The 54,407-nt window shown below is 70.1% G+C and carries 46 protein-coding genes and 7 pseudogenes; 21 read left to right on the top strand and 32 right to left on the bottom strand.

The features are described from left to right. From ACZ5GT_RS33905 to ACZ5GT_RS33840, 14 genes are all read right to left on the bottom strand, one after another. A partial coding sequence (locus tag ACZ5GT_RS33905) for a biotin carboxylase N-terminal domain-containing protein (RefSeq protein ID WP_146225392.1) occupies positions 1-128 on the bottom strand: 128 nt, incomplete at its 3' end. A gap of 1 nt (position 129) precedes the next feature. Next, positions 130-711 carry a flavin reductase family protein gene (locus ACZ5GT_RS33900; protein ID WP_469034060.1) on the bottom strand — a complete coding sequence of 194 codons (582 nt, stop codon included), beginning with the start codon at positions 709-711 and terminating at the stop codon, positions 130-132. A gap of 40 nt (positions 712-751) precedes the next feature. Further along, positions 752-2,464: an NAD(P)/FAD-dependent oxidoreductase gene (locus tag ACZ5GT_RS33895; RefSeq protein ID WP_398277878.1), complete on the bottom strand. Its 1,713-nt coding sequence runs from the start codon at positions 2,462-2,464 to the stop codon at positions 752-754. A gap of 194 nt (positions 2,465-2,658) precedes the next feature. After that, positions 2,659-3,579: a MarR family winged helix-turn-helix transcriptional regulator gene (locus tag ACZ5GT_RS33890; RefSeq protein WP_398277881.1), complete on the bottom strand. Its 921-nt coding sequence runs from the start codon at positions 3,577-3,579 to the stop codon at positions 2,659-2,661. Between the two features lie 1,138 nt (positions 3,580-4,717). Continuing rightward, positions 4,718-6,187, bottom strand: a complete 1,470-nt coding sequence (locus tag ACZ5GT_RS33885; protein ID WP_469034057.1) for an MFS transporter — start codon at positions 6,185-6,187, stop codon at positions 4,718-4,720. Between the two features lie 65 nt (positions 6,188-6,252). Further along, complete coding sequence (locus ACZ5GT_RS33880) at positions 6,253-6,912, bottom strand: hemerythrin domain-containing protein (protein ID WP_398277887.1); 660 nt, start codon at positions 6,910-6,912, stop codon at positions 6,253-6,255. Between the two features lie 164 nt (positions 6,913-7,076). Next, complete coding sequence (locus ACZ5GT_RS33875) at positions 7,077-8,381, bottom strand: cation:proton antiporter (protein ID WP_469034055.1); 1,305 nt, start codon at positions 8,379-8,381, stop codon at positions 7,077-7,079. A gap of 81 nt (positions 8,382-8,462) precedes the next feature. Further along, positions 8,463-9,053: an NADPH-dependent FMN reductase gene (locus tag ACZ5GT_RS33870; RefSeq protein ID WP_398277893.1), complete on the bottom strand. Its 591-nt coding sequence runs from the start codon at positions 9,051-9,053 to the stop codon at positions 8,463-8,465. After that, on the bottom strand, positions 9,050-9,454 hold the full coding sequence (locus tag ACZ5GT_RS33865) for a nitroreductase family deazaflavin-dependent oxidoreductase (protein WP_398277896.1): 405 nt from the start codon (positions 9,452-9,454) through the stop codon (positions 9,050-9,052). The genes ACZ5GT_RS33870 and ACZ5GT_RS33865 overlap by 4 nt, the downstream gene beginning before the upstream one ends. A 200-nt stretch (positions 9,455-9,654) precedes the next feature. Beyond that, positions 9,655-10,137: an ester cyclase gene (locus ACZ5GT_RS33860; protein WP_324788394.1), complete on the bottom strand. Its 483-nt coding sequence runs from the start codon at positions 10,135-10,137 to the stop codon at positions 9,655-9,657. Positions 10,138-10,164: 27 nt separating this feature from the next. Then, positions 10,165-10,707 (bottom strand): nuclear transport factor 2 family protein, encoded by a 543-nt coding sequence (locus tag ACZ5GT_RS33855; RefSeq protein ID WP_469034053.1) that lies wholly within the window; start codon positions 10,705-10,707, stop codon positions 10,165-10,167. Next, positions 10,704-11,012, bottom strand: coding sequence for a dehydrogenase (locus tag ACZ5GT_RS33850; protein WP_324788392.1), 309 nt, complete (start codon positions 11,010-11,012; stop codon positions 10,704-10,706). The genes ACZ5GT_RS33855 and ACZ5GT_RS33850 overlap by 4 nt, the downstream gene beginning before the upstream one ends. A 420-nt stretch (positions 11,013-11,432) precedes the next feature. Further along, positions 11,433-11,639: a transcriptional regulator gene (locus tag ACZ5GT_RS33845; protein ID WP_398277903.1), complete on the bottom strand. Its 207-nt coding sequence runs from the start codon at positions 11,637-11,639 to the stop codon at positions 11,433-11,435. A gap of 535 nt (positions 11,640-12,174) precedes the next feature. Continuing rightward, positions 12,175-12,753: a hypothetical protein gene (locus ACZ5GT_RS33840; protein ID WP_469034051.1), complete on the bottom strand. Its 579-nt coding sequence runs from the start codon at positions 12,751-12,753 to the stop codon at positions 12,175-12,177. Between the two features lie 846 nt (positions 12,754-13,599). Between ACZ5GT_RS33840 and ACZ5GT_RS33835 the strand changes: the two genes are divergently transcribed. After that, positions 13,600-14,193, top strand: coding sequence for a TetR family transcriptional regulator (locus ACZ5GT_RS33835; protein WP_398277906.1), 594 nt, complete (start codon positions 13,600-13,602; stop codon positions 14,191-14,193). A gap of 83 nt (positions 14,194-14,276) precedes the next feature. Here ACZ5GT_RS33835 and ACZ5GT_RS33830 read toward each other — a convergent pair whose 3' ends face one another. Then, a complete protein-coding gene (locus ACZ5GT_RS33830) occupies positions 14,277-14,885 on the bottom strand; it encodes a ScbR family autoregulator-binding transcription factor (protein ID WP_469034047.1) in 609 nt (202 codons plus the stop codon). Positions 14,886-15,032: 147 nt separating this feature from the next. Then, a complete protein-coding gene (locus ACZ5GT_RS33825; RefSeq protein WP_469034045.1) occupies positions 15,033-15,818 on the bottom strand; it encodes a response regulator transcription factor in 786 nt (261 codons plus the stop codon). A gap of 440 nt (positions 15,819-16,258) precedes the next feature. Between ACZ5GT_RS33825 and ACZ5GT_RS33820 the strand changes: the two genes are divergently transcribed. The 4 genes and pseudogenes from ACZ5GT_RS33820 (at position 16,259) to ACZ5GT_RS33805 (ending at position 20,244) form a co-directional block, all read left to right on the top strand. After that, complete coding sequence (locus ACZ5GT_RS33820; protein ID WP_469034042.1) at positions 16,259-17,212, top strand: ScbA/BarX family gamma-butyrolactone biosynthesis protein; 954 nt, start codon at positions 16,259-16,261, stop codon at positions 17,210-17,212. A 355-nt stretch (positions 17,213-17,567) separates the two neighbouring features. Then, a pseudogene (locus tag ACZ5GT_RS33815) lies at positions 17,568-18,376 on the top strand (ADP-ribosylglycohydrolase family protein); the annotation flags it as partial. A 54-nt stretch (positions 18,377-18,430) separates the two neighbouring features. Next, positions 18,431-18,910: pseudogene (locus ACZ5GT_RS33810) on the top strand (ArsR family transcriptional regulator); the annotation flags it as partial. Then, on the top strand, positions 18,907-20,244 hold the full coding sequence (locus ACZ5GT_RS33805; RefSeq protein ID WP_469034040.1) for an MFS transporter: 1,338 nt from the start codon (positions 18,907-18,909) through the stop codon (positions 20,242-20,244). The pseudogene ACZ5GT_RS33810 and the gene ACZ5GT_RS33805, both read left to right, overlap by 4 nt. Before the next feature lie 270 nt (positions 20,245-20,514). Here the strand turns inward: ACZ5GT_RS33805 and ACZ5GT_RS33800 are convergent. Then, positions 20,515-21,048: pseudogene (locus tag ACZ5GT_RS33800) on the bottom strand (AAA family ATPase). A 375-nt stretch (positions 21,049-21,423) separates the two neighbouring features. Continuing rightward, complete coding sequence (locus ACZ5GT_RS33795; protein ID WP_469034066.1) at positions 21,424-22,827, bottom strand: DHA2 family efflux MFS transporter permease subunit; 1,404 nt, start codon at positions 22,825-22,827, stop codon at positions 21,424-21,426. Between the two features lie 151 nt (positions 22,828-22,978). On the opposite strand from ACZ5GT_RS33795, the gene ACZ5GT_RS33790 reads away from it, so the two are divergent. From ACZ5GT_RS33790 to ACZ5GT_RS33775, 4 genes and pseudogenes are all read left to right on the top strand, one after another. Continuing rightward, entirely contained in the window at positions 22,979-23,419 is a 441-nt protein-coding gene (locus ACZ5GT_RS33790; protein WP_469034038.1) for a MarR family winged helix-turn-helix transcriptional regulator, read from the top strand. Between the two features lie 368 nt (positions 23,420-23,787). Beyond that, positions 23,788-25,281: a M20/M25/M40 family metallo-hydrolase gene (locus tag ACZ5GT_RS33785; protein ID WP_469034037.1), complete on the top strand. Its 1,494-nt coding sequence runs from the start codon at positions 23,788-23,790 to the stop codon at positions 25,279-25,281. Positions 25,282-25,324: 43 nt separating this feature from the next. Continuing rightward, entirely contained in the window at positions 25,325-27,514 is a 2,190-nt protein-coding gene (locus ACZ5GT_RS33780; RefSeq protein ID WP_469034034.1) for a pyridoxal phosphate-dependent decarboxylase family protein, read from the top strand. 318 nt (positions 27,515-27,832) lie between these two features. Continuing rightward, a pseudogene (locus tag ACZ5GT_RS33775) lies at positions 27,833-28,213 on the top strand (NAD-dependent DNA ligase LigA); the annotation flags it as partial. Between the two features lie 412 nt (positions 28,214-28,625). Here ACZ5GT_RS33775 and ACZ5GT_RS33770 read toward each other — a convergent pair. Both ACZ5GT_RS33770 and ACZ5GT_RS33765 read right to left on the bottom strand, forming a co-directional pair. After that, entirely contained in the window at positions 28,626-29,126 is a 501-nt protein-coding gene (locus ACZ5GT_RS33770; RefSeq protein WP_469034032.1) for a hypothetical protein, read from the bottom strand. A 164-nt stretch (positions 29,127-29,290) separates the two neighbouring features. Beyond that, positions 29,291-30,898, bottom strand: a complete 1,608-nt coding sequence (locus ACZ5GT_RS33765; RefSeq protein WP_469034030.1) for a hypothetical protein — start codon at positions 30,896-30,898, stop codon at positions 29,291-29,293. 1,259 nt (positions 30,899-32,157) lie between these two features. On the opposite strand from ACZ5GT_RS33765, the pseudogene ACZ5GT_RS33760 reads away from it, so the two are divergent. Continuing rightward, positions 32,158-32,628 (top strand): annotated as a pseudogene (locus ACZ5GT_RS33760) (sugar phosphate isomerase/epimerase family protein); the annotation flags it as partial. 317 nt (positions 32,629-32,945) lie between these two features. Here ACZ5GT_RS33760 and ACZ5GT_RS33755 read toward each other — a convergent pair. Together ACZ5GT_RS33755 and ACZ5GT_RS33750 are read right to left on the bottom strand one after the other, a co-directional pair. After that, complete coding sequence (locus tag ACZ5GT_RS33755) at positions 32,946-33,779, bottom strand: PIG-L family deacetylase (protein WP_469034064.1); 834 nt, start codon at positions 33,777-33,779, stop codon at positions 32,946-32,948. Positions 33,780-34,248: 469 nt separating this feature from the next. Further along, positions 34,249-35,238, bottom strand: coding sequence for a helix-turn-helix transcriptional regulator (locus tag ACZ5GT_RS33750; protein WP_469034027.1), 990 nt, complete (start codon positions 35,236-35,238; stop codon positions 34,249-34,251). Between the two features lie 93 nt (positions 35,239-35,331). On the opposite strand from ACZ5GT_RS33750, the gene ACZ5GT_RS33745 reads away from it, so the two are divergent. The 3 genes from ACZ5GT_RS33745 to ACZ5GT_RS33735 all read left to right on the top strand — a co-directional run bounded on the left by ACZ5GT_RS33745 (position 35,332) and on the right by ACZ5GT_RS33735 (position 36,602). Further along, positions 35,332-35,730 (top strand): VOC family protein, encoded by a 399-nt coding sequence (locus ACZ5GT_RS33745; protein ID WP_469034024.1) that lies wholly within the window; start codon positions 35,332-35,334, stop codon positions 35,728-35,730. A 240-nt stretch (positions 35,731-35,970) separates the two neighbouring features. Continuing rightward, on the top strand, positions 35,971-36,396 hold the full coding sequence (locus tag ACZ5GT_RS33740) for a serine hydrolase (protein WP_469034022.1): 426 nt from the start codon (positions 35,971-35,973) through the stop codon (positions 36,394-36,396). After that, a complete protein-coding gene (locus ACZ5GT_RS33735) occupies positions 36,393-36,602 on the top strand; it encodes a hypothetical protein (protein ID WP_469034021.1) in 210 nt (69 codons plus the stop codon). The genes ACZ5GT_RS33740 and ACZ5GT_RS33735 overlap by 4 nt, the downstream gene beginning before the upstream one ends. Before the next feature lie 138 nt (positions 36,603-36,740). Here the strand turns inward: ACZ5GT_RS33735 and ACZ5GT_RS33730 are convergent, their stop codons facing one another. Then, on the bottom strand, positions 36,741-37,544 hold the full coding sequence (locus ACZ5GT_RS33730) for an IclR family transcriptional regulator (RefSeq protein WP_469034019.1): 804 nt from the start codon (positions 37,542-37,544) through the stop codon (positions 36,741-36,743). Between the two features lie 69 nt (positions 37,545-37,613). On the opposite strand from ACZ5GT_RS33730, the gene ACZ5GT_RS33725 reads away from it, so the two are divergent. Genes ACZ5GT_RS33725 through dmpG form a run of 3 tightly spaced genes read left to right on the top strand, consistent with a single transcriptional unit; the run spans position 37,614 to position 40,411 of the window. Next, positions 37,614-38,417 carry a 2-keto-4-pentenoate hydratase gene (locus ACZ5GT_RS33725; RefSeq protein ID WP_469034016.1) on the top strand — a complete coding sequence of 268 codons (804 nt, stop codon included), beginning with the start codon at positions 37,614-37,616 and terminating at the stop codon, positions 38,415-38,417. 27 nt (positions 38,418-38,444) lie between these two features. Next, positions 38,445-39,407 carry an acetaldehyde dehydrogenase (acetylating) gene (locus ACZ5GT_RS33720; protein WP_469034014.1) on the top strand — a complete coding sequence of 321 codons (963 nt, stop codon included), beginning with the start codon at positions 38,445-38,447 and terminating at the stop codon, positions 39,405-39,407. Further along, on the top strand, positions 39,404-40,411 hold the full coding sequence (gene dmpG / locus ACZ5GT_RS33715; RefSeq protein ID WP_469034012.1) for a 4-hydroxy-2-oxovalerate aldolase: 1,008 nt from the start codon (positions 39,404-39,406) through the stop codon (positions 40,409-40,411). Before ACZ5GT_RS33720 ends, dmpG begins: the two co-directional genes overlap by 4 nt. Positions 40,412-40,503: 92 nt before the next feature. Here dmpG and ACZ5GT_RS33710 read toward each other — a convergent pair. Then, positions 40,504-41,209, bottom strand: a pseudogene (locus ACZ5GT_RS33710) (IS30 family transposase); the annotation flags it as partial. Next, positions 41,200-41,544: a hypothetical protein gene (locus ACZ5GT_RS33705; RefSeq protein WP_469034010.1), complete on the bottom strand. Its 345-nt coding sequence runs from the start codon at positions 41,542-41,544 to the stop codon at positions 41,200-41,202. The pseudogene ACZ5GT_RS33710 and the gene ACZ5GT_RS33705, both read right to left, overlap by 10 nt. A 231-nt stretch (positions 41,545-41,775) precedes the next feature. Here ACZ5GT_RS33705 and ACZ5GT_RS33700 point away from each other — a divergent pair, with 231 nt between their 5' ends. Beyond that, positions 41,776-41,961, top strand: a complete 186-nt coding sequence (locus tag ACZ5GT_RS33700; protein WP_469034009.1) for a hypothetical protein — start codon at positions 41,776-41,778, stop codon at positions 41,959-41,961. Here the strand turns inward: ACZ5GT_RS33700 and ACZ5GT_RS33695 are convergent. Continuing rightward, on the bottom strand, positions 41,958-44,273 hold the full coding sequence (locus ACZ5GT_RS33695; RefSeq protein WP_469034007.1) for a beta-L-arabinofuranosidase domain-containing protein: 2,316 nt from the start codon (positions 44,271-44,273) through the stop codon (positions 41,958-41,960). The two genes, ACZ5GT_RS33700 and ACZ5GT_RS33695, sit on opposite strands and share 4 nt — an antisense overlap. Before the next feature lie 68 nt (positions 44,274-44,341). Beyond that, a complete protein-coding gene (locus ACZ5GT_RS33690; RefSeq protein ID WP_469034005.1) occupies positions 44,342-44,587 on the bottom strand; it encodes an AbfB domain-containing protein in 246 nt (81 codons plus the stop codon). Between the two features lie 771 nt (positions 44,588-45,358). Here ACZ5GT_RS33690 and ACZ5GT_RS33685 point away from each other — a divergent pair. The 3 genes and pseudogenes from ACZ5GT_RS33685 to ACZ5GT_RS33675 all read left to right on the top strand — a co-directional run bounded on the left by ACZ5GT_RS33685 (position 45,359) and on the right by ACZ5GT_RS33675 (position 47,904). Further along, positions 45,359-47,086 (top strand): glycoside hydrolase family 43 protein, encoded by a 1,728-nt coding sequence (locus tag ACZ5GT_RS33685; protein WP_469034002.1) that lies wholly within the window; start codon positions 45,359-45,361, stop codon positions 47,084-47,086. A gap of 11 nt (positions 47,087-47,097) precedes the next feature. Continuing rightward, positions 47,098-47,242: pseudogene (locus tag ACZ5GT_RS33680) on the top strand (IS701 family transposase); the annotation flags it as partial. 41 nt (positions 47,243-47,283) lie between these two features. Further along, positions 47,284-47,904: a dihydrofolate reductase family protein gene (locus ACZ5GT_RS33675; RefSeq protein WP_469034000.1), complete on the top strand. Its 621-nt coding sequence runs from the start codon at positions 47,284-47,286 to the stop codon at positions 47,902-47,904. Between the two features lie 190 nt (positions 47,905-48,094). Here the strand turns inward: ACZ5GT_RS33675 and ACZ5GT_RS33670 are convergent, their stop codons facing one another. Further along, positions 48,095-49,111 carry a GlxA family transcriptional regulator gene (locus ACZ5GT_RS33670; protein ID WP_469033998.1) on the bottom strand — a complete coding sequence of 339 codons (1,017 nt, stop codon included), beginning with the start codon at positions 49,109-49,111 and terminating at the stop codon, positions 48,095-48,097. Between the two features lie 159 nt (positions 49,112-49,270). Between ACZ5GT_RS33670 and ACZ5GT_RS33665 the strand changes: the two genes are divergently transcribed. After that, positions 49,271-49,993, top strand: coding sequence for a DJ-1/PfpI family protein (locus tag ACZ5GT_RS33665; RefSeq protein WP_469033996.1), 723 nt, complete (start codon positions 49,271-49,273; stop codon positions 49,991-49,993). Between the two features lie 352 nt (positions 49,994-50,345). Here ACZ5GT_RS33665 and ACZ5GT_RS33660 read toward each other — a convergent pair whose 3' ends face one another. The 4 genes from ACZ5GT_RS33660 to ACZ5GT_RS33645 all read right to left on the bottom strand — a co-directional run bounded on the left by ACZ5GT_RS33660 (position 50,346) and on the right by ACZ5GT_RS33645 (position 54,274). Then, positions 50,346-50,879, bottom strand: coding sequence for an AAA family ATPase (locus ACZ5GT_RS33660; RefSeq protein WP_469034062.1), 534 nt, complete (start codon positions 50,877-50,879; stop codon positions 50,346-50,348). Between the two features lie 318 nt (positions 50,880-51,197). Then, a complete protein-coding gene (locus tag ACZ5GT_RS33655) occupies positions 51,198-52,553 on the bottom strand; it encodes an MATE family efflux transporter (RefSeq protein ID WP_469033994.1) in 1,356 nt (451 codons plus the stop codon). A 60-nt stretch (positions 52,554-52,613) separates the two neighbouring features. Continuing rightward, entirely contained in the window at positions 52,614-52,838 is a 225-nt protein-coding gene (locus tag ACZ5GT_RS33650; protein WP_469033992.1) for a hypothetical protein, read from the bottom strand. Positions 52,839-52,960: 122 nt separating this feature from the next. After that, a complete protein-coding gene (locus tag ACZ5GT_RS33645; protein ID WP_469033990.1) occupies positions 52,961-54,274 on the bottom strand; it encodes a hypothetical protein in 1,314 nt (437 codons plus the stop codon). Positions 54,275-54,407 lie beyond the last annotated feature (133 nt).

The following is a 54,407-nucleotide window of genomic DNA, read 5'->3' as shown; positions in this document are numbered from 1 at the left end:
GCGCGGACATGCAGAGCGTCCCGGTCCGGGTCGGCGTAGACGGCCACGCTCGCGATACCGGCATCCCGGCAGGCCCGGGCGACACGGACAGCGATCTCACCACGGTTGGCGATCAGCACCTTGCGCATGTCAGGACGCCTGTCGGTCCGGTCCCGGAGACTCCGGAACGATGTGGCTGAAGCGTCCGGCGTCCGTCTGCAGCGGCCCCAGCGATCCGTCGAAGAAGATCAACGGCTCCTGGCTGTGCTGGGGCAGGCTCAGATCGACCACCTCGCCGACGACGATGTCGTGGTCCCCGGCCGCGTGCATGTCGACCGTGGTGCAGGCGAGGTAGGCGAGCGCCTCGCTGAGGACGGGCAGTCCGTCGGCGGTGAAGTGGTGCGGGACGCCCTCGAAAGCGTCGGGCCGGCGCTCGGCGAAGGAGCGGGCCAGCGACTGCTGCCGCCCGGACAGGAAGTTCACGGTGAACCCGCCGCTCTCCTCCAGCGGGGCGTGCAGCCGTGACTTCCTGTGCAGGCAGAACAGCACGAGCGGGGGTTCCAGCGAGACGGACGTGAAGGAGTTGACGGTCGTGCCGTCCGCGTTCTCCTCCGGCCCGGTGGTGATGACCGTGACGCCGGTGGTGAACAGGCCGCACACGCGGCGCAGACTCAGTGGCTCGATGGGCTGGCGCTCATGGGCGCGGGTCAGCGACCGCGCTGCTGCGGACATGCGCATCCCTTCCATGGGTGTCGGAGTAATGCCGCGCGGATCAGAGGAGCTTGCGAACCTTGGACCCGGCCTTGAGGATCCCGAGGAGGAACTCACGGCCGACGCTGTTCATCTCCGGCGGAGCCTGGACCGACGCCCAGTACAGGAAGCGGGCCATCATCGCCGTCGAGGGGTAGATGAAGCGCTTCTGCTCGTCCTTCCAGCCGAACACCGGGTTGACGACGGGCGAGTCCTTCAGCAGCTTGAAGACGATGTCGGCGGCCTCGTCGCCGGTCAGCGCGCCGGCCTCGTACTTCTCGCAGGTCTCCCCCGTGGCCTCGAGCAGCTGCTTGAACGAGTCGCTCTGCGGCCACCACAGGCCCGGGTACGGGACCTGCTCCAGCTCGTCGAAGTGCTCCTCGCGGCCGTCACGGACGTGCTGGAGGCGGGCCCGGGTCAGCCGCATGGTGCCGGGGGTGATGAAGGAGCCCCAGACCCGGAACACGGCGTTCCACAGGCGGAAGTGCGAGAAGGAGATGAAGGAGCTGTTGACCAGTTCGTCGTTGTACTGCAGCAGCCCCTGCTCCAGGCGTTCGACGTACTCGAAACGCTTCGCGGAGAAGTCGCCGTCCTTGAGGGCGGCCACCAGGCGGGAGGTCAGCGCGTCGACGACCTCCATGGTGTTGGACAGGCCGCGGGAGAACAGCGGGTCGAGGAAGCCGGCCGCGTGCGACATGAGGCACCAGCGGTCGCCGATGGTCTGCTTCGAGGAGTACTGCAGCCGGTCGGTGGACACCCACTCGCGTACTCGGGTGGCGCCGTCGAACTGTCGCTTGACTGCCGGGTACTTGTCGAGGAAGAGCTGGAACTCCTGCTCGGGGGTGAGGTCCTTCGGCTTGGGGTAGGTGCGCTCGTCGATGGTGAGGCCCACGCTGCACAGCGGGTTGCGTGACTTCTTGTGGTTGTCGAAGGGGATGATCCAGAACCAGCCGCGCTCGATGAGGTGGTGCATGGTGCCGGTGTGCCAGTCGGCCGGCGGGCGCAGGCCGGCGGGGTGGCCGCTCACGTCGTCGAACCGCTTGACGCCGACATAGTGGGTGAACATCGACCGGGAGTGGTGCTTGAAGCGGGCCGGCTTCTCACGCAGGTCGAACTTGTCGGCGAGCGGCGAGCGGAAACCGGAGGCGTCCACCAGGTACTTCGCCCGGTACAGTTCGGGCTCGGCGCCGGGGGCGGCGCTCTTGCCGAGGACGGTCACACCGTCGTCGTCGAATTCGACCTCGGTGGCCCGCCAGTTCTGCCGGGGAGTACAGCCGTACTTGATCGCCACGTGGAACATGAAGGCGTCGCTGTCCTGGCGGAACATGTGGCTGTTCTGGTGGAAGATCTTCGGCAGGGCCAGCTGGGTGGCCTGGCGCGGGTCGGGCTCCTTGCCGACCTCGTGCTTCATGAAACCGAAATGCGCCTTGGTGCCGAAAGAGGGCGCGATGTCGCGGGTGGAGGCCTCGACGCTGGCCAGGCTCTTCAGTTCGGGAAGGTCGTGCCGCTCGGCGAGGATGTGGATCCACTCCACGAGCTGCGGGGTCATGGATTCACCGATGGCGAAGCGCGGATGGGCGGTGGCGTCGACCAGCAGGACCTTCGCGCCATGCCTGGCCAGGATCGCGCCGGTGACGGAACCGGCCATGCCCGAGCCCAGGATGATGACGTCGAAGGTCATCTCCTCGGGAATGCTCGCCGGTTCCGGCATGCCTTCGGTCAGCTTCGCGACCATGAGCTGTCTCCTTCGTCGGGGGGCGGTGCACAGCAAGAATTCCGAGTCGGCCACGGCGGGAGAACCGCATGAAAAAAGGCCCCTCATACACCTTCCGGAAAGGAGGTGACTACGATCCGGAAGGATGGAATGAAGAGCCTGAAAAGGGCGTGCGAGTGCCGCCGGAATTAGCGTGACAGGATTTTCGCGGAAGTTCAACCCCTGGCTGGGGCCGAGGGTTTGGAAAATTCGGAGAACGCGGTTCCAGAATGCGTCGAGGCCAGGAGTTTCAGCAGGAGAACGCGCAGTTCGTCCTCTCCTCCGGGGCCGAGCATGCCGGCCACGTCGGCCGCCAGTTCGGCGACGGCCCGCATGACGATGCCGAGTTTCTCCAGGCCGAGCCCGGTCACCTCCAGGGCGTACCGGCGCCGGTCACGCGGGTCGCGGCCGCGGCGCACCAAACCCTGCTTGACCAGCTCGTCCACCAGCTGGGAGACGGCAGGCCCGGTGATGGCGAGGAGCTCGGCGAGCTGCTGCTGGGAACAGGGCCCGTACGCCTGGAGAGCGGACAGCGGGCCGTAGTGGCGCACACGCAGCCCGGTACCGGCCAGCTTCTCGTCACCGTGCCGGCGCAGCCGGTGATGGGCTTGCGCCACCAGGTACTCAGTACCCTGCACCAGAGGCTGCGCGGACTCGGGCAGCAGCCTGGCCAGCAACTCGTCCAGCCGGGCCGTCTCCTCGGGAGTCAGCACGGCGGTCAGTCTCGCGTCCCGCTCGGCCACGGCGCGGCGCCGGTCCTCGGCGGCTCTGCGTCCCTTGTCGGTCAGGGAGAGCACGTACTGGCGCCGGTTTCCGGGATTGCGGGTGCGCTGCACCTCTCCGCAGGCCTCCAGCCGGTCGATGACCGACACCATGATGGTCCGGTTGATGCCCAGCCGCTCGGCCAGGTCGAGCTGGGACTCCCAGTCACGGCCGGTGAGCGCGTCGAGGACGAGGAAGTCCCGGGAGTCGCTGTCGCTGCCGTCCGCGGCCGCGGAGAACTGCGCGTACACCCGGCGCAGGAGGTAACCGATGAAGCCCGTGAGCGATTCCGGAAGGGCTCCGGGCACCTCCGCGAGCTCCTCGGTCCGGGACACGGTACCTCGACCCTCATCGCGTTCACGCCGCAAGACAGCACCTCCGAACCGAGTATACGAGGGGTGCACTCGCGCTCCGGGCGAGTGCACCGCCCCAGGAGAGCGGGGATCAGCGCACCCGGTCGGCAGTACCGGTTCGCTCACCGACCGCACTGCTGCCGCGTGGCCGCCTGCCTGGCAGACACCGGCCGCCGTCAGCCCGGCTGGCCGCGCCGGGTCGTCCATGGAACGTCGGGCGCCGGTGGAGCGGGCGGGAGTACCGGGGCCGCGGCGAGGTGGCCCCGGGCGTCGGCGCGGCGTCGCGAGGTCCGGGGCGCCTCCGGGACGGTGCGGTGTGCGGGCCGGAGGAGAGGACGCAGCCCCCGCCGACCGCGGGCAGCTCGCCGACGGTGCTCCCGGTGACGGCCCGGGCCCACCCGTCACGGCCGCTCGGAGGGGCTCCTGGCGGGCCGCCGAGCGTGCCGGGCGATGCGGGACGGTCCGCGGGCAGGACACCGTCGGCGAGGCCGTGGCGGTGACCGGGGGCGGAGCAGTTGCCGAGCGCTGCGATCAGCGGGACGCCGCGCGCCGGGTGGCCGGCCGGGACGGCGTCGCAGGACTCGGCCGGGACCCGGTCGGGCGGCGGGTCGTCCCTGTGGGCGGGGTGGGCCGCTTCACCGGTGCGCGGTGTGTGCGGCGGGTCCACCGGGGTGGGGTCGCCGTGCCCGGCCGGCCCGCCGGCGCCAATGGGACGGCGGGCTGCAGGGTGGTCGCAGCGCAGTTCCTCCCCCGGCTGTGTCGGGCCGTGGACCCGGCCGTCCGGTGTGAGCACGCCGGCCGGCCCGGCACCCGCTGGAGGGACTCGGGGTGCAGGCTCTCGGCCCGGGCCTCGACGGCGGTGGTCCGGGCGGCGGCCGGCTGCGTGGGTGGCCACCGCGCGCGGGGTCGCGAGGGTGACCGGGCGGACCTGCCCAGACAGGGCCAGGGAACGCTTGTGCGCCGCCCCGGACTCGGTCATCACGTCCTGGACGGGCTGTTCGTTGTGCAAGGACTCGGCGGGACCCGGCATGACTCGATGCGCCTTCGCACTGGCGGGGACGGGGGAGATGACACCGGCGGCCCCGCGCCGGGGGACGAATAGCGGGGCCGCCGGATCTGGTCACAGCGCGACGGGGTTGGGCTCTCCGTCGCGCTGCGAGTGCGGAGCCGTCGCGGGGACGGTCGCCAGCACTGCGAGCAGGGCCAGCAGGTACATGCCGCCGCCGAGCAGGAACCCGTAGGAGTACCCGGTGGTCAGCGCCTCGGGCAGGCTGCCCGGCAGGTGGTTCTCGGTGATGACCGTGGCAGCCGCGGCCAGCGTGCTCAGGCCGATGGCGCCGCCGATCTGCTGAGCGGTGTTGACCAGGCCGGAGGCGGCACCGGTGGCCTGCGGGTCGACACCGCGGACACTGATGATCGTGACGGCCACGAAGACCATCCCGAGTCCCAGGCCGACGACCAGCTGCGCGGGCAGCAGGACGGCCAGCGGGTTCTGGCCGGGTTCCACGAAGCTGAACCACACCATGCCCGCGATACCGATGATCAGGCCGAGGACGATCACGTTGCGGTCGGGCATCTTCGCGAGCAGCTGCGGGCCGAGGCCGCCGGCCGCGATGCCCATGCCGAGCGCGAACGGCAGGTAGGCCAGGCCCGTGACCATCGGCTCGTAGCCCTTGACCACCTGCATGTAGAGGGTGAGGAAGTAGAAGGTGGCGAGCATGCCGGCTCCGACCAGGAACATCACCAGGTTGGCGCCGACGCGGCTCTTGTCGGCCAGCACACCGCGGGGAATCATCGGCGCGCTGCTGGATCGCTGGATGGCGACGAAGGCGAGCAGCAGCACGAGCGCGGCGCCCAGGCCGATCAGCGTGGCGGCGTCGTCGAATCCCTTGTCACCGGCGCGGTTGATGCCGTAGACCAGCGCCCCGAATCCGAAGGTGGCGGTGAAGGCGCCCGGGACGTCGACCTTGCCGCGCTCGCGCTCGCCCTCGATCAGGACGCTGGTGCCGAACAGGACGGCGAGGGCGATCGGGATGTTCACGAACATCACCCAGCGCCAGCTCAGGTACTCGGTGAGCGCGCCGCCGAGCAGCAGGCCCACGACCGAGCCGAGGCCGCCCATCGCGCCGTACACGCCGAGGGCCTTGTTGCGTGCGGGGCCGGCCGGGAAGGTGGTGGCCAGCAGGGACAGGGCGGTGGGGGCGGCGATGGCGGCGCCGGCTCCCTGGATGACCCGGGCCGCGATCAGCAGCTCCCCGCTCTGGGCCAGGCCGCCGAGCAGCGAGGCGGCGGTGAAGAGGACCAGCCCGATGCGGAAGATCCGGCGGCGGCCGAAGAGGTCACCGGCACGCCCGCCGGCCAGCAGCAGACCGCCGAAGGCGAGTGCGTAGGCGGAGACGACCCAGCCGAGGCTGGATTCGGTCATGCCCAGTGCGCTCTGCATGCTCGGCAGGGCGACGGCGACGATGGTGTTGTCGAGGACGAGCATGAGCTGCGCTGCGGCGATGACCAGTAGCGCGAGGCCGAGTCTGCTGTCCTGTGGGGGCGCCGCGGCCTTGCGGCCGGCCTGGGTCGGGTCTTGCAGCGACATGAACTCTCTCCGGTTGTCTTTGTGTTGGGGGGATGTAAGGGCTGCCGTCGGGTGGCTCCCCGGGTTCAGCCGGCGGTGGAGCCGGCCTTGGTGCCCCAGATGTCCAGCGCCTCGTAGGCGGCACGCCATTCGGTCTCGTAGGCGGTGCGCAGCTGCTCGGGCAGCTTGCCGATGACGCGGGCGAGCTTGTCGGCGGGCAGGTCGTCCAGCAGCCAGGGCAGGTAGCGGCGGGAGTCGTCGCCGACGCGAGTGCGCTGCTCGGTGCTGAAGACCGCCCACTGTTCCTGGCTCATGGTGATGTCCATGAGCTTCAGGGCGTCCCGCTCCTCATGGTCGAGGTGGCCGCTGACCTGGGCGTGGAGGGTGTCGGTGAGACCACCCAGACGCTCCAGGCCGGAGTCCCGGTCGGCGAGGGCCGCGTCGATGTCCGCCAGCAGCGGGTCGATGACCGCGTGCTCGGCCTCCATCGCGTCCAGCAGGGCCAGCTCGTCGGGCTTGCCGGCCAGCGCCTGCTGCATCACGGGCCACACGGTGAGGTCCTCGGAGGTGTGATGGATCGTCAGGAACTTCTTGAACAGCTCCCATCCGACCGCGGTGCTCAGGACGTGACGGGGATCCTCGTCAACCCGGGCCGTGATCCGTGCGATCCGCTCCAGCTCGCGCCGGAGGGCGTCGTGGATCGCGAACATCATCGTCATGTCGAGGTTCTTGAACTCCTGGCTCATCTTTCTCTCCCTGGCTGCCTCACTGCTCCGTGTCGCACTCCGACACTATCGTCAATGCACTTATCTATCAAGCAGCCAATCAACAACATCCCAACCATCAGTAGGTGAAGTAATCCCGGGAGGGGCTGCTGCGGGACCGCCGCCCGCGCGGTCGGAGCGGCGGGTCAGCGGGGTCTCGCGGACTGCAGGGCGGGCTCGTCACGGCCGGCCGTGGGCGAGTCGTCCACTGCGAGGTCGTCGTCGGCCCCCCTGCGGAACCAGGTCAGGGCCGGGGTGGTCATGGCCGTGGTCACCAGCGCCATGAGCACCAGGACGGTGAACAACTCAGGGCCGATGACCCCGAGATCGAGCCCGATGTTCAGCACCACCAGTTCGGTCAGCCCCCGGCAGTTCATCAGCGCTCCCAGCGACATCGCGTCCCGCCAGCCGTGGCCCGAGAGCCGGGCCGCGAGCGAGCCGCCGCCCCACTTGCCCAGCACGGCCACCGCGAGCACGGCACCCGCCCAGAGCCACTGTGTGGCATTCCCGGCCAACAGCGACACATCGGTCTTCAGCCCCGTGGTGACGAAGAACAGCGGCAGCAGCAGCGGCACCGCGAACGCGCGCAGCCGGGCTCCGGTGGCCTCGACCCTGCGGCTGCCGCGCGGGCTGACCACACCGAACAGGAACGCACCGAACAGCGCGTGCACCCCGATCCGGTCGGTGGCGTACGCGGCCACACTCAGCCCGCTGAACAGCACGACGAGGATGACGCCGTCGGAGTGGCGCCGCTCGGCGCGCGCGGCCCACCGGGCCAGCAGTGGCCGTACCACGAGGAACATGACCAGCGTGAAGGCCGCGGCGTACAGGGCCGTAGTGGCGGCTTCCCACGGCGAGTTGCTCTTCGCCACCGCCACGACGGCCGCCAGCAGGCACCACGCGGTCACGTCGCCGACGGCCGCGCTCGCCATGGCGAGCGTGCCCACTCGGGTGCGGTACAGGCCGCGGTCGGTGAGGATGCGGGCCAGGACCGGAAAGGCGGTGATGCTCATCGAGACGGCGACGAACAGCACGAACGGCAGCCTGTCGATTCCCGCGGGGGCCAGATCGCCGTGCATGGCGAACGCCAGCAGGACGCCCAGCAGCAGCGGTACCGCGATGCCGGCCTGGGAGACGGCCAGCACGGTCCTGCTGTGTCCGCGCAGTGATCCCAGGTCCAGCTCGAGACCGACGAAGTACATGAAGACGAGCAGTCCGATGTTGCCGAGCACGCCGATGTACGGCAGGACGGGCTGCGGGAAGAGCCCGGCCTCCGCCTGGGGCCAGAGCCAGCCCAGCAGCGAGGGGCCCAGCAGGATGCCGACGATGATCTCACCGACGACCGGCGGCTGGCCGAGCCGTCCGATGAACTGGGCGCCGGCCCGGCAGGCGAGGATCACCGCCGGGATGGCGATCAGGAGGTCGGGAAGCGGATCCGGGACAGCTGCCATCGCAGTCTCCTGGGTGGGGGAAGGGACGGGGTGCGCGCGGGTGCGTGCGACGTCCGGTGTCAGGGGCGGGCAATGCCGGCCTCAGGAGCCATAAGGACGGACCGCCTTGGCCTCACGCAGCGCTTCGGCCCACCACAGCAACTGGTCGAGCATGAGCTTGGCGGCGGCTTCAGCGCCCTCGGGATCGGCGGGGAAGCGGCCCTCGCCGTCGTACTGGTCGAGAACGCGGGGGAAGGTGACGATGTCCTTCATCCCGACGCAGTGGAACTCGGCGAAGATCTGCCGCAGGTGCTCGATCGCCCGTACCCCGCCGGCCGTGCCGAGCCCGTACCCGACGAAGCCGACCGGCTTGGCCTCCCACTCGGACTGGAAGCTGTCGATGAGGGTCTTCAGCGGGCCCGGCACGCTGCGGTTGTACTCGGGTACGACGACCACGTAGGCGTCGGCCCCGGCCAGCCGCGGGCGCAGCGCCGCGGCACCGGCGTCGTCCTCGGCGAGGGAGGCGGGCAGCAGGTGCTCGGCAACGTCGACGACGTCCAGGACGATGTCGTCGCGCCGGGTGGCGACCTGGGCGAACCAGCCGGCGACGTCGGGGGCGAGCCGTCCGGCGCGGGCGGAGCCGACCAGGAGGACGACCCTGACCGGCCGGGTCACCCGCCCCTGCGCGCTCATCGCCGGGCCGCCGATGCCGGGGAGGCCACCGGTGTGAGCGCGAGGAACTCGGTGGCGTCGACCCTGGAGAGGATCCGGCGGGTCAGGGCGGGCATCTTCGTCGTGCCGTCGTCGGTGAAGACGACGGGATTGGCCACCCGGATGCGGCGCCCGCGGGTGGTGATCTCGCAGCCGCCCGCCGCCAGCACGTTCTTCACCCAGTCGGAGCCGGGTCCGTAGGGCAGCGTGATGATGATGTCCCCACCACGGCGGAACAGTTTCACCGGGGTGGCGAACTCACGCCCCGACTTGCGTCCGCGGTGGTGGACCTTCCCGAACCCGGGCAGCCGGCTGAACAGCGGCCCCACGAGACGGTTGGCGAACCGCCGGTTGAAACGGGCTACTTTCCTGTCGATCGGCATGTCTTCCTCCCTTGCACGTCGATCTCTTGCACGTCGGTCCCTTGCACATCGGTCCCCCGGCCGCGTCGGCCGCGTCGGCCGCGTCGCCGGACGGCCCGTGGCCGCCCGGCCTCCGCCGCCGGCCGCGAGGGCCGGCAGCGGAGGCCGGGCAGACGCTCCCGCTTCCGGCGGCACCAGCACGGCCGGAAGCGGGACGGGGTTCAGGCGGAGGGCTTGCCCGCGCCGGGGCCGCCCGCCGGGGTGAGCGCGCCGACCGGCTTGCCGCCGGACTGGAGGAAGCGCTGCAGCGAGAAGTTGTCGACGATGCCCCACCGCTCGGCGATCTTGTCGCCCTCGAAGCGGAACCAGATGATCGCCTGGTGCTGCACCTGCAGCCCGGTCGGCTGGATGCCGATGAACGGGCCGGTGTGCTTGCCGTGCATCACCCAGCGGATCGCGGCCTTGTCGCCCTGCGAGATGAAGTCGAGGATCTCGTACTTGATGTCGCTGAACGCGGACTGCTGGATCCTGATGGTGTGCTTGAACGCCTCGGGCCCGCGCATCGAGTCGTCGTGGCTGCCGTGGTTGCGGAAGTCCGCGGTGAGGTAGCGGTCGGCGGCCGAGAGGTCGCCGAGGTCCAGGCCCTCGTGGAAGACCTTCTCGACCAGTTCCTTCTGCTGCTCGGGGGTGAGTGTGGTGGGCATGCTTGCGTTCTCCTCTGCTGGGGTTTGCTATGCGGGGGACGGGGCTGCGTTTCCGCGGGTGTCGAGCGTTTGTGTGTCGACCCGGGTCACGTCCTTGGGCACGGTTCCGGTGGTCCACACGATGCGCAGCCCCAGCCGGTCGAAGCGCCAGCCGTCCTGGGTGCGCCGCGCGGTGCCGGTGAAACGTCCGCCGAGCTGGAAGTACTCGGTGGCTTCGGGGGGCAGGGGCGAGCCGTAGTGCACATGGGAGGCGATCAGACTCCAGCTGACCGCGGCCCGATCGCCGTCGAGGTCGACCGAGCCGCCGGAGCCGTGGTGGTGCGTACGGCCCCAGCGCGCCATGATCTCGCTGATGAAACCGGTGACACCGGTGATGCCCTGGTGGCTGCCCACCGGAAACGTCATCTCGATGTCCTCGGTGAACAGGGACCTGGCCCAGCTCTCGTCGAAGACGCCCTCGTCCAGGCTCGCCAGGTAACGCTCGATGAGGTGCTGCAGCGCCGCGAGGTCGGCCAGGCGGGCGACCTCGGCGGCCAGGGCGGCCGGATCTGCGGCCTGTTCCCGGGTCATGACACCCGGTGCGCTTCGGTCTGGGCGTCCGTCGCGTAGATCACGGCGTCATCGGGACCGTGCACGACGGCCTTGCCCTCACCGGCGAACGTCTCGCCGTCGCGCCGTGCGGTGATGTCGATCTGTATGTACGCGGCACGGTGACCGTTCGGGCTGATCTGCGTGAAGTCGACGTTGAAGTCCTCGCGCAGGGAGAACTCCATGGTGTCGTCACCGGTGACGCTCCACGAGCCGTAACCTGCGCTCTTCGACGTCGTGACGGAGAGCGAACCGTCCGGCTCGAAGGTGACCGTGTAATCGTCCACCTCACCGTCGTGCGTGACCGTACCCGTCCATCGACCGACGGGCGTCCAGGTAGAAACAGGCATCGACGACACTTCCTCAGGTCGGGGAAACAGAAAATCCGCATTCCGATCGGTGTGCCGACCGGAATACGGATGTCAGGAGAGTCCGGCAGGTTCGTGAAAAACCCGGCGGATGCGCCGCCTACAGGAATCACCGGCCCGAAGGGCGGGTGCGTCAGGGCATGAGGGCGCCGGAAAAGTGTGACACCTGCCCCACGCGCCGTCAACTCCTCAGTAATTCAGGCTGTCTTCGGGCTGTCCTGAACGAAGCAGCCCCCGTGGCCGGTGGCCACGGGGGCTGCTTCGTTCAGGATCCCCGCACGGATCCGTGTCCTCATTCACCGGTGGGCGGGGAGGTCGGCCTCCCCGCCCACCGGGCCGTCATGCCGCCTCGCCCCGGCGGGCCAGTGCGAGCAGCTCGTCCAGGTCGTACTCGGCCCGCTGGGGGCCGCCATGGCGGGTGATCTTGCCGCGGCTCGCCCACTTGCGGATGGTGGCCTGGGAAACCCCCATCGCCAGGGCTGCCAGCTCTGTCGGCACCGTCCGCCGCTTCGCCGGCCCCGCGGCCGGACCCTTCGACCAGGTCATGCTGCACTGCCTTCCTTGGTACGGCCCGCTCGGTCACGACGGCGAGGTCGCGCGAGCGGGGCAGGATGGGATGGGTTGTCGTACATTCCGCGGTCCACGGCCCCGAAGGCCGGTCCCGCCGCTCCCTGCCGGACCGCGCGCAGGCCGGGGAGCGGAACATCGGAGCTGAGCATCACTCACCAGGCGCAGGACGGGCGCAAGGAGCAGTCCCGAAGGCCGTCCGGCGAGGGAAGCGTCACTGCGTCCTTCCGGCGCGGGCTTCGGCAGCGCCGAGGGGCGGACCGGCTCGTGGCACCGGACGGCCGCGGTGGCCAGGCGCCGGGCGGCAGCGCCCTGCCCGCGCACGGGCGGCGGGACGCACCGGACGCCGCTGCCCGGCGCACCGGCTGCACCGCCGGCGCGTCGGCGGTGAAGCCGGGCCCCCGCACGAAGCCGGCGGTGTGCCTCCACGATGGTCGGGCACCCCGGCTTCCGGCCGGTGCGGCGCGGGGGCATGCCGGGCCCCCGGACGGGGCCCGGCGGTGCCTGCCAGGAACTAGGCGGCCTCCCTCATGCGGCTCGCCACCAACAGCCACTGCCGGGGCGGCAGGACGTGTCCGGCCTCGCAGGAGACATGGCTGGGCACCCGGTCGCCGGGCGTCGGCAGTACGCCGTACAGCGCCTCCGCACACCCCGGCTGCGTGCACTGGCCGAGCGGGAGCCTGCGCGCCCGCCCCGGCCCGAACAGCCCGCTGAAGGCGGTGCGCAGTTCGGTGAGCTCATCGTCGAAGTGCACACCCGCGGGATGCTCGGCGAGCCACGGCAGTTGCTGCCCCAGGAACCTCACCAGAGCGCCGACCTCCGTCCCCGCTGGACGGGAACCGGCGCCACCGCGCTCTTCCACGACGAGCCGTGCCCATTGGGCCAACACCTCGGCCGCCTGGGCCCGCAGCGCCACGACCCGTTCGTCGAGCACAATGCCGGCGGTGCTGCGGCTTCCGCTCACCCGCTCGCGCAGCACCGGCGGCGCGGGGGCCAATGCCTGGCCGCTCTCCTCGTACAGATCGAGCAGGGTGCGCAGTTCGCGGCCCATCCGGTCCACGCACTCGGCGCAGATCCGGCCACAGCGCAGCACGCAGTCCCTACTCGCGTGAACCTCGGTAGGCGGCTGTCGCTGATCCATTTCAATCCCCCGAATCCCTGGTGTTCCTGCGACTCACTCCAGTCTCGCGGTGGGTCGCGGTCCGGTTCAACGCACGCCGGTTCAGGGTTCCCACAAGCATCCGCAGCCGTGTCAGCGGACTGTCAAGTCCGTGTCAACTGCGGGCCGCGGAGGGTGCCACGGCGCCCCCGGCGGCCCGCTCGCCGGGGGCGCCGTGGCCGGTCAGGGCCGACCGGACCCCGTGCCGTGCGCGACGGCCGGCCGAAGGCGGCTGGTACGGGCCGGAAGGAAAAGTCGGCCGACGACCTCGCCGGCCCGCCGCCCGGCCGGGGACGGCGTCTCCGCGTCCTTCCGGCGAGCACACGAGGAGGTCGCCCCGAGGGGCGGGCCGCGCCCGTGGCGGGTCTGCGGCTGCGGCTGCGGCTGCGGCTGCGGCTGCGAGAGGCCTCGCCGGGCAGCCGGGCGTGGTCGCACGCCGTGGGGGCCGGTATGCGGAGCAGTTGGTCTGTCTCGCCGCGCGGATGCCGGAGCGGGCCGCGACATGCACTCAAAGGGCCTTCGCCGGGCGCGGTGCCTGGCAGCCGCCGGGAAACTCACACAGCCGCCTCAACAAACAGACATGTCTGATTGTAAAGAGGGCGAGAGACAGCCCTCTCTTCTTTCTGCCCGAAAATTTTCGGACAAATAATCCGAAAACAAGGGTGTTCAGGTTCCGTAAAGACCGAGAGGAGGAAGTTGGCACAGGGGCGCTGATGTGAAACAGGCAAGATTGTATGATTCCTGCGGGACACTAGCGGAAGAGAAGGCAGGTGCGAGCTGGTGCAGGCACGATCCGAGCAGACGCGTCAGGCCCTCGTCCGTGCCACCGCCGAGCTGATCGCGGACGGCCGGCCCTCCGACGCCGGGCTGGTCAACATCTGCCGCCGGGCGGGGGTGAGCCGGGGAGCGCTGTACCACCACTTCTCCTCCACCGCGGCACTGGCGGCCGCCGTGTACGAACAGGCCCGCCACCGGCTGGAGACACTGACCGAGGAGGCATTCGCGGGCCCGCTGCAGAACGCGCCGGAGCGTTTCACGCTCGCGCTCGGCGAGGCGATGCGCACCGAGAAGGTCGTCCGGGCGGGCATGCAGCTGGCCGCCGACGGCTCGGCGGACCCGCCGCGGCTGCGCGACGAGGTGCTGGCAGTGGTGCGCGAACGGATGGTGGCGACGCAGGCCGAGGACCGGGCGGAGGACCTCGCCGACCTGACCGTCGTACTGGTCGCGGGCATCGAGACGCTGGGCCGCACGGATCCTGGCTGGTGGACCGGCAAGGCCTCCCACCGCCTGTGGGAACTGCTACGCCCACTGTTCGACCACAACGACCCGGGCCAGCGTCCGGTCGGCACGGCGCCTCCGGCCCCGAAGACGTGAACGGGGGCGGCGAGCGCCGGGCTGCGGCCGGGCGGGCGGCGGGAGGCGGAGAGCGCAGGACACCGCGCGGTGCGCTGCCGCCGTCAGTCCGCCGGAAGCATCGTGCGCAGTCGGCCGATCAGGCCCGGGGTGGCGACACCCGGCAGGAGGAACTTCCAGAAGACGCCTATCCGTTCGGGCAGATCCTCGCGGTTGGTGAAGGCGTGGGACATGATCTGCAGGCCGGTGAAGGAGCCGACGACGGTGGACGCGACCTCGTGCACATCCACCCCGGGCAGCACCTCGCCCTGCTTCTCCGCCTCCTGCAGCAGAGCGAGGACAGCGGCCATGGACTGCTCGTAGGTGGTCTGCGGCGGGCAGCTGAAGGACGTCTGCTCCGTGGTCAGGCGCACGCTGGCGCGCAGCACCGGGTCGTGCTGGAGGCGCTGGGCGAATTCGAGCGTCAGATCGATCACCGACTGCAATTTCACCGGCCGCTCCGGCGGCTGCAGAGCCTCGGCGTGAGCCTGCACCAGGGCCAGGGCGATGGCTTCCTTCGACGGAAAGTGGTGATAGAGGGAGCCGCGGGTGAGTCCGGTGCGAGACAGGATCTCGTTGGTGCTGGCGGCATCGTAACCGCGTTCGTCGAAGACTCGGGCAGCAGCTTGCAGGATCGACTCTCGCGATCGCTTTCCGCGTTCCTGTTGAGCCATGGTGGATCCTTACGCTAGCCCGCGATTTTTAACAGACCGTTTTGTATTATATTGTAACGTAGAGATCATCAGCATGACTTACGGTCGCGGGCGGATTTGCGCGTTCGGGCGGCGGACGGGGGGCTGAGCCGGGCTCGACGGACGGCCCTACGGCCGCCCGAACCGGAAGCCGACCCCGCGAACGGTGATGATCCAGTCCTTGGAGCCGAGCTTGCTCCGCAGGGTGCCCACGTGCGTGTCGACCGTGCGGCCGCGCGGCGACCATGCGTCGTCCCACACCTGGGCCATGATCTGGCGCCGCGGGATCACGGCGCCGGGCTGCGACGCCAGCAGGTACAGCAGGTCGAATTCCTTGCGCGTCAAATTCAGCGGCTCGCCGTGGAGGGTGGCCACCCGGGCCCCCGTGTCGATGCACAGCGGTCCATGGGTGATGATCCCGGCGACCGCCGGGTGCGCCGGTTGCGAGCGCACCCGCCGCATCACCGCCTCGATACGGGCCAGTAACTCCCGGAAACCGTACGGCTTGACCAGGTAGTCGTCCGCACCCGCCTGCAGGCCGAGCACGCAGTCGAGTTCCGAGCCGCGCGCGGTGACCGCGATGACCGGCGTGTCACTGACCGCCCGGATGCCCCGGCACACCTCCAGGCCGTCCAGATCGGGCAGGTCCAGGTCGAGCAGGATCAGATCCGCTTCGCGGTGCCCGCGCAGCGCCTGGGCGCCGGTGGTCACACCACTTGCGGCGAAGCCCTGCCGCGCCAATCCCTGCAGGAGCACACCGGCGGCCCGCTGGTCGTTCTCGACGACCAGGACGTTCAGGGCGCCCGACGAGACCGGGCCCGAAGGGCTGACCGCGTGCCGGGACGGTTTGACAGGGCCGTGCGGGCGGTGGCGCCGCGGCGACGGATTACGGAGATCCGTGTACTGCCAGTTCATCTGCTCCCCCTGGCACAACCACGTCATCACGGACTGGGGCTCACGGCGAGACCATACCAAACAGACTTGTCTGATTGTCAACGCTGCACGGTGCCCGCGACCGCCGCCGACGGCCCCCGCTCTGACCTGCGGTGCCGCCACCCGCAAAGGCCCGGGACACCCGGCCGCCCGCTAAAGGAAGGCTAAATTGTCGAACAAGAAACAACCCGCGTACGCACCGGAACCATACGACTCTGCACGCTTCAAAGCTGACAAACCAGAACGAGTCACAGCGTCCCGTCGGCCGGGCGGAACATACGTGGCCCGGGCAACCAGATCGGGCTCTTGCCTCACCGGACCGACATGTCTGTATCTTGTCGCAGAACGTCGGTCACGGGGGAAGGACAGCCGACGTACGGTCTGTTTTGCCCCCTGCCCTGAACCTGACAGGAGCGCTGCACATGCCGTACCTCACCGACAAGGCGCTGACCCCGAAGACGCTGCGCCCCGGACTGACCACCACGGTGCCGCGCGAGTACGTCCACCGCACGGCAGTCTCAGAGGTCCTCCTCACCGGTTGGGAACATGCCCCCGCCGGCCCCGACGAGCACCACGGTTTCCTCGTCAGGGCCCAATGGCCCCGCTGCCACGCCCTGTTCGCGCCCGGCCGCGGCTACCAGGACCCGATGCTGCTGATCGAGTCAGTCCGTCAGGCCGGATCCCTGCTCGCCCACGCCGAGTTCGACGTCCCCTTCGGCCACCAGTTCCTGATGTCGGACATCTCAGTCGACCTCGAACCGGAACTGCTTGCCGCAGACCCGGTCCCCACCGACATCCAGATGCACACAGCCTGCCGGAACGTCGTCCGCCGCGGCGGCCTGCTGCGCGAGATGCGCTACGACACCACCGTCCTGCGGGAAAACGGCGCCCGGGCCACCGCCACCGCCGCGTTCCGCTGCATGAGCCCGGACATCTACCAGCGCCTGCGCGGCCGGCGCCCCACCACCACCGACCGCACCCCGCCGCCCGCCGTCGACCCCGCGACCGTAGGCCACAACAGTACCCAGCACGTGGTCCTCGGCCCCAGATCCCCAGAGCACCCTCACACCTGGGAACTACGCGTCGACACCACCCACCCCACCTACTTCGACCACCCCGTCGACCACATACCCGGCATGCTCCTCCTGGAAGCCGCCCGACAAGCCGCCCACGCCTCCGCCGGCCTCCCCCGCGCCGTACTCATCGGACTCAAGAGCACCTTCACACGCTACGCCGAACTCGACGAACCCTGCTGGATCACAGCACACTGCCGACCCCACAACACCAGCCACAACGACCTGCTGATACACGTACACGGCACCCAACGACGCAAGACCGTCTTCACCGCCGACCTCACCGTGCGGCCCCCCGCCTGACCCGGATCTGCTGCGTCATCGTGTGACAGTGGGGTCTGTATGGCCAGAGCTGCGGGTCGGGCGATGACGGTCTCGTATTCGACGGGATCAATCGGGCCGGGCGTCTCCGGCGCCGGAACCGGTGGTCGGTGCGCCCGTTCCAAGGCCGCGATCGCAATCCGCAGCTCCTGGCGGGTGGTTTCGTCGCCGCGCAACCGTCGTCGGCGCAGCACGGCTGACATGCGCGAATGCAGCCAATGCAGCAGATTCGGCGGGCCGTCGGCGCGGTCGTCGGCTCAGCGGTGGGTGACGCGCTGGGCGGCCCCTTCGAGTTCGGTCCCCCGGGAGCGTCTCCGCGCGGTTTCCCACGCCCGGCGCCGGTGGCGAGATGTGCGGAGGCGGTGGCTGGGACCCCGGCGAGGCGACTGACGACACGCAGACGGCCGTCCTGGTCGCGGAGTCGCTGCTGGAGCGGGGCGGACTGGACCTGCCGGACGTCTTCGCCCGCTTCCAGCGGTGGGCGGCAGCAGAACCGAAGGACATCGGCCTGCAGACCGAGGACGTCCTGACCAACGGCATTCCTGGGACCTCGCCGCCGCGACCCATTTCCAGGTCAACCAGCGCGCAGCGGGAAACGGTTCCTTGACGTGGGCATCGGCCTCCGCGGTCCACTTCGCGGCCGCCGGCCAGGACGCCACCATGGACGCGGCCCGCCGCATCGCCGCCCTCACCCACGGGGACCGCGCGGCCTGGGAAGGCACCGCCATCTTCCACGAACTCATCCGCGTCACCTTCGAGGACACCGCCCCCCTCGCCGCGCTCCCGGACATCCTCGCTCTCGTCCACCCGGACCACCGCGGCCGCTACGCCACCGTCCTCGCCCCCGACTGGCACCCCGACCGGGCGACCGAGTTCAACGGCGCCGTCTGGCCCTTCCTGGGCTCCGCCGCCTGGGCCCTGCGCACCACCAGCGGCTTCGAGGACGCGATACGCGCGGCGATCGACCTCGGCGGCGACACGGACACCGTCGCCGCGGTGACCGGAGGCCTCGCGGGCGCGTACTACGGACTGGACGCGATCCCCGCCCACTGGACCCAGCCGCTCCATGTCCCCCTCCCAGGATTCGACGGACGGGTGCTGCGCCTGGCGGACCTGCTCCACCTTGCACACCGACTCGGAGGTTGAACCCGGGTCTCATCCCCCGGCCGGCCGGCTGACAGATGAGCAGTGGCACGGCGAAGTCCCCACCTCCGGCAGCTCGACGCGGCCGGTTTCGTCGAGGAGGACACCGAACGCGGCAACGCGCGAGAGCGCTGGTGGCGTTCGGTGCACCGGACCACCTGGTTCAACGATCCCGAGCTGGCCGAGCGGGAACCCGAGGCCGCACTGGCCTACCAGCAGTCCATCGCCGCCATCTACACCCTGCGCACGCAGCAGACCCTGAACGGGCTTCGGACGATGCCCCGCGCATGGCGGGACAACTTCGACATGAGCGACTGGTCCCTGCGGCTCACGCCCGAGGAAGCCGCCGCCCTGTACGGGGAGTTGACGGAAGTCATCGCGCGCTGCCGGCGAGACGCGCCGGAGACGGCGGCAAGTGCCCCCGAGGGAGCCGAACGGGTCGTCGTGATCACGCAGATCCTGCCCGAACTCGATGCGCCTGCCGCGTCGCCGCTCCCTTCCGGCCCTCAGGAAGAAGAAGGAAGCCCGACGTCATGACCGACGACGCCCCGGAGCCCGACGGCATACCCGGCAAGAGGTCCTTACGCCCGCTGGGCGGGGTGCCGGCGGCCATGGCCGTGTCGCTGACCGGCACTCGGATATCCGTTGTGGCACTGCCCTGGTTCGTCCTCATCACAACCGGCAGCGCCACCCGGACCGGACTGGTCGCCTTCTGCGAGATGACTCCCTACGTGGTGGTCAAGGCGTTCACCGGACCGCTGGTGGACCGGATCGGGCCGCGGGCCGTCTCCTGGAGCACTGATCTTGCCAGCGCTCTCGCCGCCGCCGCGGTTTACCTGTTCCACGCCCTGGACCTGCTGTCCTTTCCCCGTCTGCTGGTTCTGGTCGCGCTGATCGGCGCGGCCCGGGGTCCCGGCGACCTGGCCAAGGAGGTGATGGTCCCGGAAGCGGCCGAGCGCGGCCGGTTGCCACTGGAGCGGGCCACCGGTCTGGCCGGTGTGACTGAGCGGCTCGCCTCCACCGTGGGCCTGGCGGTCGGCGGATCCCTGGTGGCGTGGCTGGGGCCCCTGACCGGGCTCGCCGTCGACGCGGGTTGCTTCGCCCTCGGGTCGCTGATCATCAAACTCGCCCTGCCTCGCGGCATGGGGCACACGGTCGAGGAAGCCGCCTCGCCTGCCGGGGGAACGGAACCGGGTTACTGGCGGCGGTTCGGCAAGGGTTTCACCTTCCTGCGTGGCGAACCGCTGCTGCTCAGCGTCATCGTCATGGTCGGCATCACCAACCTGCTGGACGCGGCGATCACCTCGGTGCTCGTACCCGTCTGGGCAAGGGAGTCCGGCAACGGCCCGACCTCGATCGGCCTGATGGGCAGCGTCATGGGGGCGGCGGCGGTCGGCGGGAGCCTGGTCGCCGCAGTGGTCGCGCACCGGCTGCGGCGGCGGAAGGTGCTTCTCACCGGGTTCCTGCTGGCCGGGGCACCGAGGTTCCTGATCCTAGCCGTCGGTGCCCCGTCGGGGGTGGTACTGGCCGTCTTCGTGGTCAGTGGGTTCGGTGCCGGCTTCGTCAACCCAGTGCTGGGAGCCGTCCTCGTCGAGCGGGTGCCGCGCCGGATGCTGGGCCGGGTCAACGCGCTCGGTGACTCGCTGGCCTGGGCGGGCATCCCTCTCGGCGGGCTGGTCGCGGGAGCGGCGGTAACCGCCTACGGACTCGTGCCGGTGCTGCTCGCCTGCGGCACCGCGTACTTCCTCACCACGAACCTGGCCGGACTGCGGCCGGAATGGCTCGAGATCGACCGTACGCGTGGGCGGCGCGTCCTGAAGCCGCACTGCGAGGAAGACGTCTCGAACGACAGCGCACATGCAGTGCCATGACCCTCCGGGGGACGGTGTACGACATCGGTCATCGCCTGCGCCCCGATGAACCTCGTGACACCGCCGAGATGTTCTCCGCCCGGGAGCTGCCTTGATGGAACTGGACCATGCGGTGAAGCCCGCCGTACAGGAGCCGGCGTCGGCACCCGGGCTCAGTGCGGCCTCGTTTCCCCTGGTCGTAGGCATAGGGGCACCTCCCCACCGGAAAGCCGGAGAGGTGTCAAGGCAGTCCTTCCGGCGGCAGCGACAGGTGTCGCAACGGTGCCCCGGTCAGCGCTCCAGTGCGGGCAGGTGGGCCAGGCCGGTGTCGAGCATGATGCGGTCGACGGTCTCGCGCAGGGCGCCGGCGTCGCCGATGACGGTCTCGATGCCGCCGGGCAGTAGATCACGCTCCCGGTACCACTCGTGCAGTCGCGTCTCGCTGACGTCATCGGAGATCGGCTTCGTGGCGTACCGGGCTACGGTTTCACCGAACGGCACATCCAGGTAGTAGCAGTGGGTCGGGCCGCGGTGGTCGGCGCGCAGCGCCGCGAGCATGTCGCCGTAGTGGTCGGCGTGGAGGATGCCTTCGACCACGACATGGAAGCCCGCGTCCAGGGCCTAGCGGGCGGTCAGGTCGATCAGGCCGATGTTCGCCGCTCCGGGCCGGTCGCGCTCGCGCAGCACGATGCGGCGAAGGTTGTCCTGGCCGACCAGGGCCAAGCCGCGGCCGAACCGCTCGCGCAGGCCGGCCGCGACGGACGACTTCCCCGAGGCGCTGTTGCCGCACAGGACGACCAGCCGGGTTTCTTCAGTACCCACCATCACGACCCTCACGCTACCGACGGCCAAGGGCGCCGCCCGGACGACCGTCCAGGAGTTGCAGGACGATCACCGCCGTCACCCGGCAGCTGCCTGAGCCTGCGGCGACCCGGCTCCAGCTGGGTGGCTTCGTCCACGACAGCGCCGCCGCGAGGAGCGGAACAGGTCCGTGGGGACAAGAAGGCCGGCAGAGCAGGCCGGGCAATGCCGGCACGGCCCGGCCGCGAAGGCGAGAGCCAGGCCGGACAGGACCGCGCGTGGGGGCGAGCGGTCTAAGCCCGAGCGCAGGAAGGCGCCCCGAGCGACTGCGCCGACCGTGGAGGACAACCCCATCGAGGGCCGGTTCGATAGCACGAACTCGCCGCTCGAACACCGGCATCAGGAAGCGATCTCGGGGTGTGCGGCGGACAGCCGGGATGCCTTCGCGGCGGTGCTCCGGGCCGCGGCGCGGGCTGCGGCGTCCGGGAGAGTGTAGGCGAAGACGGCGGTCGCCGCCGCGACGGCGGCCAGGGCGAGGTAGGTGTACTGGTAGGCGGAGACCGGCGGGTCGGCGGCCGCCGACGTGGGGGTGCTCAGGACGAGGGCGGTGGTGACCGCGACCGGCGCCAGGGCTCCGCCGGTCTGGCGTACCACGGTGTTGAGCGTGGACGCCTGGGCCAGGTCGTGGCGGTCGATGTTGGCGAGCGAGGCCACCGTCGTCGGCATGAAGACTCCGCCCATGGCGATGCCGAGCAGGAACATGTAGACGCGGAAGGTCCACAGGCCGGTGTCCTGGTCGCAGGTCGCGAACAGCACGAGGACCGCGGCGACGCCGGCCAAGCCGGACCCGATGATGATCCGTGGGCCGACGCGGGCGTAGAGGACTCCGGCGACCTGGACGGTCAGCAGGACGCCGAAGGCCTCGGGGAAGGTGCTGGTGCCGGACTCCAGGGCGGTGCGGCCCTGCGCCTGCTGGAGGAAGAGCGGGCCGAGGTACATGGCGCCGAGGATCGGGACCAGGCCGACCAGGTTGATCAGGTTGGTGTCACGGAAGAGGCGGTCGGCGAACAGGCGGAGCTTCAGCAGCGGTTCCGCGGCGCGCAGTTGGTGGACGGCGGTGGCGGCCAGCAGGATCGCGCCGAGGGCGAGGGAGACGAGGACGGCGGAGGAGGACCAGCCGCGGTTGGGGCCCTCGGATATCCCGAACATCGCGGCGCCGAGGCCGGCGGCGCTCAGCAGCAGCCCGGTCAGGTCGAAGCGGCCGGGGAGCCGCCCGCGGTGTTCGGCCAGGAACAGCAGGCCGAACAGGACGACAGGGAGGCCCACCGGGACGTTGACGTAGAAGACCCAGCGCCAGGACAGGTGGTCCACGAGCAGGCCGCCGAGGACGGGGGCGGCGGCCGGGGCCATCTGCTGCGGGATGATCATGTACCGGGAGATCCGCACCTGGTCGGACGTGTTGAAGGTGGCGAAGAGCAGCGCGGCGGAGGCCGGGAAGAGCACACCGGCGGACAGGCCCTGGAGCGCGCGGAAGGCGACGAGCTGGACGAGGTCGGCGGCCAGGCCGCACAGCAGGGAGGAGCCGAGGAAGGCGGTGAGCGCGGCGAGCAGGACGCGCTTGCCGCCGAAGCGCTCGACGAGCCAGGCGGAGGCGGGGATCGTCATGGCCAGGCACACCGTGTAGGCCACGACCACCCCGTCGAGGGCGGCCGTAGTCAGCTGGAACTGCCGGGCGATGGAGGGGAGCGCCACCGTGGTGATCGCCCCGTCGACGATCGCGATGAAGGTGACGCTGACGCACATCACGGGCACGACCAGCCGCTGGCTCAGCCGGAGGGAGCGCGGCGGTCTGCGGGAGCGGGAGGAAGGAGACTGCGACACATGCTGAGCATACTCACTATGTTCGTACTCATAGAATCGGTTTCACGGCGGAACGCGCGACGGGGAGCGGCACATGGCAGTGCAGGGCAGCAGTGACGTCCTGATCGACGAGCTGTACGACACCACCCACCGGCTGCGCCGCTTCGTGGAGGCCCGACTGCGGACGAGCGGGGCGTCGGTGGCGCGGCTGCGCGCCATGCGGATGCTGGCGCGCAGCGAACGTCCACTGCGGATGCGGGACCTGAGCGAGATGACGGGCGTCGCGGCGCGCACCGCGACCAGCATCGTCGACAGCCTGGAACGGGACGGTCTGGTCGAGCGCGTGCGTCACCCCGAGGACCGGCGCGCCTTCCTGCTGCGGCTGACCGACGCGGGCCGCGCGTGCCACCGTGAGGCGGAGGAGGTGGACCGGCTCGCGCTCGCCGAGGCGACGGCCGGGCTCAGCGCCGAGGACCGCGTCCGGTTCCGGGCCCTGCTGGCCGTCGTCCGCGAGGCGACGGCCGGGCAGGACTGATCCCGGCGGGACGGCCGCTTCGCCCCGGCCCGTCAGGATCGAACCGGGCCCACGTCCGCCACCGTCCGCCGCCGTCCGCCAGCCACCACATCCTCGACGATCAACGCCGACTGCCCGGAAAACACCACCTCCATAAGAGAGTTGGCCTCGTCCCACCTCGTGATCGCAGCCAGGCACGCAGCGTCACGACCGGCTGCGGAACACAGGCCCGTTGATCGGACACTCCCCCGCACCCCCGGTTGCTGCCGTCGAGTGATTTGTCTGACCGCATGCATGTCGCTGGGCCGTGGCACATGGTCCGTGATCTATCCATGGCTCGCGCGATGCATACCGGTGCGTCGTTTCCGGCGGAGTCAGAGGAGCGGGTCATGGGCTCGACCGTGGCAGGCAGCGACGGGCAGGGATTGCCCGAGAAGGTCAAGGGCTTGATGGGCGGGCTCACCGCCGACCTGATGGACCTGGTGGGCGTCCGGTCGGTCTACGAACCGGACCACATGACGGACGTGCAGGAAGCCGCCGGCCGCGCGGCGAAGCTGCTGGCGGGCGCGGGCCTGACCAAGGTCGAACTGCTGGACATCAGCGGCGCGACGGACGGCACGGCGGCCCCGGACGGGGAGGTGACCAAGGACGCGCCACTGGTGTACGGCAGCTACCGGCGCCCGGACACGGGGGCCAAGGCGCCCACGGTGCTGCTGTACGCGCACTACGACGTGGTGCCCACCGACGAGACCCAGTGGGAGGAGGCGTTCAAGCCGGAGAAGGACCCGGACACCAACCGGCTGAAGGGGCGCGGCGCGGCCGATGACAAGTCGGGCGTGATGATGCACGTCGGCACGCTGCGGGCCTTCGACGGCAAGCCTCCGGTGAACCTGACGGTGGTGCTGGAGGGCGAGGAGGAGTCCGGGCGGGGGTCGCTGGAGGCGTACATCCAGGCCCACCCCGAGAAGTTCAAGGCGGATGTGATCGTCATTGCGGACGGCGGGAACCACCGGCTGGGCGAGCCCACCCTCACCACCTCGCTGCGCGGCTTCGTCGCGATGAACGTCACGGTCACCACGCTGGAGCACGGCACCAAGCACAGCGGCATGTTCGGCGGCCCGGCGCCGGACGCCTTCATGGTGCTCGCGCGCATGCTGGCCCGCCTGCACGACAACGACGGCAACGTCGCCGTCCCCGGTCTGGTGGCCGACGTGTGGGACGGAGTGCAGCCGGCCGAGGAGGAATTCCGCGCCGACGCCGGAGTGCTGAAGGAGACCAAGCTGATCGGCACCGGCTCGCTCGGCAGCCGGCTGTACACCAAGCCGTCGATCAACGTGGTCGGTCTGACCTCCAAGCTCCCGCCGCACGACAAGCCGGTCAACCAGCTGATCGACACGGTCACGGCCCGGATCGGCATGCGGATCGCGCCCAGGGAGGACCCGAAGAACGCCGCACAGCGGCTGCGGGAGTTCCTGGAGCGCGTCGATGTGAACCCCTGGCGGGCACGGGTGGACATCTCGTGCGACGCCGACCTCGGCCGGGGGTTCACGGCCAAGACGGACGTGCCGAACTTCCAGGTCGCCAGGGAGGCCCTGGAGAAGGCGTACCCCGGCAAGACGACGCAGTCCGCCGGGCAGGGCGCTTCCATCCCGCTGGTCAGCCTCCTGCAGGCGAACAACCCCGAGGCGGCGGTGCTGGTGCTCGGCTGCGAGGAGCCGCAGTGCCTCATCCACGCCCTGCACGAAAGCGTCAGCCTGGACGAGCTGGAGCACATGACGCTCGCCCAGAGCTACCTGCTGGACCTGCTCGGCGCGCTGGGGACACCGGTCGGAAGCGGCACCGACGACACCCGCGTGCCGGTGGCCACCTCGTCGTACTCCTGACCGCCCACCAGTTGCGCCCACCGATCCCGCCAGGAGCCGCATCATGACCGATCAGAGCACCACGACCCCCCGCTTGCGCTACGCCGAAGCCCTGGAGCGCTACCAGTCCGACTTCGACCTCCTCGACGCCTCCGGCACCTCGACCCTGGCCGCTTGGTTCCTCGGCCCCAAGGCCGAGAACCAGTGGCTGCTGGAGGACCTGCTGCTGGAGGCGGTGCGCTCGCACGCCGCCGACCGCCGGGAGCTCTACCCGGACGACCCCGCCTACGTCACCGACGAGATGAAGGCGACGGACGCCTACGAGCACGACGTCAAGCACCTGCGCGCCGAGTTCGACACCCTGCTGAAGTCCCTGCGCGGCTCGGTCCCGGCCTACAGCTACCGCTTCCAGGGGCACATGAACTGGGACCTGACCATCCCCGGCATCGTCGGCTACTTCGCCGCCATGCTGAGCAATCCCAACAACGTGGCCGCCGAGGCGTCACCGGTCACCACGCTGCTGGAGAAGGCGGTCGGCCAGGACCTGTGCCGGCTGCTGGGCTACCCGGACGAGGGTTCCTGGGGACACATCACCTGCGACGGCACCGTGGCCAACCTCGAAGCCGCATGGTCGGCCCGCAACCTCACCTACCATCCCGTGGCCATCGCCGAGGCGATCCGCCGGGAGTCCGACCTCGCCGTCGCCCGGAACCTGACCGTGCTCCTGCCCGACGGCAGCGAGCACCGGCTCCTCGACCTCACCCCCTGGCAGCTGGTCAACCTGCCGCCGCAGACCGTGCTGGACCTGCCCGCCAGGATGCGCGTCGCCTACCACCTCACCGATGCCCAGCTGGCCCTGGTCAACAAGCACACGATCCAGCAGCTCGGCTACGACACCTTCCGCGCCTATCTCAAGGACGAGGTCGCGCCCGGGGTGATCCTGGCGCCGGCCACCATGCACTACTCCTGGCCCAAGGCGGCCGCCGTGCTCGGCATCGGCCGCGGCAACGTGCGGACCGTCGACGTGGACCTCGACGCACGGGCCACCACGCAGTCGCGCCGCGAGCTGCTGGACGACTGCCTGCGCAACCGTCGGCCGGTGCTGCTGGACGTCGCCGTGATGGGCAGCACCGAGCTCAGCGCCGTCGACCCGCTGGCCGCCATCCTCGAGCTGCGCGAGGAGTACACGAAGAGGGGCCTGTGCTACCCGGTCCACGCCGACGCGGCCTGGGGCGGCTACTTCGCCGCCGTCAAGCGGCCGCCCCGGCTCGCGCCCGCCGGCTACACCAGGCCACGGATCACCCCGGACCTGGCCATGAGCGACTACGTCAACGAGCAGTACGACGCGCTGCACGGAGCCGACTCCATCAGCATCGACCCCCACAAGGCCGGCTACATCCCGTATCCGGCCGGGGGCCTGTGCTACCGCGACAAGCGGCAACGGGACCAGGTCGCACTCGGCGCGGCCTACCTCGACCAGGGCGGGTTCGACGCCAGCGTCGGCTTCTTCGGCATCGAGGGCTCCAAACCCGGCGCGGCGGCGACCGGCGTCTACCTCAGCCACCGGGTCATCAGCAACGACGCCGCAGGCTACGGACGCATCCTCGGCCAGGCGCTGTTCAACAGCAAGCGCCTCTACGCCGCCGTCCGCACCATGGCCCGCCCCGACGACCCCTTCACCGTCACCACCGTCCAGCGACTGCCCGCCGAACGCGCCCAGGCCGGTCCGCAGGACGTCGAACGGCAGATCGCCTACGTCCGCGACCACATCGTGCCCAGGAGCAACGAGGAACTGCTCCAGGACCCGCAGGCCATGGAGCTGCTGAGCGAACTCGGCTCGGACCAGATCATCATCGGTTACGCCTTCAACCCCGTCGTCGACGGCAGGCCCAACACCGAACTGGCGGTGGCCAACGAGCTCAACCACCGCATCAACCAGCGGCTCAGCATCCTGCCGAGCGCCGTCGAACCCCGGATCCCGCTGCCGGACGAGCTGCCGCCCCTCATCCTCACCGGTTCCGAGTTCGACCCCGCCGTCTACGGCAGGCCCTTCGTCGACGACCTCCGCACCAGGCTCGGCGTCCCCACCCGCGCTGACGCCGCCGACCGGGATTTGCCGGTCAAGTACCTGATCTCCACCACCATGGACCCCTGGATGACGGACACCGCCACGGGCGACTTCATCCCCCATCTCATCGACGCCCTGCGCAAGACGGTCGTGCAGTGCGTCGACGACATGCAGCGGGTTCTCTGACCCCCATGCCGTCGAACCGGAGCCGCCGGCCACCCCCGGCGGCTCCGGCCACCCCCGGCGATCATTGCCTGGGGACGCGCCACGGACGCGTCCTCCGTGCAGGCAGGGACTGCGCCAACCCTCCCGCTGGCGGGGATGAGGGGAAGCGTCGGCCGACTGGTACGGGAGGCCTCCTGCAGGCCGCGTGGGCGTGCCAAGTGCCGACGAGGCCCTGCACCTGCCTTGTGTGACATATCGCCCGATTGGGCCGGGCTCGGCCATTAGTGGCTGAACCAGGCATCGGGAGTGTTGTCAGTGGGGGCAGGCAGGATGACGGGCATGACCACACCAGTTGCGGTGATCGTGGATGCCGCCGCCTACGCGCAGGCGGTCGAGGACGCGGTGAAGGCGTCGGCCGCCTACTACGCGGGCGGAACGTCGGCTTTGGACGATGACGGCTACGACCGGCTGGTGCGAGGCATTGCCGAGTGGGAGGCGGAGCATCCTGATCAGGTGCTGCCCGGCTCTCCGACGGGGAAGGTCGCCGGCGGCGCGGTGGAGGGCGATGTCCCGCACACGGTGGCGATGCTGAGTCTGGACAACGTGTTCTCGCCGGAGGAGTTCACCGCCTGGACCGCGTCCCTGGCCCGCCGAATCGGCCACGAGGTCGAGCGGTTCAGCGTCGAGCCGAAGCTGGACGGGCTCGCGGTCGCCGCCCGTTCCTGCAACCCGACGAAGCCGTCGACGTCGACGGTGGTGGTGAACTTCGTCGGCGTCTGCATGGTGCCGGTGGTGGCCGGCAAGGTGTCCGCGACCCGGTCCACGGTGACCACGCAACCGGCGACGCCGGACAGATCGGCGGGCGTCGACCAGCCAAGAGAGGCGGCGGGGGCTCATCCGGCGGCGAGCACTCGGCCAGGACCGTCCGCGACTCCGCCCAGCACCTCACCGACCAGCAGAGCCGGCAACGGTGAGTGGCCGGCACGTGTGAATGGCGAGCCCAACCACCCGCTGCCCGTGGGGAAAGGCTGTACGGGGCTGGAGGAACGGCTCCCCCTCCGAGGTGGCTGTGCCCCGGCGGAAGACGATTCCCGCGGTACGGGTGCGGTGGGGCGCCCGGTGATTGCTCGCGCTATCGCGTGACTGCCACAGTGACGTCGTAGCGGCCTTGGCCCGGCGGGCATCGCATGGCCTCGCCGCACGCATGGCGTCGGGCGGTGACGTGAGCGGTGCCGGACCCGAGGACGGTGAACCGGGCGGAGGAGATTCCACAGCCGCGGCCGGGCGGGCAGGTGCCGGTGGTTGTGGTTCCGCCGCCGACGGGGGCGAGCACCCGCGGGCTCGAGCTGGTGGGGGTGGACCAGTAGGCGCTGTGCAGGCGCACCACGATGAGCGTGCCGACGGTCGCCCGGACCATCCTTCCGCGCTGCCGTTCGTCGAGGACGACCGACGGGGTGGCGGATCCGGACGGCCCGGCCGACGCGGAAGACGGCGACGGCGCGGGAGGCGGCGACCCGGCGGAGCCGGACGAACAGCCGCCCAGGGTGCCTGTCAGGGTCGCTGCGGCCAGCGCGGCGATCCCGGCATGCAGCACGCGCCGGGCGGGGCACGAGCGGATGACTGACGGGAACACGGGTCTTCCTCCGGTGGATGCCGCCCCGCGTGGGCGCCTCTAAGCGGGGGTGGGGGGGGGGGGGGGGGGGGGGGGGAGAGGGGGGGGGGGGGGGGGGGGGGGGGGGGGGGGGGGGGGGGGGGGCCCCCCCCCCCCCCCCCCCCCCCACCGTACGGCGTGACAGGTCAGGAGACCGTCACGTCGTCGTAGTAGGTGTAGGTCGCGTCACCCGCGTAGTTGTCGTCCTTGTTGGTGAGGGTGAGCGTGTAGGTGTGGCCCGCGGTCACCGTGCCGGAGACCTGTTTCCAGCCCGCGCCCTGGGTGCAGGTCTTGCCCAGCAGCGTCGTGGTGGTGCCCGCCGTGGTGTCCTGGAGGGTGGCCGTCGCCCAGTCGTAGGTCACCGTGTCCGGGCAGGTGACGTTGTACCAGAAGGAGATCTTGGTGGTGCCGGACGGGGCGGTGAAGGACTGGGAGACCGAGGAGGTGTTCGTCGGGCCGGTGGAGCCCACCGTCGCGCCGTAGCTGCCGCTGTGCGCCGCCGAGGTGGTGGCGGAGGCGGTGCCACTTGTGGTCCAGCCGGACAGGCTGCCGGTCTCGAAGGTGCCGTTGGTGAGGCTGCCGGTGCCGCCACCGCTGCCGCCGACGATCGCGTGGGTGATGGCGCAGTTGTTGGTGTCGTTGGACCAACTGGCCTGCTCGGCGAAGGTGCCGGTGCCCATCGTGACGTTGGCCGCCCCGCCCGTGCTGCCGGGCGAGATCCAGGCGCATTCGTCGGCGTTCTCCTGGCCGTCGTACGAGCTGCCGGTGTGGTTGGTCCAGCCGCCTGCCGGGTTCTGGTCGGACATCATCTCCTGCCATTCGTGGCCGAGCGTCATCGTCCAGCCGTCCAGCGTGCCGGGCGAGTTGACGAAGCCGACGCCGCAGCCGGAACCGGAGTCCATGTTGTACGGCTGGTTGCTGAACGCGATGTCCCCGTAGGAGGAGGACACGGGACCGCCGGAGAGCGTGCTGTCGCCGTTGTAGTCGTGCCAGGCGCAGTACTGGCCCTGGTAGTTGTCCGGGTTGGTGTTGTGCGGCGAGAGGATGACGTAGTAGGCGTCCCGGTTGGACGCGGCGGTGGTGTTGCCGAAGTGTCCGGCAGCCTTGACGGCTTCGGCGCCGAGCTGGTGCCCGGTCGCGGCACTCGGCGAGGCCGCCGAGTTGTCGTACCACACTCCGGACAGCACGCCGCCGCTCTGGTACGGGATGAAGTCAGCGTTGGACGGGCAACTGGTGGCGCCCGCGGACACGTTCGGCCCGTCACACCACTGGGTGAGATCTGCGGACCACCGCTCGTTGCCGGTGCCGATGTCCTTGAACATCTCCTGGGCGACGGGAGCCGCGCCGTCGGGGTCGCCGGAGAACGTGGCGTCGCCGCTGCTGTTGGTGCTCTGCGTGCCCCACTGCGAGCCGTAGAAGACCAGGTAGACCTTGGAGTGACCGCTCTGGACGCCGATGCCGTCGACGCCGCCGCCGTAGGAGAGCGTCTGCGACCCGGTCGCCGCGGTGGCGGCCGGCTGCTTGGCCGCCCAGGACTTCATCTTCGCGTTCCGCTGGATGGTCGGTATGACACCGTGCCGGTACGGATGCTGGTAGGCCGGGCTGTAGGGGTTGTGTCTCGCCGTGTGGGCCGCGGCCTGGGTGGCTGCTGCCGCCTGAGGGATGGAGGCGACTACCGCACCGGTGAGGAGGGAAAGCGACGCGAGACCGGTCAGGGTTGCTCGGACTGCGCCGCGGGTGTGGGGATGACCCATGGGTGATGGGAACCTTTCTGGCACGAACCTCCGCCGTCGGTGCGGCGGGGTGAGCTGCATGGGGTGTTCGACGAGGCCATCACCCGTCGGACTGGCTCCGGCCGTCGACTGACGCCGGTTTCGTGCCGGAACAGGAGCAGGGCTCCGAGCGGTGCCGGGCGACTGCACGGGGCGGTGCCCGGCATCTGGGGAACTCACGCACGGCGTTGCGATCCGCGAAGGAACTCACGTTCTGGACCGGACGAATGAATAGGCAGTGAGAAGGGGTTCGCACTGCCACTTTCTTGCTGGCCGAATTGGTGATGACCTGTCTGACGCGGAGAAGCAAAGCAGAATTGACGGGTCCTGGTCAACGGAAGTGCAGAGCCTTTACACAGGAAGGCGAGGGCCGTCGGCCCGAAGTGGTGGTTATGACATCGGGTAGCCGCCGTCGAGTCTGATTCACCATCAAATTATCGCAGCTCAGGGCCAGTTGACGTCCATGCCGGACGACGGGGCGGGGTCATTCTGCGCGCCTCCTCGGCGCCGTTCTCTGCACAACACGCCCCCGATGCCGACCAAGTTCGGGAAAATGCTCGTCCAAAAAACGTTAATCAAAGCTCAATTGTTTGTCATGGTCACTATTCGGATTCCCTCTGATGCGCCAAAACTGCGTCCCGGGGCCCGGGCATACCGGTGAGCACCGGCTTCGTACCCGAGGCGGGACCTGGCGGGTGAGTCAGTCCACTTCCAGGAGCGGGCACAGGGGCTGCGCGGGTGACCTGCGGCGCATTCCACGACGTCGTAGTCGGCGCATGTCCCGGCTGCGGCGGGCTCGGCGCTGCGACTGCCGGTGCTCGCCGCGCGCCACGCCGCAAACGGGCCGCCCGATCAACCCGACGTGTGGAGGTAGCAGATGACGGCCGGACCCCCTCGACGGGGCAGCGGGTCTACTGCTCATCCGCATGCCGCAGGGAGGCCGAGCGGCAGCGCGAGCATGCAGGCGACGCGTTATCGGCGTACGGACTTTTCTCCCCAGTTGCGTGCGGACGAGTGTCCCCAGCTCTGGCCGCAGGCAGCGGCAGCACCGCAGAAGGTCTCGGTTGAGATCGACGCCCCGAACAGGGACACTCGCGCGATGAGCCACCGACGAGGCCCTCGGGGGCCGGTACTTCTGGGTTCGGACGGCCTGACTCTGGAACCTGCCGCCGTGCCGGGGCTGGGCCAGTTGGTCGCGGAGCAGCGGCAGGGCCGGTGCCGCGAGGGCTCCTAGCCTCGATCTTGGGTACAAGTGGTCCTCGCAGGACGAGACAGAGCGGCAGGCCGCGGTGCGCTACTGGAAGCGGATGATCGAGATCACCACCGAGCTCGAATGCCCGCTGATGAACTCGGAGTTCAACGGCCGCCCCGAGCGCACCGCGGAGAGCGAGGCGGCCTTCTGGCGGTGCTTGGAGGAACTGCTGCCGCTGTTCGAGCGGGAGGGCATCGCGCTGATTCCGGAGGCCCACCCGGACGACTTCTGCGAGGAGAACACCCCGGCCGTCGAGCTGGTCCGCGCGATCAACAAGCCCTGGGTGAACTACCTCTACTGCGCGCCGCACTCCTTCCACCTCTCCGGGGCGGACCCGACGGCGGACATCGCGGCGATGATGCGCTACGCGGGCGACAAACTGCAGCACGTGCACATCGCCGACTCCGCCAACCACAAGGACTCGTCGGGCATGTGCTACATCCTCAACCCGTCCGGCACCCCTCGAAGCCTGAGCTTCGTGCCGCTTCCCCGGCGGTCTGTCTTGATCCACACAGACCGCCGGGCTGGTGACGTGGGCTGTCACACACCTTCCGAGTCAGCAGCCCACATATCTCCCACCTGCCCGGTTACCTGGCGGTTGGAGGGCGAGCGCGGTGTCGGGTAGCAAGTGCGGGCCCTCGTCGACGTCGCCGACGAGGGCCTGAAAGCGGGCTGCCGGAGCGGAACCCGCGTGGACAGCCTCCCGATGGATGACCCGCTCGATCACGCCGTGCCGTCGCCGACAGATGCGCTTTCCCGGCTGGTCGAACAGGCGGATCAGCGCAGTCCGGCGAAGAGATCGTTCTCGGGTACGGCCGCGCCGGTGGGGTCCTGGACCCGTACGAAGGTCTCCATGCCCATCAACTCGCCGAACCTCTCCTTGCCCATCTTGAGGAAGAAGATGTTCTCGCCCTGACTGGCATGCGCGGCCAACGCGTCGAACTTCTGACCGCTGAACGCGGTGGCGTCCACCCACGTGGTGATCTCATCGTCGGGGAGGCCGATCTCGGCCATCGCCGCGGCCTCGGCAGGATCCGGCTCCGGCATGTCCTCATGAAACTCGCGCATGATCTCACCGAACCGCTGCATCATCGATCGGGGCATGGTGGTCCAGTACACCTTCGGCGCCAGCGCGGTCATCTCCAGCGCCGCCATCGTGATGCGGTGTGCCTGGATGTGGTCGGGGTGTCCGTAGAAGCCATTCTCGTCGTAGGTGACGACCACATCAGGTTGGTAGTGCAGCATGAGCTTTGCGAGTCGGGCCGCGCCTTCCCGCACGGGGGTCTGCCAGAAGGATCCGGGGGCGTCGTTGCTCGGCCAGCCCATCATCCCGGAGTCGGCATAGCCCAGCATCTCCAGAGCGCCGATCTTCAAGACGTCGCGGCTCGCCTCGAGTTCTTGACGGCGCATCAAGGCGACGGCCGCCGGATCGTGCCCGGGATCGCCCGGCTTCACACCCCCCGGTCCGTCACCGCAACTGCCGTCGGTACACGTCACGAGAACCGTGCGGATGCCTTCTGCCGCGTACCGCGCGAGGACCCCTCCGGTTCCGGTGGCCTCGTCGTCGGGGTGGGCGTGTACTGCCATGAGCGTCAAGGGCCGGTCAGTCATCAAGCAGTCCTCCTGCACAAATTACGTCTTGGTCCGAGTGCGCGGCGGGCGTACCGCGATCCCGGGGTTCGGATCCTGCGGGGACGGGCGCCCCTGTGGTTCTGCGTGTCCCCCGCCTGCGCGGCGCCCGTCTCCCAGTCGATGCAACCGTCCCGACCCGACCGGCTGTTCCCGGCGCGGTCGCTTGGCCTTCCACGCGTTGACGTCCCGCCACTGCCCCGATGGATCCGGACACCGTCGACCTCCCGGAGCCGGGGGACATTGAGCAGGCCGCCGCCCGAGCTCCGGCCATGACGGCCCAGGCCCCGGCCCGGGCCCCCGCAGGTCACAGCATTGCGCAGAGAGTTCCCCGGTACATGAGTGGAAGTGAATGGGACGGCGACGACGGTGGCCACGCATTTCGCGCGCGGGTGACCACGGCGTCCCCACCGGCCTGGGTGTGCCGTCTCATGACGTTGGTTCCTCGCTGTCAGGCTTGGCGGGCGTAGGACGTGAGGCGATCGGCGAGCGCGATGACGAGGTCGCGTAGTTCATCGGGGCGCTCGATGACGAACGGCCGGTCGAGTGCGGCGAGTATCCGAGGCAACCAGTCGAGCTGCTGCGCCCGTAGCTCGACGCGCAGCCAGTGCTCGGCCGCCGGGTCCTGGCCGGCCGCGGGCTCATGCTCCTCCAGGCTCGCGACGCCGGCGGGGAGGTGCGCGCGGATCTGCTCGACTGTCCCGTGGATCCGCAAGGTCACCTCATGCCGGTACTCGGCCGTGGCGAATCCTGACAACACGCGCTCTGCCGGACCGGGACCCACGGGCGCTTCGAATGAGCCGGGCAGGGTCCGCGCGGCTGCGATGCGATCGAGCCGGAAGGTTCGGTCCTCGCCGACCTCGGCGTCCTTGCCCGTGACGTACCACCGGCCCGCATGGGCGACGATCCCGTAGGCGTGCACTGTGCGTTCGCTGCGCCGTCCGTCGCGGTCGGTGTAGCGGATCGAGACCGGTCGGCGGTGGCGGACCGCATCGGCGATGGTGAGCAGGGTCCCGGCGTCCGGGTGGTCCAACTCGCCGGGCTGATCAGTGAAGGCGAGAGCTTCCAGGAGTGTGTCGAGCCGGCGGGCGATGTGCTTGGGCAGCACCCGCCGGATCTTCGCTGACGCCGTCTCGTTCGCCGTGCGCTCCGTCGTCGTCAGCTCTGCCCGGCGGCCGGCGACCAGGCCGAGCAGCACGGCCAGGGCCTCGTCGTCGCTGAGCATGAGCGGAGGCAAGCGGTACCCGGGGGCCAGCCGGTACCCGCCGTAGCGGCCGCGCACCGACTCCACGGGCACGTCCAGGTCGATCAGCTGGTTCACATACCGCCGCACAGTGCGCCCTTCGACGCCGAGACGGTCGGCGAGCTCGGCCACAGTCCGGGTGCCGCCCGACTGCAGCAGCTCCAGGAGTGTCAGCACGCGGCCGGTGGGTCGTGGCATGTTCGCAGCCTAACGCGAATACAGGACCGATTCTGTCCACTATTTCTCCTAGCCTGCGACGTGCACGCCTCCAGCACAGCCAAGGAGATTCCCATGGACTTCGTCTCGATCCGCATCATCACCAGCGACGTCGCACGCCTCGTCGAGTTCTACGAGCGAGCCACAGGGACGCAGGCGACGTGGGCCACCGAGGACTTCGCCGAACTCAGGACCGCGGGCGCAACCCTCGCGATCGCCGGCACCCGCACCGTCCCGCTGTTCGCCCCGGGCTCTGCCCACCCGGCGGACAACCACAGCGTGATCACCGAGTTCCTCGTCGACGACGTGGACCGCGTTCACCAGAACCTGACCGGCTTCGTCACCGACTTCGTCAACGAGCCCACCACGATGCCCTGGGGCAACCGGTCGCTGTTGTTCCGCGACCCCGACGGCAACCTCGTCAACTTCTTCACCCCCGTCACCCCGGAGGCCATCGAAAAGTTCGCACGCTGACGCCACGCACAGCCGCTCACGCGGGAGACCCGAGATCGCAGGGCTCCCGGTGAACGCGGCCGCCGAGTCCAGGAGCGCCACCCGCAGGGGGACCTCGGAACGCACCGCCGCTGACGCCCTCCGGCCACTGCCTGGCCAAGTGGTACGCCCGCTGGCTCGCCCACGGCGGGGGTTATCCCCCGTTCCGATCTTGGGGTGCGCCGGATCGTGCCCCCAGCGGGGCGAAACTAGCGTTCGGCCATGGCCTCGACTCTGTGCGAACACCTCGCCACGGCAATCGGTGTCGCCACGCTGCTCGCTGCGGGGGTGGCCCCCGCCATCGCCCAGCCTGTCGGCCCCTCCCCCGTGGGGCGGTTACGCCAGGACACCGAGGCGATCCACGCCCTCGGTGTCAGCGGTGTTCAGGCCCGCGCGATCGCGTCCGACGGCCGGCAGGCGGTCGCCACCAGCGGCACCGCCGACCTGAACACCGGCCGCCCGGTCTCTTCCGACGGTTACTTCCGCATGGCCAGCACCTCCAAGACGCTGGTCGCCGCTGTGGTCCTCCAACTGGACGCCGAGGGCAGACTGTCCCTGGACGACACGGTCGAGCACTGGCTGCCGGGAGTGGTGCACACCTGTGGCCCGGCGGCCGATACGGGCTCGGCCTGGTCGAGCGCCCCTTGAGCTGTGGAGGAACCTACTGGAGCCACGAGGGCGGGGACGGCGGCTTCATCACCCTCAACGGCGTCACCGACGACGGCAGTCGAAGCGCCGTCGTCTCCATGTCCGAGGCACGGGGCGACACCCCGGAGCACATCCTGGAGCAGGAGGACGCGGCCGGCGCCCTGATCGACCACGCACTGTGCGCCGGTGGCTCCAGCGCCCGGTGAGCGGAGACGTCGTCGCCCGCACCGCGTCGGCACGGATGTCGACGCGGCGCAGGTGCCGCTGATCGCCGAGTCGGAGAACGGGCCACTGCCCGGCCGGCAGGCGCCGGGCCAGGTCCCCGCGCAGGCTGGTGCCGCCGCTCAGCGCCCCCGGCGGGCCAGCGTCGAGCCCAGCGCCGTCGCCGCCGCGCGTACCGCGTTGGCGTGGGACTCCGGGCGGAACCGGCCCACCGGGCCCGTGACGCTGATGGCGGCCACCGCCGTCTGTCCGTCGGACGCGAGGACCGGCGCAGCCACGCACAGCAGGCCCGGCGTCGACTCCTCCATCTCGTACGCCACTCCCGTCTCCACCACCCGGGTGAGCTGCCCGCGCAGCAGGCCCGGTGCGACGACGGTCCGCGGTGTCCTGCGCTCCAGCGGTCCGGTCAGCACGGCGGTCCACTCCTCCTCGCCCGCGTGGGCCAGCAGCGCCTTGCCGATCGCCGTGCAGTGGATCGGCATCCGCCCTCCGGTGCGCGAGGGCGCCTTGGCCTGGCGGTGTCCGCCGATCTTCGCGATGTAGACGACCTCGTGTCCCTCCCGCACACCGAGATGCACCGTCTCATGGGTGCGCTCGTAGAGGTCCTGCAGGAAGGGCATCGCCAGCTCGAGCAGCGTCCGCTCCGCCGCGGCCCGCAGACCCAGCTCGAAGAGCCCTCCGGAGAGCCGGTACCCGTGCGCCGTCTTGTCCAGCAGCCGGTGCCGTACCAGGTCTCCCGCCACCCGGTGCACGGTCCCCTTCGGCAGGTCCGTCCGCCGGACCAGTTCGGCGAGCGGCAGCACGGAGTCCGCCGGGCCGAACGCCCTGAGGATCGCCAGTGCCTTGCCCAGCACCGTGTCGCGGTCCCGGTCGGGGACCTCCGACCGCTCGAGGCCCTCCATACGATCCTCCGGCCGGTCTTCCATGAAAAAAGCGTACCGGTGAGTGGAACGCCATCGTGGAGCTCGCTCTTCCCTTGCCGGAGATTGGATGCCATGGCACCCACCCACTCGGCTGTCCCCACCGACATGATCGCCGCTGCCGCGGCCCGGCTCCGCCAGGCGGCCGCCACCGGCGTCCCCACCGTTCCCGTACGCGACCTGATCGGCCGTGACGACGTCGAAGCGGCGTACGCCGTGCAGACGCAGCTCGCCGCCGAGCGGGTCGAGGCCGGCGCCACGGTCGTCGGCCGCAAGATCGGGCTGACCTCCACCGCCGTCCAACAGCAACTGGGCGTCGACCAGCCCGACTTCGGCGTCCTCTTCGACGACATGGAGTACGCCGACGGATCGGCCGTGCCGGCCGACGCGATCCTCCAGCCGCGCATCGAGGCCGAGATCGCCTTCGTGCTCAAGGCCGACCTGGCCGAAGGCCCGCTCGACCACGCCCAGGTCCGCGAGGCCGTCGACCACGCTGTCGCCGCGCTGGAGATCTGCGGCAGCCGGGTGGCCGACTGGGACATCAGCTTCGGCGACACCGTCGCCGACAACGCCTCCGCCGGCGGCTACGTGCTCGGCTCGCAGCAGGTTCCGCTCTCCGAGTTCGACCCGGTCGCGGCCGAGATGACCATGTCGATCGACGGCGAGACCGTCTCCACCGGCAACGGCGCCGCCTGTCTCGGCGACCCGGTCAACGCCCTCGTCTGGCTCGCCCGCCAGGCCCGCGACCTGGGCTCGCCCCTCCGCGCCGGTCAGGTGATCCTCTCCGGCGCGCTCGGCCCGATGCGCCCGGTGAAGCCGGGCGACGCCGTCCGGGCCACGGTCACCGGCCTCGGCACGGTGTCGGTCACCTTCTCCTGACACTTCCCACCTCTCGCAAGGATCACGATGAGCAAGACGAAGGTCGCCGTCATCGGGTCGGGCAACATCGGCACCGACCTGATGATCAAGATCATGCGCAACGCGCAGCACCTCGAGATGGGGGTCATGGTCGGCATCGACCCGGCCTCCGACGGCCTCGCCCGCGCCGGCCGCTTCGGGTTCGAGACCACCGCCGAAGGCGTGGACGGGCTGCTGAAGTCGCCGCAGATCGACGAGATCGGCATCGTCTTCGACGCCACCTCGGCCGGCGCGCACCGCTACAACGACGAGAAGCTGCGGCCCCTCGGCATCCGGATGATCGACCTGACCCCGGCCGCCATCGGCCCGTACGTCATCCCGGCCGTCAACCTCGACGAGCACCTGGACGCGCCCAACGTCAACATGGTCACCTGCGGCGGCCAGGCCACCATCCCGATGGTCGCCGCGATCAGCCGGGTAGTCCCGGTGGCCTACGCGGAGATCGTCGCCTCGATCGCCTCCAAGTCGGCCGGCCCGGGCACCCGGGCCAACATCGACGAGTTCACCGAGACCACCTCCTCGGCGATCGTGCAGGTCGGCGGCGCCCGCCGCGGCAAGGCGATCATCATCCTCAACCCCGCCGAGCCGCCGCTGATGATGCGCGACACCGTGTTCGCCCTGGTCGCCCTGCCCGAGGGCGAGGACGGCGAGGCCGTCAAGCGGGAGATCACCGCCTCGGTCGAGAAGATGGCCGCCGAGGTCGCCGCCTACGTCCCCGGTTACCAGCTCGTCCAGGACGTCCAGATCAGCGAGGTCCCCGCCGACCAGCCGGTCGAGACGCTCCTCGCCGACGGCGACGACACCCGGCCGACCCACCAGGTGTCCGTCTTCCTGAAGGTGGAGGGCGCGGGCATGTACCTGCCCGAGTACGCCGGAAACCTCGACATCATGACCTCGGCCGCAGTGCAGATGGCCGAGCGCATCGCCGCCGCGAAGGAGACCGCGAAGTGAGCACCGAGATCTTCGTGCAGGACGTCACCCTCCGGGACGGTATGCACGCCGTCCGGCACCGGATCACGCCCGGCGACGTGAAGCGCATCGTCACCGCCCTCGACGAGGCCGGCGTGGACGCCATCGAGGTCGCCCACGGCGACGGCCTCGCCGGAGGCTCCCTCAACTACGGCCCCGGCTCCAACACCGACTGGGAGTGGATCGAAGCCGCCGCCTCGGTCCTGAAGACCGCCCGCCTGACCACCCTGCTGCTCCCCGGCGTGGGCACCATCGACGAGCTGAAGCACGCCTACGACCTCGGTGTCCGCTCGGTGCGTGTGGCCACCCACTGCACCGAGGCCGACATCTCCGCGCAGCACATCGCCGCCGCCCGCGAACTGGGCATGGACGTCTCCGGCTTCCTGATGCTCTCCCACATGGCGGAGCCCGAGAAGCTCGCCGAGCAGGCCAAGCTGATGGAGTCCTACGGCGCCCACTGCGTCTACGTCACCGACTCCGGCGGCCGCCTGACCATGAACGACGTCGCCGCCCGCGTCCGCGCCTACCGGGACGTGCTCGACCCGGTCACCGAGATCGGCATCCACGCCCACGAGAACCTCTCGCTCTCCGTGGCCAACTCGGTCGTCGCCGTCGAGAACGGCGTCCGCCGCGTCGACGCCTCCCTGGCCGGCCACGGCGCCGGCGCCGGCAACTGCCCCATCGAGGCGTTCATCGCGGTCGCCAACCTCTCGGACTACAAGCACGGTTGCGACCTGTTCGCCCTCCAGGACGCCGCGGACGACATCGTCCGCCCCCTCCAGGACCGCCCGGTCCGCGTCGACCGCGAAACCCTCACCCTGGGCTACGCCGGCGTCTACTCCAGCTTCCTCCGCCACGCCGAGGTCGCCTCGAAGCGGTACGGCGTCGACGTCCGCGACATCCTCATGGAGTGCGGTCGCCGCCGCCTGGTGGGCGGCCAGGAGGACATGATCATCGACATCGCCCTGAACCTCGCCGCCGCCTGACGAGGCCGACGGGGAGGACACACGCCGAAGGGCGCCGCAGGAACCCGCTTGGCGGTTTCTAGCGGTCGTTGCAACACGTGGTTGGTTGTCCAGGCCGCGAGCAGTTCAGACAGGCGCTCGGCTGGGGTTTCCCAGCCGAGCGTTTTGCGTGGGCGGCGGTTGAGCTGGTCGGCGACGGCGACAGGGTGTTCGGGGCTGTGGAGGGACAGGTCGCTGCCCCCGATACAAGTCGGGAAATACTGCCGGAGCAGGCCGTTGGTGTTCTCGTTCGAGCCGCGCTGCCAGGGACTGGCGGGGTCGCAGAAGTAGACGGGGATGTCGGTGGCGATGGTGAACTCGCGGTGGCGTCCCATTTCGCTGCCCTGGTCCCAGGTCAGGGACCGCTTCAGGTGCGCGGGCAGAGTCTGGACGGTAGCTGTCAGGGCATCGCGTACGGCCGCGGCTCCGGCCCGGGACAGCCCGGTCCTCCGCCTCGGCGGGGCGTTCGCTGATCATGACCATCGGGGTGGTGAAGCGGGGCTGGCGGCAATTGGCCTGCCGGCGGCGGGGCTTGCGGCGGGCGCGGCCACTGCGCAGGGCGCCGGCAAGTTCCCGTCGTAGCTGGCCCCGGCCCTGGACGTAGAGCGCCTGGTAGACGGTCTCATGGACCACATGTATCTCCGGCCGCTCGGGGAACCTTGCCCGCAGAGCCTGGCATATCTGTTCCGGGCTCCACTTCTCGTCCAGCATCTCCTGGACGGCGTTCCGCAGCTCCGGAGCGTCGTTGATCTTGCGGGGCTTTTGTTTCATCACCTTACGGGCGATCCGAGCAGGGGTCGCCCGAGCGGCTGAGAGTGGCCGTCGGCTGCGGAGTCGGCGCCACCATCGAGACCTACGACTTCATCGGCTTCGGGACGGCCGCCGCGCTCTACCTCGGGCACGGCAGCCCGGAGGGCCTCGGCGGCCCGGGGCCCGCGGGACGACTCGATGATCTGCCTGATCGCCAGACCTTCCAGGGCCTCACGGACCTGGTAGAGCTCACGGACCTCGTCCGACGACAGCTGCGACACCCGGAGCATGCCCCGAGCGCCGGCCGTGACCAGCCCCTCCTGCTGGAGATGGCGCAGCGCCTCCCGCACGGTCCCGCGGCTCACGGACAACCGCTCCGCGATCTCCACCTCACCCGGGTGGTCTCCAGGACGGTAGGCCACTGGTGATCGCCGCTCACAATGCCATCAGCGCCTGCTCCCGCAGGGTCGTGGCACGGGAGAGACCGGAAAACGTCGGACCAGTCACGGACCAGACCTCCTTCGGTATTCAGGAAGGCTCATCGCAACGAACCGGGTGTCCTCTGTTGACAGTCAGCATCGAGTCTGGTGGGGGCGGTGGCCGACAAGGGCGGCGTCGAGAGTCGTGAGATCGAAGCCAGCCTCGGTCAGGACGCCGGCGGCCACTCCGCAGCCGACCTGGGCAAGTCCGGTCAGCAGGTCGTCGCAGTCGATGCGCTCGGAGGCGTTCTGCTCGGAGCCGTTCTGCTCGGACCGCGCCTCCGCGATCGCCAGGAGTGCTAATTGGGCACGAGGCGCCACCGGTTGTCTGCCGTGCCGTTGTCCGAGTCCTGGACCGCGAACGCGCCGACGGCGGTGGAGTCTCCGGCGATGGCCAGGAGCTTGCCGCTGTGCTCGTTGCGGATCTTGTAGGTGCCGTCGTTCTGGTCGAGGAGGGTCCAGCGGTGGTCGGCGGTGCCGTTGTCCGTCCACTGCAGGACGGTCGCGTTGTCGGCCGTGGACATGTCCTGGACGCCGAGGACCTTGCCACTGTGGGCGTTGCGGAAGCGGTAGGCACTGCCGTCATTGATCATTTGCCAGTTGTGGTCGGCGGTGCCCGAGTCGTTCCACTGGAGGGCCCGGCCGCCGTCGGCCGTCGACATGTCCTGGACACCCAGGACGAGGCCGCTGCCCGCGTTGACGAGGCGGACGGTGGGAACGGTGCCGGTGTTCCAGTAGACGGTGTAGTTGTGGCCGTGTGCGTCGTAGAACGGGCCGAGGTCGACGGTGGCACCGTCCGCGGTGGCGGTGAAGGTGAGTGCGCTGGTGCTGGTCCGCTTGATCGTGGAGGTGTCCAGGGACGGCAGGGAGCTGAGCGCGGTGTCGCCGTAGTCACCGGAGAGGACGACCGGGCCGTATGCGATCGCGGCGACCTCGGGGTTGTCGTTGGCCGGCCGCATGGTGATCCGCATGGGCAGGCGGACGACGACCGTGTCGCCGGCGCTCCAGGAGCGGGTGAGCGTGGCGTAACTGCCGGGGGTGGCAGTGATGTTCTGGGCGACGCCGTTGACGCTGACGGTGGCCCCGGTGGTCCAGCCGGGGATGCGGATGCGCATCGCCCAGGTCCCGCCGGCGTTGCCGGTGACGCGCAGGGTGGTGGTGTCGCTCGCCGGGTAGGTCGTGGTCTGGGTGACGGTGATGCCGCGCTCGGCCCAGTCGAGGACGGAGGGGACGAACAGGTTCACCGTCAGCGTGGTGCCGGCGTGGAAGTAGACGGAGTCCATCAGCCGGGTGTGCATCTCCAGGCCGGTGCCCTGGCAGCACCAGAAGGTGGTGTAGTCGGTGCTCCAGGTGCCGCCGCCCCACGCCGGGCCCACCCCGCGCCGACCGCCCGGGTTGAGCGGGGTGAAGTAGGTGACGTGGCCGTGCGGGTCGGCCGGGTTCTGCTGGCCGATCATCTGGTTGAGCCACGCCTGCTCGTAGAAGTCGAAGAGGGCCGCCCGGTCCGGGTCGAGGGCGAACAACTCCCGGGTCAGACTGAGCATGTTGACGGTGTTGCAGCTCTCGCAGGTGTCCTGCTTCAGGTACGCGGCGATGGCGTTGGGGGCACGGAAGTGTTCGGCTTGGCTGTTGCCGCCGATGGCGTAGGTGTGGGCGCCTACGCACATGTCCCAGGCGTTGGCGGCGATGTCCCGGTAGCGGGTGGTGCCGGTGGCCTTGTACTCGCGGGCGGCGCCGATCCACTTCGGTACCTGGGTGTTGGCGTGCAGCCCGCTCAACTGGTCCTGTCCGGCTGCCAAGGGGTCGAAGACCGCGGCGTGGTCGAAGCGGCGGGCGACGGTCAGCCAGCGCGCGTCCCCGGTCTGCTGGTGGAGGTCGGTCAGCACGGCGTTCATGCCGCCGAACTCGGTCTGCAGCATGGCCTGCATCTGCGCCTGGGTCAGGCGGCCGGTGCGGGTGTCGCCCCACGCCGCCAGCGCCAGTAGCACATCTCGGGCCTGGGTGGAGCCGATGTGCCGCCACACGTCCAGCAGGCCGGCGAGGGTCTTGTGGATCGTGTAGTAGGGGACGTTGCCGTTGTTCAGGGTCCGCTGTTCCAGGGCGGTGATATCGGACTCGGGGTAGCCGGAGAGGTATCCCGCGGTGAATCCGGCAGCGCTGTTGTTCGCCTGGCACTTGGCCAGTTCGGCGACCATGTACGTCGCCTTGTCCCGGAAGGCGGTGTCTCCGGTCACGGCGTACGACTGAGCCCAGGCGGTGAGGAAGTGGCCCTGCACATGGCTGCGGAAGGGGAACGTCGGCGCGTCCCAGCCGCCGTTGGTGGCGGCGCCGCCCGTGGACAGACGGTGGTTGGCACGGAAGACGTACAGCAGTCGGTCGACGTCGACGAACCGCAGGTAGGCGGCGGTGCGGTTCTGGTTGTCCAGCCAGCGGCTCGCTGTCAGCCGGACCTGGCCGAGGTCGAAGGGCTGGGCCAGGGCCCCGGTGTCGGCGCGGACCGGCGGGACGACCGCCGCCCGGGCCTGGGGGGCGGCGAGGAGTGAGCCGGGGGCGGAGGCCGCGGCCGTGGCTCCGGCGTACTGCAGGAGGCGGCGTCGGTTGAGGGAGGAGGACATCGGGCACCTTTCCCGTGCGGACCGAGACGAGTGGCGGGTGTTTGCGGGCGGGTGAACCGGCCGATGGCTCAGGCGAGTTGGAAGGGCCGGTCGGAGGCGTGCGGCTCGCCGGTCCGGCAGGGGTCGAGCCGGAGCCGGAGGTCGCGGTGGCGGACGTAGCGGCCGTCTGCGCTACGCAGTGAATACGCCCACCGGTCGGCCAGGCCGGGGACCGCGGTGAGAAGGACGCCGCCGGTGGTGGCCAGGTCACGTGTTTCTTCGTCGGCAGCGGCCCAGAGGCGGTCCAGGTCCTTCAGGACCGGGAGGTGCTTCACGGTGCCGCTGACGCCGGACAGTTCCGAGGTGTCGATTCAACTCGTCGGAATGCCCGCCGGCGGGACCGGCGCACTCCAGGATGTGAGGGATGCGTTCGTGGCGGTGATCGTCGTGCCGCTGGAACGTCGCCGCCTCCGCGTCGGCGTACCGCGAGGTCAGCCCGGCGGCGGCCGGGAGGGCGGCACGGGCGGGCGCGGCGGACAGCGGACAAGTGAGGTGCCCTGCGGCCGCCGCGGCAGTACGGGTGAGGGCGGTACGCAGCAGGGTCCTGCGGCTGAGATGTGCGGACCGGTTCCATACGGTGGCGCATGAACGTCTCCTCGCAGTCGGAAAGAACCGGCGGAAGCGGGAAGGGGAGCCTATGAGTGACCCGTACCGTACGTTCGATATATCGAAATGCGTTCGAGGGAACGCAGGAACGATAGAGGGCGCGCTATATGGCGTCAACGCCGTTGACGCCTTCAAGCGACGAGGCGACACACTCACAAACGTCGAATATGTACCGCCAGGCGCGGCACCGTGGCGACACTTGGGCTGTCGCCCGATACAGACATTGGCATTTCAACCCCCTGCGGAGCGAAATATTTCGACGCTGCAGGCAAATGACGCAGCAGGGGTTGACGTCTTTTGCGTTCGGCCTACCATCACTTTACGTCCGACGCATCGAATTGCGTTCGACATTTCGGATAACAATGTGACGCGACCGCCTACCGCACTCGCACGACTCACGCCCGGACACCCGCACACCACCAGCACAGGGAGCCGCTCGGATGTCATGGACTCGTCATTCGTTAAGCCGTCGGAGCATGCTCGCCACGAGCACGGGGCTCGTGGCGGGGAGCATCCTGCCCGTGGCCGCCGGACAGGCGTCCGCCACGTCGTCCGTGCCCCTCCCGTCGGCCGCCGCCGCGACCTACGCGAACCCGGTCCTGTGGCAGGACTTCGCGGACATCGACATCATCCGCGTCGGCGACACCTACTACTACTCGGCGTCGAACATGCACTACTCCCCCGGTACGCCGATCCTGCGCTCCTACGACCTGGTCAACTGGGAGTTCACCGGCCACTCGGTTCCCGTCCTGGACTTCGGAGCCAAGTACGACCTCAACGGGGCCCGCGGCTACGTCCGGGGCACCTGGGCGTCCTCGCTCGCCTACCGGCCGAGCAATCAGACGTTCTACTGGCTGGGCCAGATCGACTTCGCGAAGACCTACCTCTACACCGCCAAGTCCGTCGACGGCACCTGGAGCCGCCTCGCCGCACTGAACACCGTGTACTACGACGCCGGGCTGCTCGTCGACACCGACGACACCCTGTACGTGGCGTACGGCAACAGCACCATCAACGTGGCCCAGCTCTCCGCGGACGGCCGGTCCCAGGTCCGTACCCAGCAGGTGTTCAGCACCCCGTCCAGCATCGGAACGCTCGAAGGGTCACGCTTCTACAAGATCAACGGCAACTACTACATCTTCGCGACCCGTCCCGCCAATGGCCAGTACATCCTCAAGTCGACCAGCGGCCCCTTCGGTCCCTACACGCTGCGGGAGGTCCTGCTCAACCTGCCGGGCCCGGTGTCCGGGGGCGGCGTCCCGCACCAGGGCGGTCTGGTACAGACGCAGACCGGGGCCTGGTACTACATGGCGTTCGTCGACGCCTTCCCCGGCGGACGGATACCCGTCCTGGCGCCGGTCACCTGGACCTCCGACGGCTGGCCCGTCATACAGCTGGTGAACGGTGCCTGGGGCGCCTCCTACACCAGTCCCGTCGTCCCCGCCCCGCCCCGCCAGATCACACCGATGACCGGCGTCGACACCTTCTCCACGACGGCTCTCGCACCCAAGTGGGAGTGGAATCACAACCCGGACAACAGCAAGTGGTCCGCCGGTAACGGACTCACTCTGAGCACCGCCACCGTCACCTCCGACCTCTACTGGGCCCGCAACACGCTCACTCACCGCATCCAGGGCCCCACCTCGACCGCGACGGTCCAACTGGAGTATTCGGCGATGCGCGACGGAGACCGCGCGGGGCTGGCGCTGCTGCGCGACTCCTCTGCCTGCATCAGCCTCAAGCGGGAAGCCGGCACGACGCGGCTGGTCATGCGCCAGGGAATCACCATGGACTCCAACTGGAACACCACCTCCGGCGGCGCCGGTCGGTGTACCAGCTGTGGTCTTCCGGGGTGGCGGCGTCGGCGAGGAGCTCGACCGTGCGGTAGGCCATCCCGAGCTGCGTTGGATCGCTTGTCCGCTGTGCCCGGCCGCGAACAGGCTCGCCGGCCGGTGACACACCGTTCGGCGGCTTCGCTGAGGTTGTGCCACAGGTACCGGCGGTACGCGACCTGCGCTGCCTGCGGTGCCCCGACGGCGGCGCCTGCGGCCAAGAAGGGAGCCCGGTCCCGGCAGACGACCTCGATCCCTGGCCCCTTAGGCACTCCAGTGGCATCTCGTGTCCTGAGCTGGTGGTTGTCGTTGTCCGGGTATGGAGGCGACAGCTGAAGCCGACCAGGTACGCCACCACCTCCGGCCGGGCTGGTGGACCGGGAGCTGTACCCGCCGAACGCCTGGATCTCCGACCGCGAGCGATGCCGGGCGGCGAAGATCCCCGATGGGCGGTGTTTTGCCACTGCCCCGATGAGTTCGGCGTGGTGCACCGGTCTACCTGCTGACACCACTGGAAGCGAAGGAGTCATTCAATGGCGAAGGTCATCTCCACCCTGTTCATCTCGGCCGACGGCGTGGCCGAGATCGACCCGGACTGGCACTTCCCGTACTTCGACGAGAACATGGGCCGCGCCGTCACCGAGGACTACGAGACCGCTGACGTGCTGCTCATCGGCCGCGAGACCTACGACAGCTTCGCCGGAGCCTGGCCCGGCCGCGAGGCCGCGGGCGGGGAGGACGCGTCGTTCGCGAAGCAGCTCGGGGACATGCGCAAGGTGGTCGTCTCGCGCCGGCCGCAGGAGTTCGCCTGGCGCAACTCAGAGCTGATCAAGGGCGACCTAGTCGACGCCGTCGCCGCGCTCAAGACCGACACCGGCATCCGGGGCATCCTCATCCCCGGGTCGCTCTCGGTCGTGCAGCAGCTCCTCGCCGCGGGGCTGATCGACGAACTGCGCCTGCTGGTGCACCCGGTGGCGGCGCGCAAGGGCCGCAAGCTGTTCGACGAGGGTGACGTGCCGTACCACCTGCGCGTGACGGCGACCGAGACGTTCCCGACCGGCGTGATCCGAGTGATCTACGCACCGACCGAGGCGCCCGCCAAGGCGGGTTACGACGAGGCCAAGGGCAAGGTCGGCGGTGACGAATCCCTTTGATGCCGGACGCGTGATGCGGCGGCCTCCAGCCGGACCGCAGCCGGCCCCGGATTACGCGACAGCACGCCTGGTCGAAAGCGGTGGGACCCCGTGATCGGCCAGGTGCGGGTTTGCACGGTCAGGAAGCGGTGCGCGGCAGTTCGCCGGTGCCGCCGAGTCGGCCGAGGCTGCCGAACCGGACGGCGGAGGGCTATGGACGGTCGTCGGCGTCGGCGCCGTCCCGATGACCGGCGGCACGGTGAGCACTGTGGACTGTGCGATGGTGGCTGGGTGTCGTTCCGTAGTGGTCCAGGAACACCTGCCTCAGCGTCTCGGCGGAGCTGAACCCGCAGCGCCTCGCGACCGAAGCCAGCGGCAGTGTCGTGGAGACAAGGAGTTGTGAGGCCGCCTCGGCCCGGGCGGTCCGTACGAACTGGGCCGGTGTCTGTCCGAGCTGTTGAAGGAACAGCCGGGACAGATGACGTCCGCTGACTCCCGCGTACTCGGCGAGCGCGGTGGTGGCTAGGTCACTGTCGAGGTGTGCGGTGATGTATTCGACGGTCTGCCGCACGGTCCGGTGCTCGGGCGCCGGCGCGTCGACGAACATGCTGATCTGGGCCTGGTTGCCCGGCCGCTGCAGGTAGGTCACCATCATCCGGGCCAGCTTCCGGGCGAGGGCCGGGCCGTGGTCCTCCTCGACGAAAGCGAGAGCCAGGTCAAGTGCGCCGGTAACCCCCGCTGACGTGCAGACGTGCCCGTCGCGGACGTACAGCGGCGCGGCATCGACGTGGACGGCCGGATGGCGCTGCGCAAGGTCGCGCGCGAATGCCCAGTGGGTCGTGGCACGCCGTCCGTCGAGCAATCCGGTCGCCGCCAGCACGCTCGCCCCCGTGCACGCCGATGCCACCCGCCGGCCGATTCCGGCCAGGCGGCGCACGTGCTCGACCAGCCGGGTGTCCTGCGCCGCCGCGGCGTGGCCCCGTCCACCGACGACCAGCAGCGTGCCGACCGGGCCGCCCGTCCGCTCCAGCGCCGCCTGCGCCGCCAGGACCAGGCCCGAGGAACAGCGCACCGGGCGGCCGTGCGGGGTGACCAGCAGCACGTCGTAGGGCGGACTCGCGCCGAGGCGGTTCGCCCCGTCGAAGGCGGTCGTCAGGCAGGCGACCTCGACGAGTTCCGCATCGTCATAGGCCACGACCACTACGCGGTGGCGGACGTCGGTCGTCATGCCTGCGACAGTACCGAATCGACCCGGAAGACAGGCATCCAAGAATTCCGGACATGGAGTCCGGACGATCCGTCCGCGGTGGCGGCGGTGGGCGAGGGTTGCCAGGACAGCATCCCGCTGCCAGGCCTTCGGCCACCCACCGACTTCAGGAGTCCCGTCATGACCGACCCCTCGCCCGAGCCGTCCGCGGACTCGGTCAAGACCATCGCCTTCGTGCTGTACCCGGGGCTCACCCCGCTGGACATCGTCGGCCCGATGCAGGTCTTCGCGGCGTTGGGTGATCTTGTTCCCGGTTACCGCACGATCGTGGTCGGCGAGCGGATCGTGCCGATGCCGAGCGACACCCCGCTGTCCCTGGTACCCAGTCACACCTTCGAGGAGGTCTCGGATGCCTGTGCGGTGATCGTGCCCGGCGGCCTCGTCCCCACCCTGGCCGCCATGGCCGACGAAAGCCTGCTGCGCAACCTTCGCGAGACCGCGGCACGCTCCCAGGTCGTCGGCTCGGTGTGCACCGGATCCCTGCTGCTCGCGGCGGCGGGGCTTCTGGAGGGCCGCCGGGCCACCACGCACTGGATGTACCGGGACCTGCTCCCCCGTTTCGGGGCAACACCGGTCAACCAGCGCTGGGTCGAGGACGGACACTTCATCACCGCCGCCGGGGTGTCGGCCGGCATCGACATGGCACTGCACCTGGCCGGCCGCCTCGCCGGCCGTGACATCGCGCGCATGGTGCAGCTGTTCATCGAGTACGACCCCGAGCCGCCCTTCGGCCCGATCGACTGGACAGCTGCCGACAGCGGCCAGTACACGCCGTTCGCCCGGCAAGTGCTCCACAAAGCCCTCGCCGACCACCCCGCACTCCTGGACCACCTGACCACCTGAGCACCTGAGCGCCGTGGGCCCGGCGATCCGGTGCTCGCCGAGCCGGGCCCACCCCCGCGTCCATCGGCATACGTGTCGAACCGAGCTGGGCGGCCATGACGTCCTTGTTGCGGCAGGAGGACAGCACCGGAAGCGCTCGGCGTAAGCCAGCGAGATGCTGCCGGCGCTAAAGCCGGGCTGCTCGCCCCGGCGCGGCACGGTCATCCCTGCACGGGCTGACCCCGACCACTCCGCAACGCCCGTCGTGACCTGGGCGAGTCCCCAGGAGGCTGCGGTCGCGCAAGGTCTGTCGCAACACCAGCGCACCGGACAGGCGCACCGCTTGGCGCAACAGCTGTCGCAGGCGCCCCGGTCAGCAGTCCAGTGCGGGCAGGTGGGCCAGGCCGGTGTCGAGCATGATGCGGTCGACGGTCTCGTGCAGGGCGCTGTCGGCGCCGATGACGGTCTCGACGCCGCCGGGCAGCAGATCCAACGGCCGGTACCAGTCACGCAGTTGCGTCTCGTCGACGTCATCGGCGGTCGGCTTGGTGGCATGCCGGGCGAGCGTTTCACCGAACGGCACGTGCAGGTAGTAGCTGTGGGTCGGGCCACGGTGGTCGGCGCGCAGCCGCGCGAGCATGTCGCCGTAGCGGTCGGCGTAGAGGATGCCTTCGACCACGACGTGATAGCCGGCGTCCAGGGCGTAGCGGGCCGTCAGGTCGATCAGACCGATGTTCGCCGCTCCCGGCCGGTCCCGCTCGCGCAGCACGATGCGGCGGAGGTTGTCCTGGCCGACCAGGGCCAGGCCGCGGCCGAACCTCTCACGCAGACCCGCCGCGACGGACGACTTCCCCGAGGCGCTGTTACCGCGCAGCACGACCAGCCGGGTATCTCCGGTGCCCACCATCACGGCCGTCAGGGTATCGACCACGGGTGACAGCGCCTCGGATTCGCGGCGGTCGCGCCCGACCAGGTGACTGTGCCCCTCAGGCCTCCAGCTTCGGCAGCCACAGCTTCCCCGCCGCATCCAGGAACGAGCCGCGGAGCAACAAGCTCCCACCGCGACCCTTGCCGTCAATGCCGGCGCAGTTCCTCGCACCGGTCCCGGAGTTGGCCACGGTCAGCCGACTCACCAGTGTCTGTTCCCGGCGTGCACGGCTCGTCGTCCCGCCGCGAGGTCATCCACTGGGCGTTGAGGACGCAGCGGAGCGCCAGCCCGTGCCTGTCATGTGACGGCTGGTGCGTGTTCGCGGTTCTCGGTGTATGTGCTGTGCCGGTGAAAGGAGTAGGCCTTGCCGACTGCCTGGAGGAAATTGGCACAGGCGAGTGCCGTCCACAGGGCGGCGAGGCCCCCGTCTGTGGCCACCGGGGCGGCGACAGCGGCCAGGAGTCCGTAGCAGATGAAGGTCGACACGAAACTCGGCACCGTTCGCTTGAGGCCGATGAGGCCGAACCCGACGACCGCCTGCAGCGCGTCGGTGACGACCACGGCCAGCACCAGCGGCAGCAGGTCCACGATCTGCGGCCGCACCTCGGCGTCCGTTGTGAACAACGGCACGATCCATGGTCCGAGGACGATCACCGCTGCCGCGATGAATCCCACGACGGCCAGCGCCAGCCAGGTGCCCGCCCGGACGCTGCGACGGATGCTCGCGCCGTCGCATTTCCCGGCGTAGGCGGAAACCAGGGGAATGGTGGCCTGGCCGACCGCCACCGCAGCCGTGAAGATGAGGTTGACCAGCGAGATTCCGACGCTGTGCACCGCGGCGCTGTCCGTCCCGACTCGGGCCGCGGCGAAGGTCAGTACGCCCAGGACGGCGAACTTGACGAGCACCGTGCCGGCGAGCGGGATCCCCACGGCGCCCAGCTTCCAGACCTGTCTCGCATCCGGCCTGCCCGGGAACAGGGAGTGGCCGGTCAGCACGGTAGAGCGGCGGAGGGTCACCTGGTTGACGGACGCGGTGATGGCGCTGGAGACGAGCATGGCGATCCCGGCCCCGGTCAGTCCGTAACCCGGCAGCGGGCCGGGACCGCCAACGAGGATGACGGACAGCGTGGCCGATGCGGCAGTGCCGAGCAGTCCGGCCCGCATCACCAGCTTCGCTCGGCCCAGTGCGATCAGGACGGATGTGGATGACGAGCTGACCGCGATGGCGAGCACGCTGCCGGCCAGCAGGAAGGGGAAGATTCCCAACTGGTCCAGAGTGGTGCGGGGAACTCCGGATGCCCGGCCGATCAGCGGAACTGACGCGACGGCCGCTGCGGCGACCGCGCCGACGGCGACCGCGAGCCACATGGCACTGTGCACCACGGGCAGGAGACGGTCAGGATCGTCCTTGCGCGGCGTGACGAACGGCATCACGCCGCGCAGTGCGCCCGCCACCGTGGCGGTAGCCGGGCTGAACACGGCCATGGTGACGGCGAAGGCCGCGAGCGTGGCGGTGGCGTGGTGGCCGAGCAGTGCTGTGTCGACCAGGGCGCCGGCCGAGGCCGCGATCATCGTCAGGTACAGCGGGAGCGCTGCCGCCGCTATCTCCAACCATGCAGCGCGTCCGGGCGGTCCGCTCACCTTGTCGACCATGGGCTCGATCATCACACTGCGGGAGCCGGCAGGTCAGCGGAAGCGGCCAACCACCCGGAATCAGTCCTCGTCCTCAGGCAGGTGGAAGTAGACGGTCCCCGACCACCAGGGGCCGTACTCGGTCGTCTCCGACTCGATCACCACGTCCTGGACCTCGGCGGGGCCCAACGCCTCGATGGAATCCGCCAGTCGCCGCAAGAGGGCCGGAACGCTGTCGCAGCCGGGGCCGGCGGGGTTGGCCTGCGAAAAGTGGCGCACGGTCCAGTGCACAGGGGCATCCGTCACGGACCGATCGTACAGCCTGCCATCGCCCGGCCTGCACGCGCCTGCACGCGCCGACAGTGCCGGGCGACCACCCGGGACGGACGCCGTCCACTGTCGTGGAGCCGACGCCATTGTGCCGGCGACTACTCCTGGCCTCGGCACACGGACCGGATTTCTCTCAGGAGCGCCTGGTACTCCTCCCCGTAAGCGGCCACGGCCGCGTACACCGCGTCCAGGGCCGCCCGGAGGGGGTCGGCTTCGGCGGCGCCCAGCAGCGCGGGCAGAGCCATGTGGGGCTGGGAGACAGGCAGGTTCGGATCCGGCTCGCCGAATGTGACCTTCACCGTGTACGACGTCCCTCCCTCCGGTTGCGGCGCCGGCGGCGCGGGAGGGCTCGGCGACATCGCCGTGGCGGCTGCGGGACCCACGATCCGCAAGGCGGGCGCGGGTTCCGGCATCGGCGTGTACGCGTCGTCACCGGCGGGCGGTTGGAAGGGGAGCCGCTCGGGCGGGACGGCCCGGCGGACGGTTCTGTCGGGGACCCGTGGGTCGGAGGCCAGGGCCCGCCATATGTGGGCCGGGTCGTCGAGAGGCGGCGGCAGCGGGCGGCCCTCTGCCAGGGCGGCGAGTCCCGCGCCGATCCAGTCGACCTCGGTGAGACCGGCCGCCCCGCAGGCACGGCGCGCGGCCAGCAGGGCTACGGCCCGCTGGGTCTCGGGGGCGGCGGCGTCGATGGCGTGGACGAGGGCGGGGTCGAAGGCGAGCAGGCCGCGCACGTTGCCGCCGACGTCGCGCAGGGCCTGGCTGGGCAGTTGACCGCCCCACTGCCATCGTTCGTAGGCGAGCCGGCGGTCTCGTTCGGCTTGTTCCCGCGCGAGGCGGGCCTGGCGTTCGACTTCGGCGCGTTCGGCCGGTGTGGGCGGGGGCGGCTGCCGACGGGCGTAATCGTGCCAGTACGCAGCGATCGCCGAGGTCTGTTTCAGGATGCGGTCCGGTGCGGGTGGGGTGGGCCAGAACTGCAGCAGGTAGCAGTCCAGTTCGGGTTCATCGCTCGACCGGGTGTCCTGTCGGCGACCCTCGTCCATGCCCTTGGCGCAGTAGCGCACCCGGTAGTCGGTCTCCTCCAGGCCGAGCTCCCAGGAGTCCTGCCCTGCCCACTCCACGAGAGAGCTGTCGGCCGATGCGGGGTGGAAGGACACCTCCACGGCGTCCTCCCACACCGGATCCAGCGGCGGAGCCTGGTCGTGCACCTCGACGGTGAAGCCGACGCTGCCCGTGTGCAGTCCGGTGTGCAGCCACAGCGCGCCGGGTACCGCCGCACCGCACAGCCCGGAGTTCTGCCCCGCGAACGCCTCCGCGAGGTCCGAGCCCAAGCTGTCCGGATCGCTCTCGACGTAGATCTGGCTGTAGTGGACGTGGACTTCACCCTCGACCGGCCTGCGCACCCTTACCCCCATCGTCGCCAGGAACGAGTCATGCGCGGCAGCCTACGGCGCGGCACTGACATTGATAGTGGTACGCAGGTTCCGGTGGTCGTGGCTCGGGCACTGACTGACGCCCTGCTGGGTTGTCCTCCCGTTGTTCTGTCCG

Source organism: Streptomyces sp. NPDC031340 (assembly GCF_055569945.1).
This window is presented reverse-complemented; position numbering and strand designations above follow the sequence as displayed.

Bases quoted from the DNA above. Each gene is read 5' to 3' on its own strand.
- ACZ5GT_RS33900 (WP_469034060.1), bottom strand. From the start codon at position 711: ATGTCCGCAGCAGCGCGGTCGCTGACCCGCGCCCATGAGCGCCAGCCC.
- ACZ5GT_RS33895 (WP_398277878.1), bottom strand. From the start codon at position 2,464: ATGGTCGCGAAGCTGACCGAAGGCATGCCGGAACCGGCGAGCATTCCC.
- ACZ5GT_RS33885 (WP_469034057.1), bottom strand. From the start codon at position 6,187: ATGTCGCTGCAAGACCCGACCCAGGCCGGCCGCAAGGCCGCGGCGCCC.
- ACZ5GT_RS33880 (WP_398277887.1), bottom strand. From the start codon at position 6,912: ATGAGCCAGGAGTTCAAGAACCTCGACATGACGATGATGTTCGCGATC.
- ACZ5GT_RS33875 (WP_469034055.1), bottom strand. From the start codon at position 8,381: ATGGCAGCTGTCCCGGATCCGCTTCCCGACCTCCTGATCGCCATCCCG.
- ACZ5GT_RS33870 (WP_398277893.1), bottom strand. From the start codon at position 9,053: ATGAGCGCGCAGGGGCGGGTGACCCGGCCGGTCAGGGTCGTCCTCCTG.
- ACZ5GT_RS33865 (WP_398277896.1), bottom strand. From the start codon at position 9,454: ATGCCGATCGACAGGAAAGTAGCCCGTTTCAACCGGCGGTTCGCCAAC.
- ACZ5GT_RS33860 (WP_324788394.1), bottom strand. From the start codon at position 10,137: ATGCCCACCACACTCACCCCCGAGCAGCAGAAGGAACTGGTCGAGAAG.
- ACZ5GT_RS33855 (WP_469034053.1), bottom strand. From the start codon at position 10,707: ATGACCCGGGAACAGGCCGCAGATCCGGCCGCCCTGGCCGCCGAGGTC.
- ACZ5GT_RS33845 (WP_398277903.1), bottom strand. From the start codon at position 11,639: ATGACCTGGTCGAAGGGTCCGGCCGCGGGGCCGGCGAAGCGGCGGACG.
- ACZ5GT_RS33830 (WP_469034047.1), bottom strand. From the start codon at position 14,885: ATGGCTCAACAGGAACGCGGAAAGCGATCGCGAGAGTCGATCCTGCAA.
- ACZ5GT_RS33825 (WP_469034045.1), bottom strand. From the start codon at position 15,818: ATGAACTGGCAGTACACGGATCTCCGTAATCCGTCGCCGCGGCGCCAC.
- ACZ5GT_RS33820 (WP_469034042.1), top strand. From the start codon at position 16,259: ATGCCGTACCTCACCGACAAGGCGCTGACCCCGAAGACGCTGCGCCCC.
- ACZ5GT_RS33805 (WP_469034040.1), top strand. From the start codon at position 18,907: ATGACCGACGACGCCCCGGAGCCCGACGGCATACCCGGCAAGAGGTCC.
- ACZ5GT_RS33795 (WP_469034066.1), bottom strand. From the start codon at position 22,827: ATGTGCGTCAGCGTCACCTTCATCGCGATCGTCGACGGGGCGATCACC.
- ACZ5GT_RS33790 (WP_469034038.1), top strand. From the start codon at position 22,979: ATGGCAGTGCAGGGCAGCAGTGACGTCCTGATCGACGAGCTGTACGAC.
- ACZ5GT_RS33785 (WP_469034037.1), top strand. From the start codon at position 23,788: ATGGGCTCGACCGTGGCAGGCAGCGACGGGCAGGGATTGCCCGAGAAG.
- ACZ5GT_RS33780 (WP_469034034.1), top strand. From the start codon at position 25,325: ATGACCGATCAGAGCACCACGACCCCCCGCTTGCGCTACGCCGAAGCC.
- ACZ5GT_RS33765 (WP_469034030.1), bottom strand. From the start codon at position 30,898: ATGGGTCATCCCCACACCCGCGGCGCAGTCCGAGCAACCCTGACCGGT.
- ACZ5GT_RS33755 (WP_469034064.1), bottom strand. From the start codon at position 33,779: ATGACTGACCGGCCCTTGACGCTCATGGCAGTACACGCCCACCCCGAC.
- ACZ5GT_RS33750 (WP_469034027.1), bottom strand. From the start codon at position 35,238: ATGCCACGACCCACCGGCCGCGTGCTGACACTCCTGGAGCTGCTGCAG.
- ACZ5GT_RS33745 (WP_469034024.1), top strand. From the start codon at position 35,332: ATGGACTTCGTCTCGATCCGCATCATCACCAGCGACGTCGCACGCCTC.
- ACZ5GT_RS33740 (WP_469034022.1), top strand. From the start codon at position 35,971: ATGGCCTCGACTCTGTGCGAACACCTCGCCACGGCAATCGGTGTCGCC.
- ACZ5GT_RS33730 (WP_469034019.1), bottom strand. From the start codon at position 37,544: ATGGAAGACCGGCCGGAGGATCGTATGGAGGGCCTCGAGCGGTCGGAG.
- ACZ5GT_RS33725 (WP_469034016.1), top strand. From the start codon at position 37,614: ATGGCACCCACCCACTCGGCTGTCCCCACCGACATGATCGCCGCTGCC.
- ACZ5GT_RS33720 (WP_469034014.1), top strand. From the start codon at position 38,445: ATGAGCAAGACGAAGGTCGCCGTCATCGGGTCGGGCAACATCGGCACC.
- ACZ5GT_RS33695 (WP_469034007.1), bottom strand. From the start codon at position 44,273: ATGTCCTCCTCCCTCAACCGACGCCGCCTCCTGCAGTACGCCGGAGCC.
- ACZ5GT_RS33685 (WP_469034002.1), top strand. From the start codon at position 45,359: ATGTCATGGACTCGTCATTCGTTAAGCCGTCGGAGCATGCTCGCCACG.
- ACZ5GT_RS33675 (WP_469034000.1), top strand. From the start codon at position 47,284: ATGGCGAAGGTCATCTCCACCCTGTTCATCTCGGCCGACGGCGTGGCC.
- ACZ5GT_RS33670 (WP_469033998.1), bottom strand. From the start codon at position 49,111: ATGACGACCGACGTCCGCCACCGCGTAGTGGTCGTGGCCTATGACGAT.
- ACZ5GT_RS33665 (WP_469033996.1), top strand. From the start codon at position 49,271: ATGACCGACCCCTCGCCCGAGCCGTCCGCGGACTCGGTCAAGACCATC.
- ACZ5GT_RS33660 (WP_469034062.1), bottom strand. From the start codon at position 50,879: ATGGTGGGCACCGGAGATACCCGGCTGGTCGTGCTGCGCGGTAACAGC.
- ACZ5GT_RS33655 (WP_469033994.1), bottom strand. From the start codon at position 52,553: ATGGTCGACAAGGTGAGCGGACCGCCCGGACGCGCTGCATGGTTGGAG.
- ACZ5GT_RS33645 (WP_469033990.1), bottom strand. From the start codon at position 54,274: ATGGGGGTAAGGGTGCGCAGGCCGGTCGAGGGTGAAGTCCACGTCCAC.